This is a genomic window from Jatrophihabitans sp. (assembly GCA_036399055.1).
Classification (GTDB): Bacteria; Actinomycetota; Actinomycetes; order Mycobacteriales; family Jatrophihabitantaceae; genus Jatrophihabitans_A.
The window spans coordinates 113,335-170,515 of record DASWNX010000002.1 but is presented as its reverse complement, the minus strand read 5'-3'; the positions used below and the strand labels follow the sequence as shown (position 1 = coordinate 170,515).

General features: G+C 70.6%; 51 protein-coding genes (1 of these 51 cut by a window edge). 34 read left to right on the top strand and 17 right to left on the bottom strand.

The features are described 5' to 3' along the window. From VGB75_00830 to VGB75_00820, 3 genes are all read left to right on the top strand, one after another. Positions 1-513: the 3' portion of an isoprenylcysteine carboxyl methyltransferase family protein gene (locus VGB75_00830; GenBank protein HEY0165560.1), read on the top strand. Its footprint begins 15 nt before the window's first position; 513 of the gene's 528 nt are visible here — the last part of the coding sequence; its start codon lies off the left edge, out of view; it ends in the stop codon at positions 511-513. Next, positions 510-1,526: an NAD(P)/FAD-dependent oxidoreductase gene (locus tag VGB75_00825; protein HEY0165559.1), complete on the top strand. Its 1,017-nt coding sequence runs from the start codon at positions 510-512 to the stop codon at positions 1,524-1,526. Before VGB75_00830 ends, VGB75_00825 begins: the two co-directional genes overlap by 4 nt. A 214-nt stretch (positions 1,527-1,740) precedes the next feature. Then, positions 1,741-2,310 carry a hemerythrin domain-containing protein gene (locus VGB75_00820; protein ID HEY0165558.1) on the top strand — a complete coding sequence of 190 codons (570 nt, stop codon included), beginning with the start codon at positions 1,741-1,743 and terminating at the stop codon, positions 2,308-2,310. 29 nt (positions 2,311-2,339) lie between these two features. Here VGB75_00820 and VGB75_00815 read toward each other — a convergent pair whose 3' ends face one another. Next, positions 2,340-2,531 (bottom strand): hypothetical protein, encoded by a 192-nt coding sequence (locus tag VGB75_00815; GenBank protein HEY0165557.1) that lies wholly within the window; start codon positions 2,529-2,531, stop codon positions 2,340-2,342. Between the two features lie 146 nt (positions 2,532-2,677). On the opposite strand from VGB75_00815, the gene VGB75_00810 reads away from it, so the two are divergent. Continuing rightward, the gene (locus VGB75_00810; GenBank protein ID HEY0165556.1) at positions 2,678-3,475 is read left to right on the top strand and encodes an SDR family oxidoreductase; all 798 of its coding nucleotides are present in this window, start codon (positions 2,678-2,680) and stop codon (positions 3,473-3,475) included. A gap of 42 nt (positions 3,476-3,517) precedes the next feature. Here the strand turns inward: VGB75_00810 and VGB75_00805 are convergent, their stop codons facing one another. Beyond that, a complete protein-coding gene (locus VGB75_00805; GenBank protein HEY0165555.1) occupies positions 3,518-4,036 on the bottom strand; it encodes a DUF1360 domain-containing protein in 519 nt (172 codons plus the stop codon). Positions 4,037-4,100: 64 nt separating this feature from the next. Further along, positions 4,101-4,472 carry a hypothetical protein gene (locus VGB75_00800; protein ID HEY0165554.1) on the bottom strand — a complete coding sequence of 124 codons (372 nt, stop codon included), beginning with the start codon at positions 4,470-4,472 and terminating at the stop codon, positions 4,101-4,103. Between the two features lie 343 nt (positions 4,473-4,815). Between VGB75_00800 and VGB75_00795 the strand changes: the two genes are divergently transcribed. From VGB75_00795 to VGB75_00745, 11 genes are all read left to right on the top strand, one after another. After that, positions 4,816-8,265: an EAL domain-containing protein gene (locus VGB75_00795; GenBank protein ID HEY0165553.1), complete on the top strand. Its 3,450-nt coding sequence runs from the start codon at positions 4,816-4,818 to the stop codon at positions 8,263-8,265. 218 nt (positions 8,266-8,483) lie between these two features. Beyond that, the gene (locus tag VGB75_00790; protein HEY0165552.1) at positions 8,484-9,419 is read left to right on the top strand and encodes an NAD-dependent epimerase/dehydratase family protein; all 936 of its coding nucleotides are present in this window, start codon (positions 8,484-8,486) and stop codon (positions 9,417-9,419) included. 183 nt (positions 9,420-9,602) lie between these two features. Further along, positions 9,603-11,267: a carbamoyltransferase C-terminal domain-containing protein gene (locus VGB75_00785; protein HEY0165551.1), complete on the top strand. Its 1,665-nt coding sequence runs from the start codon at positions 9,603-9,605 to the stop codon at positions 11,265-11,267. Continuing rightward, entirely contained in the window at positions 11,264-12,808 is a 1,545-nt protein-coding gene (locus VGB75_00780; GenBank protein ID HEY0165550.1) for an HAD-IIIA family hydrolase, read from the top strand. Before VGB75_00785 ends, VGB75_00780 begins: the two co-directional genes overlap by 4 nt. Next, positions 12,805-13,884: a glycosyltransferase family 9 protein gene (locus VGB75_00775; GenBank protein HEY0165549.1), complete on the top strand. Its 1,080-nt coding sequence runs from the start codon at positions 12,805-12,807 to the stop codon at positions 13,882-13,884. The genes VGB75_00780 and VGB75_00775 overlap by 4 nt, the downstream gene beginning before the upstream one ends. After that, a complete protein-coding gene (locus VGB75_00770) occupies positions 13,881-14,861 on the top strand; it encodes a glycosyltransferase (protein HEY0165548.1) in 981 nt (326 codons plus the stop codon). The genes VGB75_00775 and VGB75_00770 overlap by 4 nt, the downstream gene beginning before the upstream one ends. Before the next feature lie 16 nt (positions 14,862-14,877). Then, positions 14,878-16,143 carry a glycosyltransferase gene (locus tag VGB75_00765; protein HEY0165547.1) on the top strand — a complete coding sequence of 422 codons (1,266 nt, stop codon included), beginning with the start codon at positions 14,878-14,880 and terminating at the stop codon, positions 16,141-16,143. Next, positions 16,140-16,766, top strand: a complete 627-nt coding sequence (locus VGB75_00760; GenBank protein HEY0165546.1) for an SIS domain-containing protein — start codon at positions 16,140-16,142, stop codon at positions 16,764-16,766. The genes VGB75_00765 and VGB75_00760 overlap by 4 nt, the downstream gene beginning before the upstream one ends. Then, entirely contained in the window at positions 16,763-18,280 is a 1,518-nt protein-coding gene (locus tag VGB75_00755) for a PfkB family carbohydrate kinase (protein ID HEY0165545.1), read from the top strand. Before VGB75_00760 ends, VGB75_00755 begins: the two co-directional genes overlap by 4 nt. Continuing rightward, positions 18,280-19,293, top strand: coding sequence for a glycosyltransferase family 9 protein (locus VGB75_00750; protein ID HEY0165544.1), 1,014 nt, complete (start codon positions 18,280-18,282; stop codon positions 19,291-19,293). Before VGB75_00755 ends, VGB75_00750 begins: the two co-directional genes overlap by 1 nt. 8 nt (positions 19,294-19,301) lie before the next feature. Beyond that, the gene (locus VGB75_00745; GenBank protein ID HEY0165543.1) at positions 19,302-20,042 is read left to right on the top strand and encodes an SDR family oxidoreductase; all 741 of its coding nucleotides are present in this window, start codon (positions 19,302-19,304) and stop codon (positions 20,040-20,042) included. A 68-nt stretch (positions 20,043-20,110) separates the two neighbouring features. Here VGB75_00745 and VGB75_00740 read toward each other — a convergent pair whose 3' ends face one another. After that, complete coding sequence (locus VGB75_00740; GenBank protein HEY0165542.1) at positions 20,111-20,716, bottom strand: GreA/GreB family elongation factor; 606 nt, start codon at positions 20,714-20,716, stop codon at positions 20,111-20,113. 454 nt (positions 20,717-21,170) lie between these two features. Here VGB75_00740 and VGB75_00735 point away from each other — a divergent pair, with 454 nt between their 5' ends. Next, positions 21,171-21,551, top strand: coding sequence for an STAS domain-containing protein (locus VGB75_00735; GenBank protein ID HEY0165541.1), 381 nt, complete (start codon positions 21,171-21,173; stop codon positions 21,549-21,551). 45 nt (positions 21,552-21,596) lie between these two features. Here VGB75_00735 and VGB75_00730 read toward each other — a convergent pair whose 3' ends face one another. The 3 genes from VGB75_00730 to VGB75_00720 form a co-directional block, all read right to left on the bottom strand. After that, positions 21,597-24,656 carry an ATP-binding protein gene (locus VGB75_00730; GenBank protein HEY0165540.1) on the bottom strand — a complete coding sequence of 1,020 codons (3,060 nt, stop codon included), beginning with the start codon at positions 24,654-24,656 and terminating at the stop codon, positions 21,597-21,599. Between the two features lie 192 nt (positions 24,657-24,848). Next, on the bottom strand, positions 24,849-26,777 hold the full coding sequence (locus VGB75_00725) for a CheR family methyltransferase (GenBank protein ID HEY0165539.1): 1,929 nt from the start codon (positions 26,775-26,777) through the stop codon (positions 24,849-24,851). Between the two features lie 10 nt (positions 26,778-26,787). Continuing rightward, on the bottom strand, positions 26,788-27,876 hold the full coding sequence (locus VGB75_00720) for a chemotaxis protein CheB (GenBank protein ID HEY0165538.1): 1,089 nt from the start codon (positions 27,874-27,876) through the stop codon (positions 26,788-26,790). Positions 27,877-28,124: 248 nt separating this feature from the next. Here VGB75_00720 and VGB75_00715 point away from each other — a divergent pair, with 248 nt between their 5' ends. From VGB75_00715 to VGB75_00705, 3 genes are all read left to right on the top strand, one after another. Continuing rightward, a complete protein-coding gene (locus VGB75_00715; protein HEY0165537.1) occupies positions 28,125-29,465 on the top strand; it encodes a GAF domain-containing protein in 1,341 nt (446 codons plus the stop codon). 73 nt (positions 29,466-29,538) lie between these two features. Further along, positions 29,539-30,273: a histidine phosphatase family protein gene (locus VGB75_00710; protein HEY0165536.1), complete on the top strand. Its 735-nt coding sequence runs from the start codon at positions 29,539-29,541 to the stop codon at positions 30,271-30,273. Next, positions 30,260-31,213, top strand: coding sequence for an ADP/ATP-dependent (S)-NAD(P)H-hydrate dehydratase (locus VGB75_00705; protein HEY0165535.1), 954 nt, complete (start codon positions 30,260-30,262; stop codon positions 31,211-31,213). Before VGB75_00710 ends, VGB75_00705 begins: the two co-directional genes overlap by 14 nt. 6 nt (positions 31,214-31,219) lie before the next feature. Here VGB75_00705 and ligD read toward each other — a convergent pair whose 3' ends face one another. Both ligD and VGB75_00695 read right to left on the bottom strand, forming a co-directional pair. Beyond that, the gene (gene ligD / locus VGB75_00700; GenBank protein ID HEY0165534.1) at positions 31,220-32,251 is read right to left on the bottom strand and encodes a non-homologous end-joining DNA ligase; all 1,032 of its coding nucleotides are present in this window, start codon (positions 32,249-32,251) and stop codon (positions 31,220-31,222) included. A 174-nt stretch (positions 32,252-32,425) separates the two neighbouring features. After that, positions 32,426-32,590 carry a hypothetical protein gene (locus VGB75_00695; GenBank protein HEY0165533.1) on the bottom strand — a complete coding sequence of 55 codons (165 nt, stop codon included), beginning with the start codon at positions 32,588-32,590 and terminating at the stop codon, positions 32,426-32,428. Positions 32,591-32,888: 298 nt separating this feature from the next. On the opposite strand from VGB75_00695, the gene VGB75_00690 reads away from it, so the two are divergent. Together VGB75_00690 and VGB75_00685 are read left to right on the top strand one after the other, a co-directional pair. Next, positions 32,889-33,719 carry a hypothetical protein gene (locus VGB75_00690; protein HEY0165532.1) on the top strand — a complete coding sequence of 277 codons (831 nt, stop codon included), beginning with the start codon at positions 32,889-32,891 and terminating at the stop codon, positions 33,717-33,719. 93 nt (positions 33,720-33,812) lie between these two features. After that, positions 33,813-34,124: a hypothetical protein gene (locus tag VGB75_00685; protein HEY0165531.1), complete on the top strand. Its 312-nt coding sequence runs from the start codon at positions 33,813-33,815 to the stop codon at positions 34,122-34,124. Positions 34,125-34,171: 47 nt separating this feature from the next. Here VGB75_00685 and VGB75_00680 read toward each other — a convergent pair whose 3' ends face one another. Together VGB75_00680 and VGB75_00675 are read right to left on the bottom strand one after the other, a co-directional pair. Beyond that, positions 34,172-34,690 (bottom strand): hypothetical protein, encoded by a 519-nt coding sequence (locus VGB75_00680; protein ID HEY0165530.1) that lies wholly within the window; start codon positions 34,688-34,690, stop codon positions 34,172-34,174. Then, entirely contained in the window at positions 34,687-35,271 is a 585-nt protein-coding gene (locus VGB75_00675) for a PadR family transcriptional regulator (GenBank protein ID HEY0165529.1), read from the bottom strand. Before VGB75_00675 ends, VGB75_00680 begins: the two co-directional genes overlap by 4 nt. A gap of 83 nt (positions 35,272-35,354) precedes the next feature. Between VGB75_00675 and VGB75_00670 the strand changes: the two genes are divergently transcribed. From VGB75_00670 to VGB75_00630, 9 genes are all read left to right on the top strand, one after another. Further along, on the top strand, positions 35,355-36,119 hold the full coding sequence (locus tag VGB75_00670; protein ID HEY0165528.1) for an ABC transporter ATP-binding protein: 765 nt from the start codon (positions 35,355-35,357) through the stop codon (positions 36,117-36,119). 513 nt (positions 36,120-36,632) lie between these two features. After that, positions 36,633-37,199: a MauE/DoxX family redox-associated membrane protein gene (locus VGB75_00665; GenBank protein HEY0165527.1), complete on the top strand. Its 567-nt coding sequence runs from the start codon at positions 36,633-36,635 to the stop codon at positions 37,197-37,199. Then, a complete protein-coding gene (locus VGB75_00660) occupies positions 37,196-37,741 on the top strand; it encodes a hypothetical protein (GenBank protein HEY0165526.1) in 546 nt (181 codons plus the stop codon). Before VGB75_00665 ends, VGB75_00660 begins: the two co-directional genes overlap by 4 nt. Before the next feature lie 60 nt (positions 37,742-37,801). Then, positions 37,802-40,558, top strand: coding sequence for an FtsX-like permease family protein (locus VGB75_00655; protein ID HEY0165525.1), 2,757 nt, complete (start codon positions 37,802-37,804; stop codon positions 40,556-40,558). Between the two features lie 21 nt (positions 40,559-40,579). Beyond that, positions 40,580-41,899, top strand: a complete 1,320-nt coding sequence (cbiE, locus tag VGB75_00650; GenBank protein ID HEY0165524.1) for a precorrin-6y C5,15-methyltransferase (decarboxylating) subunit CbiE — start codon at positions 40,580-40,582, stop codon at positions 41,897-41,899. Next, positions 41,896-42,645 (top strand): precorrin-4 C(11)-methyltransferase, encoded by a 750-nt coding sequence (gene cobM, locus VGB75_00645; GenBank protein ID HEY0165523.1) that lies wholly within the window; start codon positions 41,896-41,898, stop codon positions 42,643-42,645. The genes cbiE and cobM overlap by 4 nt, the downstream gene beginning before the upstream one ends. Positions 42,646-42,756: 111 nt before the next feature. Continuing rightward, positions 42,757-43,764 (top strand): MerR family transcriptional regulator, encoded by a 1,008-nt coding sequence (locus VGB75_00640; GenBank protein ID HEY0165522.1) that lies wholly within the window; start codon positions 42,757-42,759, stop codon positions 43,762-43,764. 238 nt (positions 43,765-44,002) lie between these two features. After that, positions 44,003-44,938 carry an NAD(P)H-binding protein gene (locus VGB75_00635; protein HEY0165521.1) on the top strand — a complete coding sequence of 312 codons (936 nt, stop codon included), beginning with the start codon at positions 44,003-44,005 and terminating at the stop codon, positions 44,936-44,938. After that, positions 44,935-45,636, top strand: coding sequence for a type II CAAX endopeptidase family protein (locus VGB75_00630; protein ID HEY0165520.1), 702 nt, complete (start codon positions 44,935-44,937; stop codon positions 45,634-45,636). Before VGB75_00635 ends, VGB75_00630 begins: the two co-directional genes overlap by 4 nt. 27 nt (positions 45,637-45,663) lie before the next feature. Here VGB75_00630 and VGB75_00625 read toward each other — a convergent pair whose 3' ends face one another. Beyond that, positions 45,664-46,317 (bottom strand): class II aldolase/adducin family protein, encoded by a 654-nt coding sequence (locus VGB75_00625; GenBank protein ID HEY0165519.1) that lies wholly within the window; start codon positions 46,315-46,317, stop codon positions 45,664-45,666. Between the two features lie 20 nt (positions 46,318-46,337). On the opposite strand from VGB75_00625, the gene mtnA reads away from it, so the two are divergent. The 3 genes from mtnA to VGB75_00610 are packed head-to-tail and all read left to right on the top strand — an operon-like array spanning position 46,338 to position 50,379. Beyond that, positions 46,338-47,420 carry an S-methyl-5-thioribose-1-phosphate isomerase gene (gene mtnA / locus VGB75_00620; protein HEY0165518.1) on the top strand — a complete coding sequence of 361 codons (1,083 nt, stop codon included), beginning with the start codon at positions 46,338-46,340 and terminating at the stop codon, positions 47,418-47,420. A gap of 38 nt (positions 47,421-47,458) precedes the next feature. Next, positions 47,459-49,729 (top strand): thiamine pyrophosphate-dependent enzyme, encoded by a 2,271-nt coding sequence (locus VGB75_00615; protein ID HEY0165517.1) that lies wholly within the window; start codon positions 47,459-47,461, stop codon positions 49,727-49,729. Positions 49,730-49,731: 2 nt separating this feature from the next. Beyond that, complete coding sequence (locus VGB75_00610; protein ID HEY0165516.1) at positions 49,732-50,379, top strand: GNAT family protein; 648 nt, start codon at positions 49,732-49,734, stop codon at positions 50,377-50,379. A 36-nt stretch (positions 50,380-50,415) separates the two neighbouring features. Here the strand turns inward: VGB75_00610 and VGB75_00605 are convergent, their stop codons facing one another. Both VGB75_00605 and VGB75_00600 read right to left on the bottom strand, forming a co-directional pair. Beyond that, positions 50,416-51,768, bottom strand: coding sequence for a hypothetical protein (locus tag VGB75_00605; GenBank protein ID HEY0165515.1), 1,353 nt, complete (start codon positions 51,766-51,768; stop codon positions 50,416-50,418). After that, complete coding sequence (locus VGB75_00600) at positions 51,765-53,018, bottom strand: MFS transporter (protein HEY0165514.1); 1,254 nt, start codon at positions 53,016-53,018, stop codon at positions 51,765-51,767. Before VGB75_00600 ends, VGB75_00605 begins: the two co-directional genes overlap by 4 nt. 723 nt (positions 53,019-53,741) lie before the next feature. Between VGB75_00600 and VGB75_00595 the strand changes: the two genes are divergently transcribed. After that, the gene (locus VGB75_00595) at positions 53,742-53,930 is read left to right on the top strand and encodes a hypothetical protein (protein ID HEY0165513.1); all 189 of its coding nucleotides are present in this window, start codon (positions 53,742-53,744) and stop codon (positions 53,928-53,930) included. 96 nt (positions 53,931-54,026) lie between these two features. Here VGB75_00595 and VGB75_00590 read toward each other — a convergent pair whose 3' ends face one another. The 3 genes from VGB75_00590 to VGB75_00580 form a co-directional block, all read right to left on the bottom strand. Then, a complete protein-coding gene (locus tag VGB75_00590) occupies positions 54,027-54,920 on the bottom strand; it encodes a CAP domain-containing protein (protein HEY0165512.1) in 894 nt (297 codons plus the stop codon). Positions 54,921-55,035: 115 nt separating this feature from the next. Further along, positions 55,036-55,836, bottom strand: coding sequence for an ABC transporter permease (locus VGB75_00585; GenBank protein HEY0165511.1), 801 nt, complete (start codon positions 55,834-55,836; stop codon positions 55,036-55,038). After that, positions 55,833-56,873 (bottom strand): ATP-binding cassette domain-containing protein, encoded by a 1,041-nt coding sequence (locus VGB75_00580; protein HEY0165510.1) that lies wholly within the window; start codon positions 56,871-56,873, stop codon positions 55,833-55,835. The genes VGB75_00585 and VGB75_00580 overlap by 4 nt, the downstream gene beginning before the upstream one ends. Between the last annotated feature and the right edge of the window lie 308 nt (positions 56,874-57,181).

The window sequence follows — 57,181 nt, the reverse complement described above, 5'->3', positions numbered from 1 at the left end:
ACCGCCTACACCGCGCTGATCCTGCTGGTGGCGATCGAGCGGCTGGCCGAACTGGTGGTCTCCAACCGCAACCTGCGCTGGAGCCGGCAGCACGGCGGCATCGAGACCGGCGCCGGGCACTATCCGACCATGGTGCTGCTGCACAGCGCGCTGCTGCTGGGCTGCCTCGCCGAGGTGTGGCTGCTGGACCGGCCGTTCACGCCGCTGCTGGGTTGGCCGATGCTGGCCCTGGTCCTCGCCGCCCAGGCTCTTCGCTGGTGGTGCATCAGCACCCTGGGACAGCAGTGGAACACCCGGATCGTCGTGATCCCCGGCGCCGGCCGGGTCGATTCAGGGCCGTACCGCCACTTGCGGCACCCCAACTACGTCGCTGTGGTGCTTGAGGGAATCGCGCTGCCGCTGACGCACACCGCCTGGCTCACGGCGGTGGTCTTCTCCGCGCTGAACGCCGCGCTGCTCAGCGTCCGCATCCGCAGCGAGGCCGCCGCGCTGACGATGCTCGGCCGGACGTGATCGACGTCCTGATCGCCGGCGGCGGCCCGGTCGGCCTGGCCACCGCGCTCTACGCCCACCGCGCCGGTCTGAATGTCGTGGTGCTGGAGCCGCGCGCGTCGCCGATCGACAAGGCCTGCGGCGAGGGCTTGATGCCCGCGGCGCTACAGGCGCTGGCCGAGTTGGGGCTCGATCCGCCCGGCCGACCGTTGCGCGGGGTGCGCTACATCGACGACTCGCACTCGGCGCAGGCGTTGTTTCCAGGCGCCGCCGGTCGCGGCGTTCGCCGGACCGCCCTGCAGTCCTGCCTGCGCGAGGCGGTCCAGAGGCGGGGGATCACGGTGCGAGAGGCGTCGCTGACCGAGCTGCGCCAGGACGAGTGGTGCGTGCGCGCCGCTGGGCTGACGGCCCGGTACCTGGTCGGCGCCGACGGCCTGCACTCGACAGTGCGCAGGCTGGCGGCGCTGGACCTCCCGGCCAGGTCGCCAGCTCGCTGGGGTTTGCGCAGGCACTACCGGATCGAGCCGTGGTCGGATCTGGTCGAGGTGCACTGGTCGGCGTCGGCGGAGGCCTACCTGACTCCTGTCGCACACGATCAAATCGGAGTCGCCATACTCAGTGGCGATCGGGCGCCGTTCGACGACCAGCTGGCCCAGTTCCCCGAACTGGAGCGACGGCTCTCAGCGGTGACCGGATCCAGGGTGCTGGGCGCCGGTCCGCTGCGGCAGCGAACCCGGTCCCGGGTGGCCGGCCGGATCCTGCTGGTGGGCGACGCCGCCGGCTACGTCGACGCGCTGACCGGTGAGGGGATCACGGTAGGCCTGTCGGCGGCCCGGCTGGTGGCCGGCTGTCTGGCAGCCGACCGGCCGGCCGACTACGAACGGCTGTGGTCACGCAGCTCCCGCCGCTACCGGGCACTCACCAGCGGCCTGCTCTGGGCAGCCCGCCGGCCGGTGCTGCGCCGCGGCGTCGTCGCGACTGCCGCCGTCGTGCCGAAGGCCTTCGAGCTGGTGGTCGGCCAGCTCGCCCGCTGACCAGCGGGCAGCGCTCGCGGCCAGGCGCCGGCCGCGAGGATGGTGATAGGTTTTTCATGGCTGAACGCCCAGCCGGTCCGGACAGCGACCGAGCACGTGGGCGGCGACGACATCGGCCACACCCTTGCTCGCTCGCCCGCCCGGCGCAGTGACGAGTCCTCGGTGTCTTCGACATCGACAACTCGGTGTCTTCGACATCGACAAGGAGTTCCAGGTGGACGAGCAACGCGATGTGATCGAGATCCTGAGCCATGACCATCGAGAGGTCGAGCAGATGTTCGCCGAGCTCGACAGCCTGCGCGACGCCGTGGACGCGCAGTCCGGCGCCAGGCGCAAGGACGTCGCCGAGCAGGTGGTCATCGAGCTGGTGAGGCACGCGGTGGCCGAGGAGGCCGTGGTCTATCCCAAGGTCAAGGAGAAGGTCAGCGAGGCCGAGGCCGAACACGCCAAGCAGGAGCACGCCGAGGCCGAGGCGACCATGAAGCGGCTGGAGAAGCTCAGCCCGCAGGATCCGGGCTTCGAGGCTGAGCTGCAGACCCTGATGACCGAGATCCGCGAGCATGTGGCCGAGGAGGAGAACCAGATGTTCCCGCACATGCGCTCGATCTTCAGCCAGCAGGAGCTGGTGAAGATGGGTCAGCAGGTCGAGGCGGTGAAGAAGATCGCCCCGACCAGGCCGCATCCCAGCGCGCCCGATCAACCCCCGGCAAACCTGATGATCGGCCCGGTCGCCGGCTTGTTCGACCGGTTACGCGACGCCGTCAGCCACCGCGGAACCGACTAGCGCGCTCAGGCCGGTCCGGCCGTCAGGCGCTAGTGCGAGTCCGGCTCACCCAAACCTTGCTCGGGCTGGTCCTGCTCGGACTGCTCGGCGGGTTCGCCGGCGCCAGGATGCAGGCCGGGCTGAGGCTCCTCGGGCGGGTTGGTCCCGGGGCGGCCACGCTCAGGGGCTTGCTCGTCCTGGCCGAGGACACCTTCGCTGACGCTCTGCGAGATCTCTGACATCTGCTCTGCTCCTCCGTGCTGTGGCGAGTTCTTCCCGTCGCCGCCGTAGGGTTTTCTTCCTACCACGACCCGGGCGTCGTCCCCGCGCCGGCAAGCCCTGTCGCCGGGGCGGCGCCGGACTGCTCACCTGATGAGAGGAATCCACCATGGCATTCAACCCGCGGACGGCGATCGTCACCGCCTCTGACTCCGGCATCGGCAAGGCGACCGCGGTGGCGCTGGCCCGGGCCGGCATGGACGTCGGCATCACCTGGCATACCGACGCCGAGGGCGCGGAGCAGACCGCCGAGGAGGTGCGCTCGCTGGGGCGGCGCGCGGTGGTGGCCCAGCTCGACACCACCGAGCTGCCCGGTTGCGGGGACGTGATCGACAGCCTGGCCGACGAGCTGGGCGGGCTGGACGTCTTCGTCAACAACGCCGGCACCGGAGACAACGCCCCGCTGCTGGAGATGGAGTACCAGCAGTGGCGTCACACCGTGGCCACCGACCTTGACGGGGCTTTCGTCTGCCTGCAGCGGGCAGCCCGCCGGATGGTCAGCGCGGGTCAGGGCGGCCGGCTGATCGCGGTGACCAGCGTGCACGAGCACCAGCCCAGGGTCGGCTCCAGCGCCTACGACGCGGCCAAGCATGGCCTCGGCGGTCTGATGAAGACGATCGCCCTGGAGCTGGGCTCCTACGGCATCACCGCCAACTCGGTGGCTCCGGGTGAGATCGCCACCCCGATGACCGGGCAGGAAGACCAGGACCCGCACTCACAGCACCGTCCCGGGGTGCCGCTGGGGCGTCCGGGCGACGCCCGCGAGATAGCCGCGGTCATCGCTTTCCTGGCCTCGGCCGATGCCGGCTACGTGACCGGGGCGTCCTGGGTGGTCGACGGCGGGATGCTGCAGATGGGCCCGCAGGCCGGGTCACACCTCACCAGCGATGACTGGCGCAACGGCTGAGCGGGCTGGGCCGGGCCCGGCCTCAACGGCTCAGGGCCGGGCTCACTCCTTGCTCTGCGCGGCGCTGTAACCGAACTGCAGAAAGTCCGAGACTGCGACGACGGCGAAGGTGGAAGCCACCAGCCGGGCTGCCCGGGGCGCGAAGACCAGGCCGGCGCCGAACATGGTGGCGACCCACTGGGCCAGGCAGAACGGACAGGTCAGCAACTCACCGACCGCATGGCGCAGATGCGAGTCGGTGCGAGCCTCCTCGTGCAGCTCGGCCGGGCCCTGCAGGCCGCCGTACGTGGTGAACGGCGCCCGGACCGGGCTGACGACCGCGTCCTTGGAGATGGTCCGGGTCACCCGATGGGTGGCGATCCCGAACAGCGTGACGTCCCATGGCGTGATCTGCTTCGGCGCGGTGAAGCCAAGCCGGCGTCCCAGCAGCGTCAGGCCGGTCACCGCGCCCGCGTAGACGCCCATGGCGGCGAGGTAGCCGCTGAGCGGGCGGTCCTCGCCTTGTCGATAGGTCGCGGCCTCGCGCTGGGCCCAATGCTTGATAACGCTGGCGTTGGTCATGGTGAACTCCGGTATGTGGGTGCTGCTAGCTCATGCGGACGGGTCGGTGGCGGTCAGCGCGGTCTCAGGAGCTCTCGCGGCTGACGAGCTTGTTGAACCGGCTGGTCTGGCCGTCAGAGGTCTTCTCCTGATAGACGAAAGCCAGGCCGCGATCGTCGAAGACCTCGAAGAACTGGTCCCAGTCGGCGTCTTCGAGGCTGTCCTCGGACGCGTCGAACTCGATGCGCAGCACGCCGCCGCCCTTGCCCGAGTCCTCGGTTCCCGACACCGTCGCCGGCCGGCCGCCACGAGCCTGCGCCCAGGCCCGGATCACCTCATGGTCGGTGGTGGTGTAGCTGGCGGCGGTGGTCTGGCTCTTGGTGTTGCGACTGACCTCGTCCACCGCGTCGGCCTCCTGCGCTGCCTGCGATGCGTGGCCGTCCTGCTTGTCGGTCATGACGGTGGGTCCTTTCGTGCGCGCTGCCGCCAGCAGCCCGACCGTAAGGGCCAGGGGCATGCGCTGGTGGACTGGGCGGTGACTGAGACCGGCGGCTGAGCGATAGCCAGCCGCGAGTGGCGGCTCTCACTTGAGCCGTGGCTCCATTAAAGCATCTTCGCTTAGGCGCGACAGGCCCTGTACGCCGGCCTGTCGGCCATCGGTCAGCACGGAACGGGCAGGGCTGGAGTCCGCTCGCGCAGGGGTCCTGCGCCGTAGTCGTCAAGTGTCTTCATATTTGGTCGATGTGATCTTGTGATCGAAAAAGACGACTAATGGCGTAAGAGACAGAAGGGGCATAGCTGTGCGATCAGGTTCGCTCCGGCAACCGGTCGGCAAGGCACGGTGGCTGCCGTGGCTGCCGTGGCTGGCCGGACTGGCGATGGCCCTGGCCGTCCTTGCCCTGAGCGTGTTCGCCGCACGGCTGTTGCGCCACCCGTCGCTGGCCTCCAGCGCCTGGTGGCCGGCGGCCGGTTTGTCGCTGGCGGTGCTGGCCCGCTCACCCCGGCGCTGGTGGCCGCATCTGCTCGTGGGCGTGGCTCTCAGCAGCGCGCTCGGCAGGCTCCTGGTAGGCACCTCGATGCTGGCCAGCGCGTGGTACGCGGTGGCCAGCGTGCTCGAGTGCGCGGTCGCCGCCCGGTTCCTGGCCAGCGGCGTGGCACACCGATCCAGGCCGCTGTCCAGCGTCGCCGACGGGATCAGGTTGATCGTGGGCGCCGTGCTCGGGGTCAGCGCCGCGGCGTTGGCAGTCGCCCTGCGTTACGTGTCGGCCGGCCTGCCGTGGGCGGCCGGAACCGGCGGCTACGTGCTGAGCCACGGGCTGGGGCTGATCCTGCTCACCCCGTTGCTGCTGGCGCCTAGCCGCCGGACGGTCTGGGCCGAGTTCGGGCACGGCCGGCGCAATGCGGAATGGATCGTGCAGCTCGCCCTGGTCACCGGCGCCGCGTGCTGGATCTTCACCCCCGCGCACACCATCGGCCAGGCGTTCCTGGTGCTGCCGCCGCTGGTGTGGGGCGCGGCCCGGTTGGGCGCGTTGCGGGCGATGATCTCGGCGCTGGTGGCCGCGGTGCTGGCCACCATCGGCACCCTGAGCGGCCACGGCACGCTGAGCTCGATCAGCGACGTGCAGCAACGGCAGTGGGTGTTGCAGGCCCTGCTGGCGGTGATCTGCCTGGCGACGCTGATCCTGGTCCTGAGCGGCCAGGTCCGCGATGGCGCGCTGGCTGCCGCGGCCGAGCGCGAGGACGCGCTGGCCGAAGCGCAGCGGCTGGCGACGCTGGGCTCCTGGACGTGGGACCTGAGCTCGTCAGAGATGGCCTGGTCAACCGAGATGTACCGGATCTTCGGGGTTGTGCCAGGAGTGTTCCAGCCCAGTCTGCAGAACTGGATGTCGCTGGTGCAGCCCGCGGACCGGCCCGGCTTGACGGCCGCGGTGGGGACGGCCCTGGCCGAGCACAAGCCCTATGAGCTCGAGTTCGCGATCGAGCCGCCGGGCCAACCGGTACGGGTCGTGCACGGCCGGGGCAGGGTGCAGGTCGATGAGAACGGCACGCCGGTCCGGATGAGCGGCACCGCCCATGACATCACCGAAGCCCGGCGCTCGGCGCACGAGCTGGCGACCGCCCGGGACCTCTACCGCGGGGTGCTGGCCGCCGCCAGCGGCATGTCGATCATCGGCACCGATCCGCTGGGCCAGATCACGGTGTTCAACACAGGCGCGCAGAAGATGCTCGGTTACACCGAGGAGCAGATGCTGGGCAACAGCCCGATCGTGCTGCACGATCCGGCCGAGGTGGCGCAGCGGGCCGCCGAACTCGGCGTCGAGGCGGACTTCCGGCTGTTCACCCGAGACGCCGGCGCCGAGCATCCCGAGAGCCGTCAGTGGACCTACCTGACCAGCTCGGGACGCCGGCTGCAGGTGCAGCTGACTGTCACCGCGATGACCGCCCCGGACGGCTCGCTCAGCGGTTACATCGGGGTGGCCAGCGACGTCACCAGCCAACGGCAGGCCGAGTTGGCGCTGCGCGAGAGCGAGCAGCGCTTCAGGCTGGCCTTCGACGCGGCGTCGGTGGGGATGTGCATGGTGTCGCTGGACCCGGCGACAGCCGGCCAGCTGCTGCGCGCCAACCAGGCGATGTGCGACTTCACCGGCTTCCCCGAGGCGCGGCTGCTGACGCTGGACGTGGTGAGCCTGTCCGTCCCGCAGGACGCGGCCGCGACCAGTGCCGCGTTGCAGGCCATGGTCGGGGGTGGGGTCACCCAGTTACAGCGTGAGACGCTCTACCGCCATGCCGACGGCAGCGACGTGTGGGGGCTGCTCTCGACCTCGACCGTGACCCCTGCCGATGGCAGCGCGCCTTACGCCATCTCCCTGGTCGAGGACATCACCGCACGCAAGCGCGCCGAGGCAGCGCTCACCTATCAGGCGCTGCACGACGGGCTGACCGGCCTGGCCAACCGGAGCCTGCTGCTGGACAGGCTGGAGCACGCCCTGGCTGCCCAGGGCCGTTCGAGCCGAGAGGTCGGGGTGGCCTATCTCGACCTGGACGGTTTCAAGCAGGTCAATGACGGCGCCGGGCACGCCGCCGGCGACGAGCTGCTCATCCAGGTCGCCGACCGGCTGCGGAGCTCGGTGCGTCCTGGCGACACCGTCGGCCGGCTCGGTGGCGACGAGTTCGCGATCCTCTGCACCGACCTCGGCGACGGCAAGGACCTCAGCGCCGTCGCCGACCGGGTGCTCAAGGCCCTTCGTGAGCCGTTCCTGCTGCCTTCGGGCACCTTCACCATCAGCGCCAGCATCGGCCTGGCCCTGGCCAACGCGCAGGCCACCGGCGAGCAGTTGCTGGCCACCGCCGACACGGCCATGTACACGGCCAAACGGGCCGGCCGGGATCGGATCACGGTGACCGACCCGCAGCAACAGGCCCGGGTCGTGCGCAGCAACAGGCTGCGTCCGCAACTGGAAACGGCGTTGAGCGCCGACGAGTTGGTGATGTACGGCCAACCAGTGCTGGACCTGCGATCGGGCGAGGTGGTCGCGGTGGAGACCCTGCTGCGCTGGAACCACCCTCGTCGGGGATTGCTCGGTCCGGGGGAGTTCCTCGACGTCGCCGAGGCCAGCGCGCTGATGATCCCGATCGGTCGGCGCGCGTTGCGTGAGTCCTGTCGGATGGCTGCCAGCTGGGCAGACCAACTCGGCGTCCGGGCGCCCGACGTGCACGTCAACATCTCAGGACGCCAGCTGGAGACGGGCGACTTCACCCAGGACGTGCTGGCAGCTCTGAGAGACTACGACGTGCCGGCCGACCGGCTGGTGCTGGAGTTGACCGAGACGCACATGCCCCTGATCGCCGACTCGCTGCGCGAGGACCTGAGCGGGTTGCGCGAACTCGGCATCCGAATCGCCATCGACGACCTGGGAACCGGTTACAGCAGTCTCACCCGGATCACCGAGCTGCCGGTGGACATGCTCAAAATCGACCTCCGGTTCATCGCGGGTCTGGGCACCGACTCCAGTTGCACCGCGGTGGTGGCTGCCATCCTGGAGATCGGCAAGACCCTGGGGTTGGCGGTGGTCGCCGAAGGCGTCGAAACCGCCGCCCAAGCCCGATTGCTGACCCAGTACGGCTGCCAGACGGTGCAGGGCTACCTCTACAGCCGGCCGCGACCGGAAGCGGATCTGTCCTTCCACCTCGCCAGCGTCGCGGCCAGCCATCCGCCTCGCGCCGGGCTGGCTCTGCGAGCGCTGGCCTGAACGACGTTGTCCGCCGTGAGCAGTGCGCTCTAGGCTGGCGACCGGGATCGGATGTGCGCGATCCCGGCAGCAGGCGTACCCGCGCACGGAAGCAGCCCGGCCGGCGCCTTGCAGGAGGAGCAGGCATGACGGCGCGTCCATCTCCGGCGAATTTCCCTATGGCGCAAGCGAATTCTTTTCCATCACAGGCGCGGAGGAAGGCCTTCCGGCATGCGGTGGTGACCGGCGGCGCCGGTTTTCTGGGCTCGCACCTGTGTCAGGAGCTGATCGGGTCCGGCGCGGAAGTCACGTGTCTGGACAACTTCCTGACCGGCTTGCCGGACAACCTGGCCCACCTGCGTTCCAGCGACCGCTTTCGGCTGATCAAGTGCGACGTCACCGACTACCTGCACGTGCCCGGTCCGGTCGACCTGGTGCTGCACTTCGCCTCACCGGCCTCGCCCGCGGACTACCTCCGGTTGCCGATCGAGACGATGAAGGTCGGCAGCGTCGGCACCTTGCACGCCCTGGGGTTGGCCAAGGACAAGGGCGCCCGGTTTGTGCTGGCCTCCACGTCAGAGACCTACGGCGACCCGCAGGTGCACCCACAGCCGGAGGATTACTGGGGTCACGTCAATCCGGTGGGCCCGCGCGGCGTCTATGACGAGGCCAAGCGGTTCGCCGAGGCGCTGACGGTGGCGTACCGCACCACCCATGGCGTCGACACCGCGATCGTGCGAATCTTCAACACCTACGGGCCCCGGATGCGCGCTGACGACGGCCGGGCGATCCCGACTTTCATCCAGCAGGCGCTGGCCGGCCAGCCGTTGACTGTGGCCGGCGATGGCAGCCAGACCAGGTCGGTCTGTTTTGTCGATGACACCGTGCGCGGCGTCCTGGCGGTCGCCGCCAGCGACCTCGCCGGGCCGGTCAATGTCGGCAGCCCCGATGAGATGACCATCCTGCGGATCGCCGAACAGATCGTCGCGGTAACGGGTTCGGCCTCGGCCATCCGGTTCGTCGAGTTACCGGTCGACGACCCGCTGGTGCGCCGGCCGGACACCACGTTGATCGAGCGAGAGCTGGGCTGGCGCCCGCGGGTCAGCTGGGACGAGGGCATCCGGCGCACCATCGCGGCCATCGTCGACCAGCGCAGGACCGCTGGTTTCGGGTGAGCGCTGGCGGAGAAGCGCTTCTCTGTCCTAGAGTCGCTTCTAGCTGGGCAGTCAGCTTGCGGCAGCACCTCGATTGGACGTGACCATCGAGCAGCGGTGAACAGCACCGCCCCTTCTTTCGCGGACTTACCTGACCGACCGTGCGCGGCCGCGCTCGCAGATGTGTCGACACCGGCAGGGAATATGCGAATCCTGGGCATCAATGCTCTGTACCACGATCCCGCGGCAGCGCTGATCGTGGACGGCCGGATAGTCGCGGCCGCCGAGGAAGAACGGTTCAGCAGGCGCAAGCACGGAAAGCGCCCGGTGCCGTTCTCGGCGTGGGAACTGCCGGAGCTGTCAGCAGCGTGGTGTCTGGAACAAGCCGGTCTGACCCCCGGTGACCTGGACGCAGTGACCTACTCCTTCGATCCGGCGTTGCATCTGCCTGCGCACCAGCTAGGGGTGTTCGATCCGTGGGACGAGCTTCGGCAGCGCTACGCGCTCGCCGCTCCTGACTTCCTGGCCAGCGCGTTACCGGGGCTGGACCCCTCGCAGGTGCGTTTCGTCGCCCACCATGTCGCGCATGCGGCCTCGGCCGGATTGGCGGCGCCGTTCGACCAGGACTGCGCCGTGCTGGTGCTCGACGGCCGAGGCGAGCGGCACAGCTCGTTAGCAGGCCTGTATTCACAAGGGGAATTGCAGACACTGCACAGCCAGCAGCTGCCGCACTCCTTGGGGCTGCTGTACGAGGACGCGACGGAGCATCTCGGTTTTCTGCGGAGTTCGGACGAGTTCAAGGTGATGGCACTGGCTTCTTACGGCACGCCGCGCTACCTGGAGGATCTGCGTTCGCTGGTGCACGCCCGTCCCGACGGCGGGTTTCACACCAGCGGCGTCGACTGGAATTCCCTTGCCAAGAAACGCCGGCCGGACGAGCCCTGGAGCGCTGAGCACGCCGACCTGGCGGCCAGCCTGCAGGCGGTCGTCGAAGAGGTGCTGCTGGAGCTCGCTCGCTGGCTGCGGATGCGAACCGGCAGCGCCAAGCTCGCGCTGGCCGGCGGCGTCGCGTTGAACTGCGTCGCCAACACCAGGTTGTGGCGTGAGAGCGGGTTCGAGCAGGTGTGGGTGCAACCAGCCGCCGGTGACGCCGGCACCGCGCTGGGCGCCGCGCTGGCCGGCGCGCAGCAGCTGGGTGAGCCGGCCGCCGCGATGACCGGAGCGGATCTGGGCCGGCAGTGGAGCGACGCTGAGATCGAATCGGCGCTGCGAACGGCGAAGTTGCCCTATGACCGGCCTGCCGACATCGCCGAGGCGGCGGCTGAGACGCTGGCCGCCGACGGCATCGTGGCATGGTTTCAGGGGCGCAGCGAGTACGGCCCGCGGGCGCTCGGGCACCGGTCGCTGATGGCGCATCCGGGCCGCGCGGGCAACCTGGAACGGCTCAACGACGTCAAGGGACGCGAGCAGTTCCGCCCGGTGGCGCCGATGGTGCTGGCCTCCCGGGCTGCGGAGCTGTTCCACGGCGGACCGATCCCGTCGCCGTACATGCTGTTCGTCCATCAGGTCGCCGAGAACTGGCGCGAGCGGATCCCGGCTGTGGTGCACGTCGACGGAACGGCCCGCATCCAGACCGTCGACCCGGCCGACGAGCCCCTGGTCGCCCGGTTGCTGGAACGCTTCGCGCACCTCACCGGCCTGCCGGTCGTGGTCAACACCAGCCTCAACACCGCCGGCCGGCCGATGGTCGACTCGCCCCGCGACGCCCTCGAGTGCTTCGGTTCCACCCCGGTGGACCTGCTGGCGATCGGCCCGTTCGCGGTGCGCAGGGCTCAGTTGGGATCACCGCAGTCGGGATCACCGCAGTGACCGCTGGACCGAGCTATGCGCTGGTGATCCCGACCATCGGTCGCCGCTCGCTCTCGGTGTTGCTGAACAGCCTCGCGGACTCGGCCACAGCGACCGGAAGGCCGCTGCCGCCGGTGTTCGTGGTCGATGACCGGCCTGGCCCGGCGGCCGGGCTGAAGCTGCCCGAGCTGAAAGCGGCTGAGCGCCGAGCGGCGGGCTGGTCTGTGACGGTGCTGCGCAGTGGTGGCCGGGGACCGGCCGCGGCTCGCAACGTCGGCTGGCGGGCGTGTGACAGCGACTGGGTGGCGTTTCTGGACGACGACGTGGTGGTGAGCCCGGCCTGGCTTCGTGACCTCGAGCACGACCTGGCCGTGGCGTCGCAGGACCTCGGCGGAACGCAGGGTCAGATCCAGGTGCCGCTGCCGGCTGACCGGCGGCCGCGGGACTCAGAGCGTGGCACCGCGGGTTTGGCCACCGCTGCCTGGATCACCGCCGACATGGCCTACCGTCGGCCCGCGCTGGTGGACTGCGGCGGTTTCGACGAGCGGTTTCCAAGGGCCTTCCGCGAGGACGCCGACCTGGCGCTGCGAATGCTGGACCATGGGTGGCAGCTGCGCCGGGGCAGCCGGCAGACGGCGCATCCGGTGCGGCCGGCAGGCTGGTGGGCCAGCGTGCGCCAGCAACGCGGCAACGCCGATGACGTGCTGATGCGCCGCTTGCACGGCCGGGGCTGGCGCCGCCGTGCCGCCGCGCCGCTGGGCCGGCGTCCCCAACACCTGCTCAGCACGGCAGCTGCCCTGACTTGCCTGACCGCGGCGATGACCGGCCGTCGGCGGCTGGCAGTGCTGGCCGGGCTGGTGTGGGCCGGCGACACCGCCGAGTTCAGCTGGCGCCGAATCGCGCCGGGTCCTCGCGATCTGGCCGAGGTGCTGCGGATGATCAGCACCAGCGTGCTGATCCCACCCGCCGCCAGCTGGTTCTGGCTACGGGCGCTGATCCGCCGCGGCGCCCCAGTCGATCAGGTGAGCGGTGCCCAGCCCGGCTGGCCGGCGGCGGTGCTGGTGGACCGGGACGGCACCCTGGTGCGCGACGTGCCCTACAACGCAGACCCGGCGGCGGTCTCGCCGATGCCCGGGGCTCGTCGGGCGCTGGATCGGTTGCGAGCGGCCGGCATACCCGTGGCGGTGATCACCAATCAGTCCGGCATCGGGCGCGGGCTGCTCACCGCCGCGCAGGTCGAGGCGGTCAACGCTCGGATCGAGACGCTGCTGGGGCCCTTCGACGGCTGGTACGTCTGCCCGCACACCGATGAGGCCGGGTGCGGGTGCCGGAAGCCGGCGCCAGGCCTGATCCGGCAGGCGGCCGCCGAGCTGGGGGTCTCGGCCGCGCGCTGCGTGGTCATCGGCGACATCGGTTCCGACGTCGGGTCCGCGACTGCGGCGGGCGCGGCGTCGATCCTGGTCCCGACCCCGCGGACTCGGCGCGAAGAGGTGGCTGCCGCGCCGCTGCGGGCCGCCGATCTGGCCGGGGCGGTCGATCTCGTACTGGCCGGCCTGCGGTGAGCCGCCGGTTGCTGGTGGCGCGTTTGGACAGCATGGGCGACGTGCTGGTGTGCGGGCCGGCGATCCGGGCGGTGGCCGCCGCGGCGGATCACCTGACGCTGCTCACCGGGCCACTGGGGCAGGCCGCCGGGCGGTTGTTGCCCGGGGTGGACGAGGTGCTGGTGTGGGCCTGCCCGTGGATCCTGAACCCGGCGCCCAGCGTCTCGCCGGCGGAGTTCGCCGAACTCGTCGAGCGGCTGGCCGGCCTGGGCCTGGACGAGGCCGTGATCCTCACCTCGTTCCACCAATCGGCCCTGCCGACCGCGCTGCTACTGCGGTTGGCCGGCGTCCGGAGGATCGTGGCCAGCAGCGAGGACTATCCCGGCTCGCTGCTGGATCTGCGGCTGCCGGTCGCCGAGGACGGGCCCGAGCCCGAGCGCATGCTGGCCACGGTGCGCTCCGCCGGCTTTGAACTTCCGCCCGGTGATCAGGGCAGGCTCGCCGTCCGGCTGCCGTCAGCCGCGGTCTCTGAACACCTCCCTGAGCTGGAATCGCCTTATCTGGTCGTGCATCCGGGTGTCACGGCCGCGGCGCGCGCCTATCCGGCCCCGCTGTGGGCCGAGACCGTCCGGCAGCTGTGCGCGGCAGGCTGGCAGGTGCTGGTGACCGGCTCGGACTCCGAGCGCGAGCTCACGGCCGCCATCGTGGCCCACGCCCTGGCCGGCCTGCCGGACTTCGCGGCCGGTGCGGCGCTGGACCTGGCCGGCCGGTTGGAGCTGGCTGAACTGGCCCGGGTGCTGGCCGGCGCGCAGGCGGTGCTGGTGGCCAACACCGGCCCGGCCCACCTGGCCGCGGCGGTCGGCACGCCGGTGGTCTCACTCTTCTCCCCGGTGGTGCCGGCCACCCGATGGGCGCCGTACGGGGTGCCGGTGGCCCTGCTCGGCGATCAGGACGCGGCCTGTCGCGGCAGCCGCCGGACGACCTGCCCGGTGCCGGGCCACCCCTGCCTCAGCGGGGTGGAACCGGCCACGGTGGTGGACTGCGTCCAGCGGCTCGCCAGACACAAGACGACGACACCCTGGGCGGTGACCGCATGAGGATCCTGCTCTGGCACGTGCACGGCAGCTGGATGACCGCTTTCACGCAAGGAAGCCACGACTACGTCGTTCCGGTGCTGCCCGATCGCGGCCCGGACGGCGTGGGCCGGGCTCGCACCTGGTCGTGGCCGGGCTCGGTCGTCGAACTCGCGCCCGCGAGCCTGCGTGAACAGGACTTCGACGTGGTGCTGCTGCAACGGCCGCACGAGTTGGAACTGGTGCGCCAGTGGCTGGGGCGCGAGCCGGGTGGCGAGCTGCCCGCGGTCTACCTCGAGCACAACACCCCGGACGCCAAACCCTGCACCCAGCGGCATTTTCTCGCCGACCGCTCTGATATCCCGCTGGTCCACGTGACCCAATTCAACAAGCTGTTCTGGGACAATGGGCGCGCGCCGAGCACTGTCATCGAGCACGGCGTCATCGATCCAGGCGCCCGCTACACCGGCGAGTTGAGCCGGGCAGCGCTGGTGGTCAACGAGCCAGGCCGGCGCGGCCGGATCGTCGGAGCGGATCTTGTCGATGAGTTCCTTCCGGTGGCGCCGGTGGACGTCTTCGGAATGCGGGCAAGGCACTTCACCGACGCGCACACTCGCGCCGCCGGCGTGGCGCCGGACCGCCTCGTCGGCTACTCCGATGTCGAGACCCAGGATCAGATGCACACCGAACTGGCCCGGCGGCGGGCCTACCTGCACCTGACCCGATGGACCTCGCTGGGCCTGGCCCTGATCGAGGCGATGCAGCTGGCGATGCCGGTGCTCGCCCTGGCCACCACGGAGGCGGTGGCCGCGGTGCCGCCCGCGGCCGGTGAGATCAGCACCGACGTCGACCGGCTGGTGAGGCGGCTGCGCAGCTTCCTGGCCGAACCGGAACTGGCTCGGGCCTGCGGGCTGGCGGCCCGGGCCGCCGCGCTCGAGCGCTACGGGCTCAAGAGGTTTCTGGCCGACTGGGACGTGCTGCTGGACGGGCTCACCCGATGAGAGAGCAGGCGAGCAGATGAAGATCGCGATGGTCTCAGAGCATGCGAGCCCGCTGGCCTGCCTGGGCGGGGTGGACGCCGGTGGCCAGAACGTGCACGTGGCCGCTCTCTCGGCCGCGCTGGCCCGGCGGGGGCATCAGGTGGTGGTCTACACCCGCAGGGAGGACCCCGACGTGCCGGCGAGCGTGCCGCTGCTGCCGGGCGTGCGGGTCGAGCACCTGAGCGCCGGCCCGGCCGCGGTCCTCGGCAAGGACGAGCTGCTGCCCTTCATGGACAGCTTCGGCGCAGAGCTCGCCGAGCGCTGCCGGCGTCAACGGCCGGATCTGCTGCATGCGCACTTCTGGATGAGCGGGCTGGCTTCGCTGCAGGCCGCGGCTGAGCTGGGCCTGCCGGTGGTGCAGACCTTTCACGCGCTGGGAAAGGTGAAACGGCGCTGGCAGGGCAGCTCGGACACCAGCCCGCCGGAGCGGATCGGCGCCGAGCGGTCGATCGCGCGGGCGGCCGACCTGGTGATCGCCACCTGCACCGACGAGGTCGGTGAGCTGCAGTCGATGGGCGTGCCGCGCGAGCGGATGGAGATCGTGCCCTGCGGAGTGGACCTTGCCCTGTTCACCCCGGCCGGTCGAGCCGCCGGCGGTGACGATGACCGCCCGGCCAGGTTGTTGGTCCTGGGCCGGTTGGTGCCGCGCAAGGGCGTCGCCGACGCGATCAAGGCGCTGGCCCAGGTGCCTGACGCCGAGTTGCTGGTGGTCGGCGGGCCGGCGCCGGATCAGGTGGCTGCCGACCCGGAGTCCCAGCGGTTGCTGGCTGTGGCAGCCGAGCACGGTGTCGGTCACCGACTCCGGCTGCTGGGCCGGCAGCCGCATGCGGAGCTGCCCGAGCTCCTGCGCTCGTGTGACCTGCTGCTGGCCGTGCCCTGGTACGAGCCGTTCGGCATCACACCGCTGGAGGCGATGGCGGCCGGCCTGCCGGTGGTCGCCACGGCGGTCGGCGGGTTGCGTGACACCGTGCTCGACGGCGTCACCGGCCGGCTGCTGCCGCCGCGGCGTCCGGACCTGCTGGCCCGGGCTGTGAACGAGTTGCTCGCCGACCGGCCCCGGCGGCTGGCGATGGCCCAGGCCGGCCGGGAGCGGGTGCTGGCCCGCTACGGCTGGAGCACGGTCGCTCAACAGACCGAGACGTGCTACCGCGGCGTGCTGGCCCGGCGACGAGTGGCAGACCGGCTGGCCCGACCGGCGCCAGCCGGCCGATTGTCCGACGTGACGGCGGAGGTGGCGCGATGACCGAACTGCTGACTGACCCGCCCAGGCGGTTGGCGATGGCCCATGTCCAGGCGCTGGCCCAGGCGTTGACGGAATTCGGCCCGGCCGCCGAGATCGCCGCGGACTGGGGAGCCAGGCTGGCCGGCGCGCTCAGCTCCGGAGCGCGGCTGCTGGTCGCCGGCAACGGCGGCAGCGCGGCCCAGGCCCAGCACCTGAGCGCCGAGATCGTCGGCCGGTACGCCGCGGACCGGGCGCCGTTCTCGGCGGTCGCGCTGCACAGCGAGCCGTCCGCGCTGACGGCCATCATGAACGACTACGGCATCGAGGAGGTCTTCGCCCGCCAGGTCCAGGCGCATGGCCGCCCCGGGGACGTGTGCGTGCTGATGTCGACGTCTGGTCGCAGCCCGAATGTGGTCGCCGCCGCCGTCCGGGCCCGCGACTGCGGGTTGCGCACCTGGGCTATGACCGGTCCGGTCCCCAATCCGCTGGCCGAGGTCGCCGAGGAGACGCTGCCGATCTGCTGCCCGAGGACCTCGACCGTCCAGGAGCTGCACCTGGTGGCCCTGCACCTGCTCTGCGAGGCGATGGACGCCGAGCTGGCCCGGGCCGAGGCCGCGCTGGCCCGTTGGCAGCCGGCGCGATGACCGCGCCGCTGGTGGTGGTCGGCGACGTGATGCTCGACATCGACCTGATCGCCGACTCCGCCCGGCTGTCGCCGGAGGCCCCGGTCCCGGTGCTGCACGACCCGGTCGAGAACCGGCGTCCGGGTGGCGCGGCGCTGGCCGCGGCGCTGGCGGTGCTGGCAGTGGCCGGTCGGCGTCCGGTGGTGCTGGTCGCGCCGGTGGCCACAGATGAAGCGGGTCGCCAGCTGCGCCGGATGCTGGCCGGCCGGCTTGAGTTGGTGGCCGTGCCGTGGGCCGGAAGCACCCCGGTCAAGACCCGGTTGCGGGTGGCCGAGCACCCGGTCGCCCGGCTGGACCGCGGCGGTGACCCCGGGGTGATCGGCCCGCTGCCCGAGCGCGCGCTGGCGGCGCTGGACTCGGCGGCCGCGGTGTTGGTCTCGGACTACGGCCGAGGCGTGAGCGCGGACCCGGCGTTCCGAACCGCGCTGGCGGCCCTGAGCTGCCCGCTGGTCTGGGACCCGCACCCGCGAGGGGCCGCCCCGGTGCCAGGCAGCACCCTGGTCACACCCAACCTCGCCGAACTGGCCGGCTTCGTGAGGATGGAGGCGGCTGCTTCGCTGGGCGCCATCCGGCGCGGCGCCCAGCAGCTGGCCCGGCAGTGGCAAGCCGGCTCGGTGTGCGTGACGCTCGGGTCCAGGGGAGCGATGTTCTGCCTTGCCGACAACGCCGCGCACCTCATCGCGCCGGTCCAGGTCAGCGTCGGTGACACCTGCGGCGCGGGGGACTGCTTCGCCGCCGCCGCCGCCGCCGGCTTGGCCGACGGCGTGCTGCCCAGTGAGGCCGTCGCGCTCGGCGTCGCGGCCGCCGGCCGGTTCGTGGCGGCCGGAGCGGCGGCCGGTTTCCGGCTGGAACCGCCCCCCGGCGCGGCCCGTGGCGGTGAGCCGGCCGCTGCTGAGCCGGTCGCTGCTGAGCCGGCCGCTGAGCCGGCCGCTGAGTCGGCTGGCGCGGGCCCGGCTGGCGCGGGCCCGGCTGGCGCGGGCCCGGCTAGCGGGGGGCCGGCTGGCGGGCTGGAGGAGTTGCTGGAGGCAGTCCGGCGCCGGCACGGCGTGGTGGTGGCGACCGGTGGTTGCTTCGACCTGGTGCATGCCGGGCACATCGCCACCCTGCAGGCCGCCCGGGCGGCCGGGGACTGCCTGGTGGTGTGCCTGAACTCCGATGACTCGGTACGCCGGCTCAAGGGCTCGCAGCGGCCGTTGCAGCCGGCTGCTGACCGGGCTCGCGTGCTGTCAGCGCTGGAATGCGTCGACGCGGTGGTCGTCTTCGAGGAGGACACCCCCGCCGCCGTGCTGCGGCGGATCCGGCCCGATCTGTGGGCCAAGGGCGGTGACTACTCCGGCGTGGCGCTGCCCGAGTCGGCCGTGCTGGCCGAGTGGGGTGGCGAGGTGGTGACGGTTCCTTACCTGCCGGGCCGCTCGACCTCCGCGCTGGTCGAGCTGGCCCGGCATGGCGAGCTGGCCTCCGATGGATCGGCGTAGTGAGCCCGACCGATAGCCGGCCGGTCGCCCTGGCCTTGCGCGCGCTCGGCTTGGGAGATCTCATCACCGGGCTGCCGGCGCTGGGCCTGATCAAGGCCGCGCTGCCTGGCCATCAGGTGGTGCTGGCGGCGCCGGCGGTGTTCGGCCCGCTGGCGCCGCTGATCCCGGCGGTGGACCGGCTGCTGCCGACCGCCGAGCTGGCGCCGATCAGCCCGGCGCCAGCCGGCCTGGACGTGGCGATCGACCTGCACGGCAACGGCCCGGCCAGCCGGCGGCTGCTCAGCGCTCTGGCACCTGCGCGCCTGTACGGCTTCGCCGATCCCGCGGGCGGCCTGACCGGGCCGAGATGGCTGGCCGGCGAGCACGAGGTCAGCCGGTGGTGCCGGCTGGTCTGCGAGGTGCTGCCGAGGCCGTCCAGCCACGGCCGGCCAGAGGGCCCCGGCTGCCAGGCCGTCGGCGTCATGCGGCTGCCGACGGTGGCGATGCCGCCGTCGCTGACGGTGCTGCACCCGGGTGCGGCCGCCCCGGCCCGGCGCTGGCCCGCGCGGCGGTTCGCCGCGGTGGCCTCGGCGTTGCGGGGCCGCGGTCACCGGGTCGTGGTCACCGGGGGGCAGGCCGAGGCGGCGCTGGCGCGAGCGGTGGCCGAGGAGGCCGGGGCGCAGGCTCTGCTGGGCCTGTCGCTGCCGCAGCTGGCGTCGCTGGTCGGCCGCGCCCGGCTGGTCATCTGCGGCGACACCGGGGTGGCCCACGTCGCCTCGAACTACCGCACCCCGTCGGTGCTGCTCTTCGGACCGGTGTCACCAGCCAGCTGGGGGCCACCTGCCGATGGCCCGCACCGGGTGCTGTGGCATGGCGACGGGACGGGCGACCCGCACGGTCAGCAGGTGGATCCGGCGCTGCTGGCGATCACCGTCGAGGAAGTGCTCGACGCGGTCGACGAGCTGTCCGAGCACGGTCCGGCGATCCGGCCGTCGCCGCTTGAGATGTTCAGCGAATCAGCCCTTGAGGACTAGGAGTCGACATGCGCACACTCGACCAGCGCGCGGTGCTTGTCACCGGTGGCGGTAGCGGGCTGGGGCGGGCGATCTCTCGGCGCCTGGCTGCCGCTGGAGCGCATCCGGTGGTCGCCGACGTCGATCCCGAAGGCGCCGAGGCAACCGTCGGCCTGGTGTTAGAGGCGGGAGGCAGCGCCTCGTCCTGCCTGCTGGACGTGACCGATCCCCGGAGCGTCGCAGAGGCAGTCGCTGCCACCGCGGCTCGATTCGGCGAGCGTTTCGACGCCTTGATCAACAACGCCGGGACCGACCGGGGCGCAGGCATCCTCGAGATCTCCGACCAGCAGTGGCAGGACGTGCTGGCCGTGAACCAGTCCGGCCCGCTCTACACCACCAGGCAGTTCCTCAAGACCCTCGGCGCCGGGGAACGTCGCTATCCCGCCGACGTGGTCAACGTCATCTCGATCTCTGCGATCACCGTGGGAGCCGACGCCGCGGCCTACAACAGCTCGAAGGCGGCGCTGGCGATGCTCACCAAGATCATGCAGCGCGAGGCCTATGAGTACCGCTGGCCGGCTCGGATTCACGGCTTGATGCCCAGCGCCATGAACACCCCGATGATGGATCAATGGCAGCTCTCGGACGAGGTGATGATGGACCCGGACACCGTTGCCAGCGCAGTGGAATTCATGCTGACGCTGCCGCCGGACACCTTCGTGCAGAACCTGGTGATCAACTCCCGGAGGGAACCCGGTTGGCCGCGCTGACCAACCGGAATCCCTCTACTGAGCCTGCCCTCGCTCAGGCGGCTTCACTCAGGCTGACTGCACTCAGCTCAGGCTGACTTGGCCCGCTGCGGTGTGAACTCCTGGCCGTCGACCGCGACGATGTCGACGGTGATGGTGTTGCGGTTGGCGGCCCGGTAGCTCACCTGGTCACCGGGCACCGCGCCCTGCAGCGCCTGGCCCAGCGGGCTGTTGGGCGTGACCACCTCGTCGTCACCGAAGGCCAGCTCGTGCGGCAGCAGGACGAACGTCTCGCAGCTGCGGCCACCGTCGAAGCTGACCTGCACTCGGCTGCCGACCTCGATGGCGCCGGCCGGCCGGCTCTTGCGGCCCGAGCGGCGTGGCTGCCGAGCGCTCTTAGGCGCCTGCAACATCAATTCCAGCTCGGTGATCCGGGCTTGCAAGTCCTCGATCGTGATCGCCAGCTCGACATTGGCGCACCGGTCGGCCGCGTCACCGCATGAGCCGGGAGGGCTGTACTGGGCGAGGGCTTCGGCGCGCTGGGCCTTGAGATCGTCGAGGCGGATGCGAATCGCTTGCTCCACGGCGTCGGGAGTGGCGGTCGGGGCCGGCGTGGGCTCGGGAGCGGGCGCCGCTGAACGGGCGGGCTTGCGAGTCGACTTGCGGGCGGTCGGGGCAGGAAGAGTCGAAGTCATGGCGGAAAGCTCCGGCGGTTGGGCTGAACTGGCGAAACCACCTGCTGGGCCGGCCCAATTCTGAGATAGACGGTACGGCACGACAGCACCGGCTGCTAGTTGCGAATCGCTCGCACAAGAATCAGCCGCGCAGTGCGCGGCAGGCGCCTCAGCGCAGAGCTGCTCGTTTCGTTCCGGGTTGTGAGACTCCGCTTGAATTACGTCAAAGGGTCATTACTCTTGACGTGGGTTGAGTAGCAGCCACCGGATCCTCGGCATCGCCGAGAGTCGACCACCGGAGGCGCAGGTGCCCGCGGACTTTCCAGAACCCCACCGCCATGGCAGAGAACTGCAAGACGGCAGAGAACTGCAAGACGGCAGCGAACTGCAAGACGGCAGAGAACTGCAAGACGGCAGAGAACCGCAAGACGGCAGAGAACCGCAAGACGGCAGCGAACTGCGATTCGCGTTACGAGTGGCGGGCACTGATCCCGAACGCGTCATCTTCTTTCTCGTCGGCGACCTGCTCGGCGGGGTGTGCCCCGGCTTCGAGGACTTCACCCGCACCTGCATCGAGGGCGGAACCCGGCGGTTACGCCTTGACCTGTCGGATCTGCGATCACTCGATCTGGCCGGGGTGAACTCGCTGCTCACAGTGCACGAGCAGCTGACGGCCAATGGTGGCCGACTGTTTCTCACCAATGCAAGCCCCGACATCGTCGCGATGTTAAGGCTGTTCGCCACTGCGTTGCTGGCCGCTCAGACCTCGACGATGTCAGGCGCCGGAGCGAGCCGCTCCACGAGGCGGGCCGCTGCGAGGTCGCGGCGAATGGTGAGGCAGAGCCTGGCCGGCTGAGCCAGGCCCGAACGCGCCGCTGCTCCCAGCGGGCACGTCACAGGCTCATATCGACACCTGCGGTGGCAGCTCTCCGGTCATCGTCACCTCTTCGGCTATGTCGCGCAGCTTGCGATGCCGGCTCTGACTTGTCGTGCGTAACAAGTCGAAAGCCTGCTCGTCGGTCAGCTTCAGCCTCGCCATCAAGATGCCGATCGCGGCGCCGATCTGCCGGTTGCTGAACAGCGCGCGCTCAAGATTGGCGACCTTCTCCTCGGCTCGGTCGAAGGCGTAGTCGCGGAGCTTGGCCAGCTCGTAGTGGGTGCGGACCCGAGCAAGCAGCTCAGGGGCGGCGAACGGCTTGACGATGTAATCGTCAGCGCCGGCCCGCAAGCCCTCGGCGACCGACTCCGATCCCGCCAGGGCGGTCAGCAGGATCGCCGGTATCCGCATCAGCGTCGGGTCGGCGCGCATCAACCTGACCAGCTCGACGCCGCTGCGGTTGGGCAGCATCACATCTGAGAGCACCAGATCCGGCACCTCGCTCGCGGCGAGCGCCTCATCCACCGATCCGACTGCCTCGACCTGCCAGCCATCGGCGCGCAACAGCCGGCTGAGGTAGTCCCGCATGTCGATGTTGTCCTCGACCAGCAGGATCCGGCCGGCCGGGGCGGCGGGGCTAGTCGGCTCGGGCTGGCGCGCGGGCTCAGTGGAAGCCGGTTGGCCCTGGGTGGCCGACCAGGTGTGCGCCTCGGCGATGAAGGCGGGCGCGACACGCAAGAGGCCACCGGTGACCGCTTGCCGGTGCTGCCCCCCTGGGGTCCGGGGGAGGCGGACGGTGAACTCACTGCCCTTGCCCAGCTCGCTGCGCACGCTCACCTCGCCACCGTGCGCGCGGGCCAGATCGCTCACCAGGGACAGACCGATTCCGGCGCCTTCACGACTGCGCGCTCCGAGAACCGGGATTTGGTGGAACCGCTCGAACACCCGTAGCAGCTCCTCGGCCGGGATTCCCAGACCGGTGTCTGAGACTGTCAGAAGGACGTGGTCCTCGCCTTCTTCCAGCCGGAGGTGGATGGCGCCCTGCTGGGTGAACTTCACCGCGTTCGACAGCAGGTTCAGCAGGATCTTGGTGATCATCTCCGGATCAACGGCGACTGGGTCAGACACCGCCGTGGTGTCCACCACCAGTCTCAGGCCGGCCTCCTCGACCACTGAGTGGAACATGCTGGCCACGTCGGTGCTCAGCTGCGCCAGGTCGGTGAGCTCGAGCTTGGCGTGCAACTCGTCGGCTTCGGCTCGGGCGAACTCGAGCAACGTGTCCACCAACCTGCTCAGGCGCAGCACCGCCCGCCGCGCCGATGCCACATCGGCGCGGCGGGCTGGCGGGAGGTTGACGTGGGGATCGTCGAGCAGCGCGTCGATCGGGCCCATCATCAGGGTGAGCGGGGTGCGGAACTCGTGGCTGATGTTCTCGAAGAACCGGGTCTTGGCCTGGTCCAGCTCGGCGAAGGCCTCGGCGCGGCGATGCTCGGCGTCATAGGCCAGGGCGTCGCTGAGCGCGGTGCCCAGCTGGCGGGCTGTCATGTCCAGAAACCGCAGGTAGGCCTCATCGATGGCCCGGTAGGGATTCGTGCCGACCACCAGCACCGCGTGCGGGTCGGCAAGCCCGCTGAGCCAGACCGGCTGCACCCGGACGGAGGTGGGGACGGCGGGTCCGATCGGCGAGGGCAGGAAGGCCACGCCCGGTGCGAGGCTGGCCGGGTCACTGAGTTCGGCGATCCCGGTGCTCAGCACCCGGCTGAGCACTGAGGAGGTGTCCGCGGCCGGCAACTCGGCCGGCAACTCAGCTCCGTCAGCAGACACGCCGTAGCTTGCTTGCAGCGTGGCTCGGCCGTTCTCGGCGAGGACGTAGACGGCGGCGAACGGGATGCTCGCCCGGTTGCGCGCCAGCACCTGCAACGCCTGCTCACAGACGTTGCCGATGCTTCCCGACGCGGTCACCGACAGCGCTCCGAGCTCGCGGATGGTCTGCATCTGCCGGGACTCCACCTGCTGGTGAGTCGACTCGTTGGTGACCGCGAGGACACCGAGCACCTGGCCGGAGTCTGCCTTGATCGGACTGAAGGAGTAAGTCCAATAGGTCTCCTCCTCATAGCCGGCGCGCCGGATGAAAAGCAGGATGTTCTCGTCCCGGGCTCCGTTGCCGGCCAGCGCGTTCGCCGCCGCGGGACCCACCGCAGACCAGATCTCAGCCCAGCTCTCAGCGGCCGGCTGGCCGATGGAGGCCGGGTGCTTGGCGCCGAGGAAGGGGCGGAAGGCGTCGTTGTACAGCTGGATCAGCTCCGGGCCCCACCAGAGCAGCATGGGCGCCTTGGACGCGAGCACGGTCCGCACCGCCGCTCGCAACTCCGGCGGCCACCGGCGCACCGGGCCGAGCGCGCTGGCTGCCCAGTCGTGCTCGCGCAGCAGCGTCATGGTCTCGTCATCGCCGGTGAACACCTCGGCAGCGCTGGGAGCGGCGCCGTGGGCCCGGTCAGGCAGCGCGGCGCCGGCCGCCAGGGCCGGCGTGGCGAGGGTGAGCTCCCAACACAGCAGCTCCTGATCGGTCAGGGGGTGCTGTGAGGCCAGGACCCGGACCGACACCCTGCCCTCGCCCTCGCCCTCGGCTCCGGCCAGCTTCACCTCGACCTGCTGCGGCGCCTGCTTGGCCCGGGCGTCGGTGATCATCGCGCGGATCGAACGCCGGTGCGTGGCCTGGAACAACGAAGTGATCGGCCACCGACTGCTCACTCCGTCCAGCCCGGCCAGCAGCGCCGAGGCGGCTCGGTTGAGGTCCAGCACGATGCCGTAAGCGTCGGTGATCACCAGGGCGTGGGGTGAGGCGCCGAACAGTTGCTCGTTACGCGCGCTCAGAGCCCCGAGCTTCGAGTGGGACTCCGCCAGCTGCTCCTGCTGGGCGCGAAGCTCCTCATCGGCCACCAGGAGATGCTCACTCAGATCGGCCACCTCGGCCAGCAGGTCGACAAGCCCGGCGCTTGCTCCCGAAGCCGCCATCGCGGTCAGCCGGGAGCGCTTCTCGCTCAGCCGAGTAAGGAAGTCTGAGAGTTCGGAAGGCGATGTCATGACGTCCCCATGCAGCGTGCGATTCCCTCGTGCGGCCAGCTGTTGTTCAGCTGCCGACGTGTGGGGACTAAGCTACAACGCGCAGGCTCGCCTGATAAGGTAATCGGTCTGATTGACTGAAACGGCCAAACAGGACACCGCATCCCGGCAGTCCTGGATTACCGGTCGAGTCGACCTGGCGTTCAGGCCGGATCAGGTGTCGCCCCCGCGCGGCCATCCGGGGGCCTCCTCCATCAACAGCAGAGCGCCGTCGTTGCCGCCGTGCTCAGGACCGGGCCCGGCCAGCGTGGTCACGGTCACTCGCAGCGACACCGAACGGCCGCGCCGGTCGATGGCCTGCAGGCTCAGCTCGGCGCGCTCGCGCTCACCGCAGGCGACCTCGCGCGCCACAGCTCGCAACTCCTCGGTCGGCAATCCGATGTCGAGGCTCAGCAGGTGCTGCCCCAACGCCTCGTCCTCCCGCAGGCCCCACATCTGGAAGGCCTGGCGGTTCCAGGCGCGCACCGTCAGCTCGGGGCTGAGCACGACCACCGCGGCGGTCAGGCTGCTGAGCACTGATTCCAGAAGCCGGTTCAGCGAGTTGACCTCGGCCGTCCGAGCCTGCAGTTCCTGGTTGATGACGTGCAGCTCGTCGTTGGTGGACTGCAGCTCCTCGTTGGTGGTCTCGAGTTCTTCGTTGGTGGACTGCAGCTCCTCGTTGGTGGTCTCCAGCTCCTCCACGGTGGACTGCAGCTCTTCGTTGGTGGTCTCGAGTTCTTCGTTGGTGGACTGCAGTTCCTCATAGGCCGTCTCAAGCTGCCGGTTGGTGGCCTCGAGCTCGTCGTTCAAACGCCGGAACCGTGACACGTCATTGAACATCAACGACACCCCGAGCAGCCGGTTGACGGCGCCGGTCAGCGGCAGCACCTGGATGTCGAGGAAGGTCACGTCGGTGGGCGAGCGGTGCCACTCGATGCCGCGTAACCAGACCGGCTGCCGGGATGCGGTGACCTCGGTGATGTGGGAGCGCAGCTCGGCCGGCCGGTAGGAGATCTCCAGCTCGGAGAAGTCACGGCCGACGTCCCGGGCGCCGAGGCCGAAGGTGGCGCCGGCCGCCTGGTTGACCAGTCGGACCCGGTTCTCGTGGTCGATCACGATGTGCGCGACCGGGCTGTGCACAAAGGCCTCGGACAACAGCTGGCCGCGTTCGGCCGCCTCCGCCAGGCTGTCGGCCGACCCGCGCAGGCCGCGCGCCGCGCTCAGGCCCGCCGGGGAGGAGGCCCGTTTGCGGAAGAATCGGCGCTTGAGGTCGATCGGCTCAAAGGCGGCGCTGTGGTTGAGCAGCATCTCGGCCTTGCCGAGAAAAAGCACTCCCTGCGGCTTCAGCGCGAACCCGAGCCGGGACACGATCCGAGCCTGGGTCTCGGCGTTGAAGTACATCAGCGCGTTGCGGCAGGCCAGAAGGTCGATCCGCGAGATCGGAGCGTCCTGCAGCAGGTCGTTGCGGCCGAAGATCACGCTGCGCCGCAGTTCGGGGTCGAATTGGAACCTGGTTCCGGCCGGCTGGAAGTAACGCTCCCGGTAGCCCTCGGGCAGGTCGGCCAGCTCGCGCTCGGTGTAGCTGGCTGACCGAGCGAAGCTCAGCGCCTCCTCGTCGACGTCAGTGGCATAGATCTTCACCCGAGTCCGGAACTTCTCCCGTCCGAGCGCCTCGGCGAACAGCATCGCCATGCTGTAGGCCTCCTGCCCCGAGGCGCAGGCGGCGCTCCACAGCCTGATCGGCTCGCTGCCGCCCAGCTGGCCGAGCAGTCCTGGCACCAGGTCGCTGGCCAGCAGGTCCCAGGCCTCGCGGTCGCGGAAGAACCCGGTGACGTTGATCAGGATGGTGTTGAAGAGCTGGGTGAACTCCTCGGGGTGCACCTGGAGGTAGTCGTGATACTGCTCGAAATCGACGATGCCGACCCGCTGCATCTGGTGTTGCACCCGGCGCATCAGGCTGGCTTGCTTGTAACCGGTGAAGTCGAAGCCTCGGACGTCTTTGAGGTAGTCCAGCAGCCTGTCGAAGGCTGGGCTGAGGTCAGCGCCGTCTGCTCCGGCGTCGTCGCCGCTCCCGGAGGACTCAAGATGCTGGGAACCTGTCACGGATCTCAACCTAGTTGTCCGTCGACATCTGCTGTGGGCGCCTTGTCGGTTTCGGGAGCGGACTCAGCAACCGCCTGATCAGCCCGGCGGCTCGGGTGGCGTCCTGGGCCTGGGCGCTGAAGCGGCCGGCGCTCAGCCGGCTGCCCCGGGTGTGGGCCCTGGCCGCCAGCTGCCCGGCCAGCGCCGCCTTCTCCTCCAGGCTGCGCAGCGCCATCCACAGCACGGTCTCCAACTGCAGCGCCTGCTCGCCCAGCAGGCTCTGCGGCGACCAGGCATGCCCGACCCGGCACCGGTAGCGGGTCAACACCCCGTCGGAGAACTCGAACAGCGTGCCGGCGCAGTCCGGGCAGGAGAAACCGGACGGCGAGCCCGGTCGGTCGGGGTTGTCATGGGTCTCACCCGAGAGCGCGGCCATGCCCAGTTCGGTGTCGATCAGACCGGCGGGCGGGTCCTGCCCTGCCGCCGGGGAACGCTCGGCCAGGCCGCCCCCGCCAGCCGCCCGGCAGAGCTGGTCGATCAGCCGGCCGAGCTCGGCGGCGTCGGCCACGTGATCCGGAGTGAGGTGCGCCAGGACGCTCTCAGGCATCGCCGGGTAACCGGCGTCGGAGGGATTTTGCACCAGCACCAGGCCTGCGTGCTGACGGATCGCCACTGCGCCGGCGGCGCCGTCGTCAAGCACCCCGGAGAGCGCCACTCCGATCACGCGGGAGCCACGCGCCCGGGCCGCGGAGCGGAACAGCACGTCGATGGCCGGCCGGTGGCCGTTCTCGCGCGATCCCCGGGTCAGCAGCACCCGAGTGCCCTCGACGAACAGGTGGTGGTCGGGCGGCGCCACCAGGATCTGACCGGTGGCGATGGCCTGGCCCGAGGCGGCGTGCTTGGCCGGCAACCGCCCGGCCCGATCGAGGATCGCCGGCAGGACGCTGCCGCCGTAGGAGGGCACGTGCAGAACCACCAGCACCGCGGCCGGCAGATCCTCAGGCAGCGCCGACACCAGCTTCTTCAGCGCCTCGACCCCCCCGCGGACGCGCCGATCACCACCAGGTCGTAAGGCATTGCCGTCCTCTGGCTGACCCTCGGTTGCGCTGTGCGCTGGCACAGATCGCGGGCGCGTTGTCTCGCTGGGCCCATCCGATCATGCCGGTCGGATTTCTGCCAGCGGCACACCCTGGCCGGCGCCGGCTTGACCGCCCTCCACCCGCGCGACGAAAATAGTGGGTTGCCCGGTTTCTCCTAGAGTGAGCGCTTGCTGCCAGCGGGCGCAGGGCAGCAGATGTGCCGAACAGGCAGCAGATGTGCCGAACAGGCAGCAGGTGTGCCGAACAGCAGGCAGCGGAGGGGTGCGCGATGGTGGTCGCTGAGCCAGAGCTGAGCCGATTTCTCGCCGAGTTGACGACTCGACGACGGGTGCTGACCCTGGCCGGAGCGTCGGGGTCGGGGTTGGACGCCGAGGTGCTGGCCGAGCTGGCTGAGTTGGCCGATCAGCTGGTGGTGGCCGATGCCGAGCTGCGGGCCCAACATGAAGAGCTCGAAGCCGGCCGGGAAGCGCTGCTGCGCTCGCAGGCCGAATACGAGCGGCTGCTGGCCGCGGCCGGCGCGGCCTACCTGCTCACCGACCAGCACGGCGTCGTGGGACAGCTCAACCCGGCCGCCGAGATGCTGCTGGGCCCCTCGCCGGTGCCGTGGCGACGGCCATTGGCCGCCAAGTTCGCCGTCGAGGACCGCGGCCGCATCCGGACGGTGCTGTCCCAGCTCAAACGCTCCAGCAGCGAACCGGCGACCTGTCGCGCCAGGCTGGTCCGGTCCGACGGCAGCCTGCTGGAGGTCGAGGTGACCGCCTGCTCGGTGACCGAGCGAGCTGACGGCGCCACGCTGAGCTGGCAGCTGCGGCCGGTGTCGCAGGACCGTCCGCCCGGCCTGGGCAGCGCGCCGGCGGCAGCCGCGCCTGACACCGACGCCTGGTCGCAGGGCAAGGGCTCGACTGCTCAGCCGCCGCCCGACCTGCTGACGGAGCTGTCCAACCTGGCGGCTGTGCTGGCCGGCCGGCGCAGCGCCCAGGAGGTGCTCGACCAGGCGGTGCGGGCGGCCGGCCACGCGGTGTCCGGAGCCGAGCAGGCAAGCATCTGCCTGGTGGACGAGGACGGCATCGGGCAAAGCCCGAGCTCGACCGGTGAGCTGGCGACCGAGTGCGACCGCGCTCAGTGCCAGCTCGGTGAGGGGCCATGCCTGCAGGCGTTGCCGGAAGGGCAGGTGCTGCGGATCGATGACCTGAGCGCCGAGACCCGCTGGCCGGCCTGGGCCGTTCGGGCACGGGCGCTCGGCGCGGGCAGCATGCTGGCCAGCCAGCTCACCACCGCACGGGGCGTGCTGGGCACGCTGAACCTGTACTCCAGCAGGCCGCACGCCTTCGACTCCACTGCTGACGCCCTTGTGCAGGTGCTGGCAGCGCAGGTGGGCATCGCGCTGGCCAGGGTCGACAACGAGGCCAACCTGCAGGCGGCCATCCAGAACCGGCAGCTCATCGGGCAGGCGGTCGGCATCCTGATGGAACGGCACCGGCTCGGACCGACAGCCGCGTTCGACCTGCTGGTCGAGGCATCGCAGTTCAGCCAGCTCAAATTGCGTGAGATCGCGCTGCGGGTGAACGAGACCGGTCTGGATCCGGCGGACGCGGCCCGCCGGCACTGAGCGCACCGGTGGCGCACCGCCGACACTGAGCCGCTGCCTCGAGCCCGCAGTCCGGCCCGCTAGGGTCGGCGCCATGGCGGTGACAGAGCTGATCCTGGTCCGGCACGGTGAGAGCGTCGGCAACGTAGCCCGTGAAGAGGCCGAGTCGACGGGTGCGCTGTCGATCGCGATGCCCATGCGCGACGCCGACGTGCCGCTGTCGGAACTGGGAGCGCGGCAGGCGCGGGCGGTGGGCCGATGGCTGGCCGAGGACCCCGCCCGACGGCCCGACGGAGTGTGGTGCTCGCCCTACCTGCGAGCCCGCCAGACCGCGCTGACGGCGCTGGCCGAACTGACCGACCCGCCGGCGCCGCGTCAGGACGAGCGGATCCGCGACCGCGAACTGGGGGTGCTGGACCTGCTCACCAAGCGGGGCGTCGGCGCCCAGTTCCCGGCTGAGGCACAGCGGCGCAGCTGGCTCGGCAAGTTCTACTACCGGCCGCCCGGCGGCGAGTCCTGGGTGGACCTGGTGCTGCGGATCAGGGCCTTCATGGCCGATCTGGAGCGCGGACCGGCGCGCGGCCGGCAGCTGATCGTCTCCCACGACGCGGTCATCCTGCTGTTTCGCTACGTCTGCGAACAGCTTGATGAGGACAGCGTCTTCGAGATCGCGCGCAGCGGCTCGGTCAGCAACGCCTCGGTGAGCCGGTTGGTCCGCCAGGACGGTGAACCCGGCTGGCGAACGGCTGTGTACAACGACCAGCAGCACTTGGAGGCCTTCGGCGCCCCAGCAACCGAGCACCCGGGAGAGATCGATGCCGCCCGTTGAGCACATCCTGACGCCGGCCAGCCTGCGGGACTGGCCGCTGCCGGTGCCCGAGGGAGACAAGAGCAGCCGAGGCAGGGTGCTGGTGGTCGGCGGCGCCCGCACCGCGCCGGGTGCTGCGATGTTGGCCGGCCTGGCGGCGCTGCGGGTCGGCGCCGGAGTGCTCACCCTGGCGGTGGGCCAGTCGGTGGCCGGCCCGGTGGCCGCAGCCGTGCCCGAGTCCGCGGTGCTCTGGTTGCCCGAGACCCCGGCCGGCTCGGTGGCAGGGGGCTCGGCCGAGGTGCTGGAGTCCGCGCTGGGCAGCATCGCCGCGATCCTGATCGGGCCGGGGCTCGATGACGTCGCCGAGACCGCTGAGCTGATCACCGGCGTGGTGGCGGCCGCCCCCGATGACCTGCCGATCGTGCTCGACGCCTACGCCATCGGGGCCCTGAGCCGGTTGTCGCGATCCACCCTGGCGGCCCTGCGCGGCCGGCTGGTGCTCACCCCCAACCACAGCGAGTTGGAGCGGCTGCTCGCCGCGGCCCAAGAGCAGCCCGACGGCGCGGGCTCCGACGGCGCTGACTCCGACGGCGCGGACTCCGACGGCGCGGACTCCGACGGCGCTGACTCCGACGGCGCGGATGACCCTCAGCGCTGGCTTGCCGAGCGCTACGCGGCGGTGCTCAGCAGCGACAACCAGATAGTCACACCCGCCGGTGACCGCTGGCAGGCGCCGGCCGGCCACTCCGGATTGGGGACCTCTGGCAGCGGCGACGTGCTGGCCGGGGCGCTGGTCGGCCTGCTGGCCCGTGGGGTGGAGCTGCCCCAGGCGACGTGCTGGGCCACGTACCTGCATGCCGCAGCCGGTGACCGGCTGGCCGCGCGAGTCGGCTCGCTGGGCTTTCTGGCCCGCGAACTGCTCGATCAGCTGCCGTTGGTGCTCACCGAACTGCAGGCCTGAGAGCGCTCAGCTCTCCAACCGGACCTCGGTAACCGACTTGTCGGGCCGCAGCCCACGCCAGACCGGGTGCCGCAGCCGGCCGTCGGAGGTCCATTCGCTGAAGGTGACCTCGGCGACCAGCTGGGGCTGGACCCACTGGGCGCCGACGGTGTCGGCCCGCGGTGGCGGGGCCGTCAGGGCCGGCCTCGGACGAGCCAGCGGTCCCAGCTGCTGGTGCAGGGCGCGCAGGGCCGCCTCGGTGAAGCCGGTCCCGACCTTGCCTGCGTAGCGCAGCCCGGCAGCTGCGGACTCCCCGACGCCGGGCACGCCGACCAGCACCGATCCGATGGTGCCGGCCCGTCGGCCGTTGCCCGGCTGCCAGCCGAGAACGACGACTTCCTGGGTGCGGAGGTTCTTGATCTTGCGCCAGTCCGGTGAGCGCCGGCCCGGCCGGTACGCGCTCGTCAGCCGCTTGGCCACCACGCCTTCCAGGCCGAGCTCCTGGCTGGCCTGCAACAGCATCGACCCGTTGCCGGCGAAGTAGGGCGGGCAGTGCCAGCTCGCGCCGTCGAGGTTCAGCCCCTCCAACAGCTCTCGACGTCGCCGGTAGGGCAGCTCGAGGGTGGCGGAGCCGTCCAGGTGCAGCAGGTCGAAGACCAGGTACCGGACCGGCTCGACGCCGCTGAGGCGGTGCGCCTCGGCGGCCTGCCCGACATGCATCCGCTTCTGCAGCCTGGAGAAACTCGGCCGGCCGTCCGGGCCGAAGGCGACCACCTCGCCGTCCAGGATGACCCGGCTGTCGCCCAGCCGCGAGCCCAGTCCGGCAAGCTCCGGATAGCTGACGGTGATGTCGAGGTCGTTGCGCGAGCGCAGCTGGATCCGGCCGCCTTCGACGAAGGCCAGCACCCGGACGCCGTCCCACTTGGTCTCATAGCCCCATTGCTCGTCCTCGGCGGCGCTGGGCAAAGCGCCCGCGACGGCGAGCATCGGGGTCACTCTGGGCAGCGGCGCCAACGGCCGTGCCGGCTCACCGCCCGGCGAACCGGAACCGCGCTTCATCCCATCCTCCTGACGCCGTCGTCGCCGAGGCGCCGTCGTCGATCGCGGGATGCGCGATCAGGGCGCTGGCGAGCGGCACTGGCAAGCACGCCGGCCTGCGCGGTACAGCCACCCTAGCCGAATCGTCTATCACCGGTTGCGGACCCGGCCGCCACCTCGCAGACGGCCGAGTCACTAGGTTGGAGGCAACACCTGTCGAATCTTGGAGGTCATCGTGTGGGTTTTGCTGTCGTCCCGCTTGCGTACCTGGCTGTTGCTCGCCATCGCGGTGCCGGCCTTGCGCGCGGCGCTGCGACGCGCTTCGGCCTCGGCCGCACGGCGCGATCCCGGCTCGCCCACCGCCCGTAGGCTGAACTCGCTGAACTCGGGGCTTGCCCGCTTCGATCGGCGCGACCGGCGGCGTCGCTGACCCCGGCCGGCCCGGTGTCGGGCCGGCCGCCCTCCGGTCTGCGGTCCAAGGCGTTTTCGGCCCCAGATCCGGCCCCAGATCCGGGCCTGGGTCCGCCGGCTCCGGCCTCAGCTCGTCCCCCCGCCGTGCGCTGTCTCCACAAGGGTTCGGCGACGTCGCGGCGTTAGTGACAGACCGTAGCCGTATGGTCGCAACTGCTTATCCGGCAGCACATGAGGAGACGAGTCAGTGACAAGGCCGACGCCAGCGGCCCGCCTGCGGTCGTTGGCGGTCCAGGTCGTCGACGGCGGGGTGGTGCTCGACCTCAGCGGCCTGTCCTGGCTCGATCCGTTGCACCTGGTCGGCGCGGCCGCCATTGCCGAGCTGGCCTCTGCCCGCGGTTCTCGGCTGCGGTTGACAGGGCTGCGCGGCAACCCCGCGGGGTATGCCTCCCGGATGCGTCTGGGGGCCATCGTCGAGCATTTCGGCGGTAGCCACGATCTGCCGGTGAGCGAGCGCGAGCACGACCGCAGCGACAGCCTGCTCGAGGTCACCGAGCTGGCCACTGGCAGCGACGTCCGCCAACTGAGCGGGCTGGTCCACGACCGGATCGCCGGCCACGACGTCGAGATCGCTCGCGCGCTGCACACCGCGCTGGCAGAGATCGGGGCCAACGTCTGCGAGCACTCCGGAACGGTCGGCTTCATGGCGGCCCAGACCCTGCCGTCGCAGGGAGTGCTGCGCTTCGCCGTCGCCGACGCCGGCGCAGGCTTGCTGGGCACGCTGATCAGCCAGGGCGCCGAGGACGACCGGATGGCCATCACCATGGCCCTGTCGGGCGCCAGCAGAAAGCAGGGCCCCGGACGAGGCACCGGATTGCCGACCGCGGTGACGGTGGTGAGCCGGTTGGGCGGTGAGGTGCTGCTGGCCAGCGGGTCAGCGCTGGCCACCGCCGATGCCCGCGGACGCCGGCACGCGGAGCTGGCAAACGGCTTCGTCGGGACGATGTTCGAGGGCTGGGTTCCGGTGAGCGGCGCCCGACACCGCAGCCAGAAGCTGTACGACTGGGCGGGGAGGTGAAACAATGACGCTATCGTTGACTCCTGAGCCGCCGACATGCTAGGCCGCCGGCAGGCAGATCGTGGACGATGCTGACATGCTGAGGGGGAAGTCGTGGGCGTTCGAGTATTGCCGTTGCCGCGACTGGTGGCCGGTCGCGATTACGCCGATGACATGGTGAAGACGATCGGCGCGGTGGGCGGGCAAGACGTGGTGGTCGACGCCACCAAGTTGCTGTCGGGCACGACATCCTTCGCCTATCAACTCATCGAGCGGTTACTGGTGGAAGAGCAGGCCACTTCTGTGTTGTTGGTCGGCGCGCCTGCCGACTTCGCCGAATACGCCACCTCGGCCGCCCGCGAACTGCACGTCACCGACCGCTTCGACCTGGCCCAAGAGCTTCCCCGAACCGCTGCCGCCAGCTGAGCGTCGCGGGCGAGTCGCCGAGGTCTTTCCGCTGGTTGGTCAGACCGTCACCGGTTGGGCCGGCCGGGGGAGCCAGGCCTTGCCGACACGCCGTCCTTGCTTCGCAACGCGCTGCCGATCGCGGCGTTCAGATCCTGCCAATGCTGTTGCTCCTGCGCCGCCGACAGATCGGCCGAGCTGATGAAGCTGATCTCCGCCGCCGAGCGCCAGCGCTGCGCGGCTGCCGTCACCGCCGGATCGTCCACCCGGCTGAGGGTGACCTCGAGCAGCGCACGGGCATCGACGAAGCGGCGCTCGGCCTGTTCCAGTTCTGGTGAGGGCTGCCCGGCCTGGGCGCGGCTGATCGCCCCGTAATCCTGAACCCTGCCTCGCAGGGCCAGCGCGGCGTCCTGGGCGTCGGTCAGCGCGGCACGCCTGCGCTGGTAGCGACGGGCGTGGCTTTCTCGCACGCTGAGGGCGACCTGGGTGCCGATCGCGACCAGCAGTGAGATGACCGCCGCCCCGACGGCGCTGGCCAGCGTGAGCGAGGTCGCAGACTCAGCCGCTGCCCGCAGGCCTGGGGTCACTGACCGGCTGCGCGACGGCTTTCGGCCGGCTTCGTCGCGCGGTCGGCCGTGCTGGCGGCCAGCAACGGGCGTGCGGCGTTGGCGTCGGCGAACTCGATCAGCTTGAGATCAGCCTGCACGCCGAGGATGGCTGCCTCGATGGTCAGCGAGGCCAACGGCTCGTCCTTGTGCTGGCGGCGCAGCGCTCGCAGGGTCTGCAGCTCAGCCATGCGAGCATCGCGCTGGGTGCGGCAGACCTCGTGCACCTGTTCCTCGCTGCGCCGGCCGGCAGCCAGGATCTTCAGGATGAAGTCGTCGCGGTAACCCGCGGTCCGAGTGGTGGGCTCAGCCAGCCAGCCGTCGAGTTCACGCCGTCCGGCGGCAGTGATTTTGTAGACAGTGCGGTCGGGCCGGACTTCCTGGGACACAGTCCGAGAGGTCACCAGGCCATCGCGGCTGAGCCGTTCCAGAATTTGGTAGACGTGACCGATATTGAGCCCGCCCCATTGTGGGCCAACCGCTTTCTCGAAATTCGTCTTGATTTCATAGCCGTAGCTGGGCCCATCGGCGAGAAAGGACAACACCGCGTGTTGGATAGCCACTCGCCCACTATAGGGGCAACGCTTTGGTCACGAGGGCGCAGTGGCGCAGACCGCAGCCTTTGGGCCGGGAGGATGATGAGAAGATGGTGGTTCCAGCCGGTACGTCCTCCGCGACCCAGGCAGGCGCACTCGTCGAGCTGGCTGAGGTGACCAAGACCCGGCGGCAGGGCCGGGCCACCGTGACCTCACTGGCACAGGTCTCACTCACTATCCTGCCGGGTCAAATCGTTGCAGTCACTGGGCCGTCCGGAGCGGGAAAGTCCACCCTCCTCCAGCTGGTCGGCGGTCTGGAGATTGCGGATTCCGGCAGCATCCATGTCGACGGCGTCAACATTGCGGAGCTGTCCGGCAAGCAATCGGCGACCTATCGAGGCAGCGTCGGGTTCGTCTTTCAGCGCTATCACCTGCTAAGCAACCTTTCGGCGCTGGACAACGTCATAACTCCTGTGTTGCCACTACGAGTCGACTTCGACAAACAGAAGCGCGGTCATGAGTTGCTGGCGGCCGTCGGGCTGGCCGACCAGTCCGCCGTCCTCGCCCGGGAGCTCTCCGGCGGCCAACAACAGCGGGTGGCCATCGCCCGGGCGCTGGTGAACCGGCCACGACTGCTGCTGGCCGATGAGCCGACCGGAAACCTCGACTCCCGGACCGGTGAGGAGATTCTGGACCTGCTGAGCGAACTGCAGGCCGAGCACGGCATGACGATGCTCCTCGCCACCCACGATTCGACGGTGGCCAGCCAGTGCCAGCGGCTGGTGGGTCTGCGTGACGGGCGAGTGGTCAGCGACCATGACCTCCCCGGAGCGGATCCCGACAGCACGCTGCGCCGGATCACCGGGCCGGGCTGAGCCGGCAAGGGACTACTGAGCCGGCCAGCGACTACTGAGCCGGCCAGCGGCGATTAAGCCGGGCCCGGCTGAGTCGCTCGTGGGCGACTGAGCCGGCCAGCCGGCGACCTTCACGCCCTACGGCGCATTTCAGATCGCGAATAGGTAAGTTTCTCGAAACGAACGAATAAATAATCACAATGTATCTTGACCATATGTAAGTTCAGTGCATAACGTCCTGACGAAGAATCACACTACTACGGCGAGGAATTCCGCAATGACCGCTCTGCTTGCTCGAGCAGCCCAAATCTTTTCGACGCGGTCTGAAGTCGCCAAGTCACTGTCGACCGATAGCTGCGCACGGGATGAGATGTATGAGTACAGGTGCAACTCCGCCCATGACTACCAACGACGGTTGTGCTATTTCCGTTCGGACTGCACGTGGTACTGCGAGGGATGGGTGAACACCGGCAGCAAGTGCTGAGACTCGGACTTCGACACGACGGGGGAAGTGCCGTGTTCAGTTATGCCGTGATGTCCGTTCGATGCCTGTTGGTCCTGGTGCTGGCTGCCGCGGCCCTCGGCAAGTTGTGGCGCCGCTCGGAGCTGGAGGAGTTCGCCCGCGTGCTGCGGGTCGGTCTGCGGCTGCCCGGGGCCAGGTTGGTGGCCGGCGCCTGGGTCGCCGTAGAGGGGCTCACCGCGCTCGGGTTGGCGTTGCCGCTGACTGTCCGTCACGCAGCGGTGCTGGCGGTGCTGGAATTCGGATGCCTCACCGCCGGCTCCGCGCTGCTGGTGGCCCAGCGGCGCGGGTTCGCCTGCAACTGCTTCGGGACCGGGCACTCGCCGCTCAGCTGGCCGACCGTGCTGCGAAACGGCGCGCTGACCGGCGCGGCGGTCCTGCTGGCAGCGAGCCTGCGTATGCCGGCTGCCCAGGCGTCGGCGCCGGTGGCGCTGGCCGCTGCCCTGACGGTTCTGGTCGGCGCGACGCTGGTCAGCCAGGCCAGGCCGTTGCGCGCGCTGCTTGAGCGGTCCTCGACCCGGCGCCGGGCAGGCCGGGCGGTGGAGTCGAGCTCGGTCCTGTCCGGCGGCGGCCTACGATGACGATCATCACCGTCCTGGTGGTCTACGCGTCGGTGGTCGCCACCCTGGCGCTGGCGATCTCGCTGCTGCTTCTGCGTTCGCTGCCCACCGGCCCGTCGGCGCCGGCGGTGGGTCACGCCCTCGCGCTGCCTGACAGCGGCCCCGACATCGGCAGCCCGGCGCCGCCGTTCACCGCCCGCACCAGCACAGCGGCGTTGTTCGACACCGCCGAGTTGGCCGGTCAGACCCACCTGCTGGGCTTTCTCTCCAGCAGTTGCCAGGGATGCCTGCTAGCGCTGCCCGCCATGATCGGCTATGCCAGCCAGCTGCCTGACCCGAGACAGCTCATCACTGTGATCGTCGGGGACGTCAACGCACGCGCCGCTGAGATAGAGCAGCGGTTGGCCCGGCTGGCCGTCATCGTCTCTGAGCCCGAAGGCGGGCCGATCGCCACCGCCTACCGCATCACCTCGTTCCCGTCCTTCGTGCTGGTCTCCGAGGCCGGGACGGTGCTGGGTGCAGGCAACTCGGTGTTCGACCTGCCGCTGCCGCAGCGGCAGTGACACTTATGGACGAAAGGGTCACACTGAGCCGATGAACGCTGCTCGCAGGTGCCTGCAGCCGTGATCCGTCTGCTGCTGGTGCGGTTATGGGCCCATCGGTTGCGGGGGACAGCGCTGGTCATAGGCGTCGCGGCAGCCAGCACCGCGTTCATCGTGCTCACCGGGCAGGTCGAAGAGCAACGCCTGGAGCTGCGCGGCAAGGTCGACGCCGAGGCCATCTCGAGCTACGACATCCTGGTGCGACCGGCGAATTCCCGAACCGAGCTCGAGAAGAGCCAAGCTCTGGTGCGGGCCAACTTCCTGTCCGGTCAGTTCGGCGGCATCACCCTGCGGCAATGGCGTCAGATCCAACAACTGGACGGGGTGCAGGTCGCCGCGCCGGTCGCGATGGTCGGTTACGTGATACAGAGCGTCGTCATCCCGATCGACATCACCGACCAGCTCAGCCCGGCTGAGCAGCGGCTGTTCACCGCCTCCGTCCGCCGGCTCACCGCGCGGGGGTTGAGCCAATTCCGGCAACCGGACATCAGCTACAGCTACGTCACCCCGCAGCCGGTGCGGCGCGCGCCGGCGCAGGACGATCCGCGCACCCAAGGCGTCTCGATAGCCGAAGCTGACGGCACACCGCGGCTGGTCTGCCCGATTCGACTGCCGGCGACCGGCGGGCCGTTCGAGGTGCGCAGCCAGCGCAACGGCACCTGCTGGTCGCGGGCCAACGGCCCGGACGCCACTGGCTTCACGCTGCTGCCCCGGGGGCGTGCCGGAATCCTGGTGCAGTGGAATTTCCCGTTGCTGCTGGCGGCTATCGACCCGGAGCAGGAAGCCAGGTTGGCTGGGCTGGATTCAGCGGTGACCCGCGGCCGCTATCTCCCCCAGAATGGGATGGCGCCCGGTCGGCGCCTCCAGAGCGTGCCCGTCCTGATGGCCGAGCACGCAGGCTTCGACGCGCAGGATGAGATCAGCATCGAGCGGTTGACGCCGGAGGCGACCGCCGAGTTCGGCGCCGGGCTGCCCAGTGAGCGGCTGGACGCGCTGCTGGAACGGGAGCGGGGCGCCGTGGTCGCAAGCCTTCGCGTCACGGCCGAGACCGCCTACCAGCGCCTGCTGGCGACCAGGCTGCGGCCCAATGCCGATGACCCGATCGTGGCCAGTTACTGGACCAGCGGCCGGGTCAGCTATGGCGCCGGGCCCGACGGCTCGTTGCGACCGCGCCCGGTCACCAACCCGGCGAGTGTCTGGAAGGCGCCGGTGAACGTCCACACCTACGTCGCGGCGCCTCCGGAGGCGGCCGACACCGCATTCCGCCGGCTCAGCCACCATCCGTTCCTGGCCACCGGCGAGACCCCGAGCGCCGGACCCCGACTGGCCGTCATCGGGGCCTTCGATCAGTCGCGGCTGGACGGAGGCGCCCACGCGTTGGGCGGGTACCGCACCGCGCCGTTGACACCGGCTGATCCGGCCAGCAGCGCGCTGCTGCAGGGCCGGTCGCTGTTGCCCGACAGCAACATCGCCGGCTACCTGCTGCCCGCGCCGGCCCTGCTGACCTCTCTGGACGCGGCGTCGGTGTTCACCGACTCCTCGGTCTTTGACAACGTCAGCGACGCCGCGCCGATCAGCGCCGTCAAGATCCGGGTGGCGGGGGTGCGCGGCGTCGACCCGGTGAGCCGGGAGCGGGTCCGGCTGGTCGCCGAGGCGGTCATGGTCGCGACCGGCCTGGACGTCGATGTCACGGTCGGCAGCTCGCCGACCAACCGCCGCATCCTCCTGCCGGCAGGCTCGGCCGGACGGCCGGAGCTGCAGCTGTACGAGCAGTGGCAGCGCAAGGGAGTGGCGGTGACGGTCCTGCGGGCGATCGACCGCAAGAGCCTGTTGCTGTTCGTCCTGGTGCTGGTGGTCTGCGGGGTGTTCATCGCCAACGCCGCGGCGGCCGCCGCGCGCTCACCCAGGAGGGAGCTGTCGACGCTGAGCTGCCTGGGCTGGAGCCGCGGTCAGCTCCTGCGGCTGATGCTGGGCGAGATGGCGGTGATCGGCGTCAGCGCCGGAGTGCTCGGAGCGCTGGCGGCGCTGGCCGGCGCCCGCGGGCTCGGCGTGCCGGTGAGCACGGGCCGGGCACTGGCCTCGGTGCCCGCGGCGCTGGTCCTCACGCTGCTGGCCGCCGCCTGGCCGGTGTGGCGGGCTTCGCTGCCCGCGCCGCTGTCCGGGGCCCTCGCGACTGGACGGCCGCGTTCGCTCCCCGGCAGCGGTGACAGCGCCGGCGGTGGCTCACCGCGTGGGCTGCTGCAGTTGGCATACCTGAACCTGCGTGGCGACCCCGGCCGCACGGGGCTGGGAATGGCGGCAGTGGCCCTCGGCTCGGCAGGCCTGACGACGGTGCTGGCGATCACGATGGCCTTTCACGGCAGCATGGTGGGCAGCCTGCTCGGTGATGTGATCTCGCTGCAGGCCCGCCGGGTCGACTATCTCGCGGTCGCCATCACCCTGGCGCTCGCCGCGGTCGCGGTCGCCGATGTCAGCTACCTCAACATGCGCGAGCGCCGTGAGGACCTGGCGCTGCTGCGGGCGGTCGGGTGGACGAATCTGCAGCTGGGCCGGCTGATCACCATCGAAGGGGTGCTGATCGGACTGGCCGGCTCGGCGGCGGGCGCCTCGCTGGGCTTGGGGGTCACCGCGCTGCTGGCCGGCTCGACGCCGGGCGCCTTGTGGTTGCTGGCGGGGCTCACCATGCTGACCGGCGTCCTGGTCAGCGCGCTGGCGACCTTGCTGGCGGCGCTGTCCTTGCCGTTGTTGGTTGGGGCGCCCTCGCTGACCGAGGACTGAGCCTGCGGCAGACTGCACGCTGTGCCTGACCCGACCGAGTCCGCCGACGCCTGGGATGGCGATGACGCCGCCCACGACCTGGCTGCCCAGAGCGCTCCGGTGGCGACCGAGCCCCGGGTGCTGGTGGTCGGCATCGGCGTCGATGGCTGGGAGGGGCTTGGCGCGCCAGCCCGGGCGGCTCTGACCGAGGCTGAGCTGGTGCTGGGCAGCGATCGCCAACTGCGCCTGCTGCCCGCGCACCTGCGGGCCGAGCGGCGCGCCTGGCCGTCTCCGATGCTGGCCTCGTTGCCCGGGTTGCTCGCCGAGAGCGGCCGCCGCCGGCTGGTAGTGCTGGCCAGCGGCGATCCGATGCACTACGGCATCGGCGGCACGCTGGTGCGCTCGCTGGGCCCGGGGTCCGTCCAGGTCATACCGCAGGTGTCCTCGCTGTCGCTGGCCGCCGCTCGGCTCGGCTGGCCCTTGGAGGAGACCGAGGTGGTCAGCGTGATGGGCCGGCCGATGGCCGCGCTGCACCCGCTGTTGCAGCCAGGGCGGCGGCTGTTGGCGCTGCTCGGCTCGGCAGCTGACGCCGCGTCCCTGGCCCAGTTGCTGTGTCAGCGAGGCCTGGGCCCCAGCGAGTTGACGCTGCTGTGCGAGCTGGGCGGACCCGCCGAACGGCTGTGGCGCTCCCATGCCGAAGACTGGTCACCGCGACCGGACGAGCCGCTGGCGGTCCTGGCGATCGAGGTTCGCACGGTGCCGGGGGCCGCGCTGCTGCCGGCTTCGCCGGGGCTGCCCGACGAGGCTTTCGACACCGACGGCCAGCTCACCAAGTCCGAGGTGCGGGCCATCACCCTGGCGGCGCTGGCCCCGGTGCCCGGTCAACTGCTCTGGGACGTCGGCGCCGGTAGCGGCAGCGTCGGCATCGAGTGGATGCGCAGCCATCCGTCCTGCCGGGCAGTGGCGATCGAGGCCCGTGCGGACCGGTTGGAGCGGATCGCGGCCAACGCGCAGGCACTGGGCGTGCCGGGACTGCGACTGGTGGCCGGGCAGGCGCCCCAGGCGCTGGACGGCCTGCCGCGACCGGAGGCGATCTTCGTCGGTGGCGGGGTCAGCCGGCCAGGAGTGCTGGAAGCCTGTGAGGCAGCGCTGGCGCCCGGCGGCCGGCTGGTGGCCAACGGCGTCACGGTGGAGACCGAGGCCGTGCTGGCGGACTGGCATCGGCGGCTGGGCGGGCGGCTGATCCGGATCGCGGTGCAGCGGGCTGAGCCGGTCGGCGGGTTCACCGGCTGGCGGCCGGCCATGCCGGTCACCCAGTGGAGTCACACCAAGCAGGGGGTCTACCGGGAGGCAGCGCGGTGACGGTTCACTTCATCGGGGCCGGACCGGGGGCGGCGGACCTGATCACCCTGCGCGCGCAGCGGATCCTGGCCTCCTCGCAGGTCTGCCTGTACGCCGGCAGCCTGGTTCCGGCTGAGGTGCTCGAGCACTGCCCGCCTGGCGCCCGGCTGGTCGACACCGCCGAGCTGAGCCTGGACCAGATCATCGCCGAGCTGGTGGCCGCCGACCAGGCCGGGCACCAGGTCGCCCGGTTGTGCAGCGGCGATCCGTCGCTGTTCAGCGCGGTGGCCGAGCAGCTGCGGCGCCTGGATCAGGCCGGCGTCGGCTATGACATCACCCCGGGGGTGCCGGCGTTCGCGGCGGCGGCGGCGGCGCTGGGCCGCGAGCTGACCGTCCCGGGGGTCGGCCAGAGCGTGATCCTGACCAGGACGGCCGAGCGGGCCACCGCCATGCCGCCGGGGGAGGAGCTGGGCAGCCTCGGCGCCGGCGGGGCGACCCTGGTCCTGCACCTGGCCGTGCAGCGGATCGAGGCCGTCGTCGCCGAGCTGGTCGGCAACTACGGCGTGGACTGCCCGGTCGCGGTGGTGGCCTACGCCAGCCGGCCCGAGCAGCAGATCCTGCGGGGCACCCTGGCCGACATCGCTGAGCAGGTCCGGCAGGCCAGCATCCGGCGGACCGCGGTGATCGTGGTCGGCCGGGTGCTGACCGCGGCCGGCTTTCCGGACAGCCACCTGTACTCGGCCGCTCGGGATCGAACCGCGCACTGAGCCTCCCGGCGGCGCCGCTCAGCGGCCCAGCCCTGGCGAATTCGACGCGCCCGAGGGCTTGTGAATGCCTGGAAACTTGTTCAACTTGAATGCATCAGGCATGATTCTCCAGTGCCGGACGCCATCCAGCAGTCGCCCCAGGGCAGTCGTGTGCTGCTGTCGGTGGGCGCCGCGGCCGGCCGCCTCGGCGTGGCGCCTGCCACCGTGCGCAGCTGGGAGCGTCGCTACGGCCTTGCGCCTGGCGGTCGCAGCGACGGCGGTCACCGCCGCTACACCGAGGCCGACCTCGACCGGTTGCTGCGCATGCAGGAGCTGGTCAGCCGGGGCCAGGCGCCCGCTGCCGCCGCCCGAGCGGTGCTGAGCGACCACCCCGAGCACAGCCTGACGCCGACCCGTCCCGCGGGCGGGCCGGCGACCACCCGCTCGGCTCCGACGGGACGGCGGCCCAAGCACGGCGGAGGGCCTGGTGGCCGGGTGCTGGCGGTGCCGGGCGCCTCGCCAGAGGTTCGGGGGCTGGCGCGCGCTGCCAGCCGGCTGGACGCCGACTCCGCGGCCGGTCAGATCGGGGACCTGCTGGTCAGCCGGGGCGCGGTGCGCACCTGGAACGAGGTGCTGCGCCCGGTGCTGGTGTCGATCGGGGTTCGCTGGGTTCGCACCGGCGTGGACGTCGAGCACGTGCTCAGCGAAGCGGTCATGGACGCGTTGCGGGCCTACCGCGCCTTCCTGCCACGGCCGGTGCCCGGCCGTCCGGTGCTGCTGGCCTGCGCTCCCGAGGAGCAGCACACCCTGCCCCTGCACGCGCTGGCGGCCGCGCTGGCCGAGCAGCGGGTGCCGCTGCGACTGCTGGGCGGCCGGGTGCCCACAACGGCGGTGGCCGCCGCGGCGCGCCGGACCTCCGCCGGCGCGATCTTCCTGTGGCGGCACTGCCAGGACGCCGAGGCCGGGGCGCCGGCCCGCCCGGACGAGCTGGCAGAGCTCGCCGAGCTGACCCGCAGCCGGCCGGCGCGGCGGTTGGTGGTCGGCGGCTCGGGCTGGCAGCAGGGCGCGCTACCGGTGGGCGCCAGTTTCGCCAACGACCTTGAGGCGGCGCTCCGGCTACTCCAGTCGGCAGCTCGATAACTTGTGCAGCGCTTGTCAGTTGCTTTGCCGCCGACCGCCGACTAAACAGGTGTGCAGGAGTCGAGTTTCCGAAAGGCCGGCACTGAAGCCGACAGCAGGCCGGCAGCAGTCCGACGCCAGACCGGCGAGAGGGCCGCGGCCGGCGCGAGGGTCGCGGCCGGCATGAGAGCCGCGGCCGGCAGGCAAGGTGAACCCGGCCAGGCGAGGTGAGACCCAGGCGAGGTGAGACAGGGACATCATGACCGGACCGGACGTGCTGGTGACCGGCGCCTCGGGATTCATCGGCTCACACCTGTGTCAAGCGCTGGAGGTGGCCGGCTATCGGGTCCGGGCGATGACCCGGCATCCGGAGCGCTACTTCGGCGCCGGCGAGCCGGTGGCCGGCGACGTCGGCCGACCGGCCAGCCTGCAGGAGCCGCTGGCAGGCGTCGAAGCCGCTTACTATCTTGTGCATTCATTGGACTCGGCCCAGTTCGAAGAGGTGGACGCCCAGGCTGCCCGAGCGTTCGGCGCCGCCGCCGCCGAGGCCGGCGTCGGGCGCATCATCTATCTCGGCGGGCTGGGCGCCGACGATCAGCAGCTGTCGGCGCACCTGCGTTCCCGGCGCGCGGTGGAGACCCTGCTCGGTGAGGCAGGCGTGCCGGTCACCGTCCTGCGGGCGGCGGTCGTGATCGGCCACGGGGGGATCTCGTGGGAGATCACCCGGCAGCTGGTGGACCATCTGCCGGTGATGATCGCGCCCCGGTGGGTGAGCACCCGCACCCAGCCGATCGCGCTGGCCGACGTGGTGCGCTACCTGGTCGCTGTGCTGCAGGCGCCCGAGTCGGCCGGGCAGGTGTACGAGATCGGCGGGCCCGAGGTGTTGCGCTACATCGACATGCTGCAACGGGCGGCGCGGGTACAGCACAAGCGGATGCTGCCGGTGCTGCCGGTGCCGTTGCTGACGCCGAGGTTGTCCTCGGCGTGGCTGGCGCTGGTGACCGATGTGAACCTGGCGACCGCCCGCAACCTGGTCGATTCGATGACCACCGAAGTGGTGGTGCGGCAGAACTCCATTCAGCGGCTGGCGCCCGGTCCGACGATCGGGTACGACGAGTCGGTGCGGCAGGCGCTGGCGGCCCGTCGGGCCGCGGCCGGCGCCGGACCGAGGCGCCGGCTGCCGCGAGCCGGATGAGGTACCTGCCGGCCCTGCTGCGCCCAGTCCTGGTCGACAAGGCGCCTCGCGATCACCGCGAGCCCGACAGCGCGTTCCGGCGCCGCCGGCTGGTGGTCGCGCTGGTGCTGGTCGCCGGCGCGCTGATGCTCGGCCTGTCGCTGTCGGTGCGACCGGCGGACCCGGCGTTCTACCCGTTGACGGCGGGGTTGGCAGCGGTCTGGTTGATCGGGGGCCTGGGGTCGGGCCCGCTGCATCTGGGCCGGATCAGCTTTCGGGGCGAGCTCCGCCGGCCCGTGCTGACGCCGGTGGCCATCGGGCTGGCGGCCGCCGCGGTGTTCGTGCTGGGCGCCCTGGTGGTGCGTGAGATCGACCCGCTGCGGGCGCTCACCGAAGACGTTCTGGACCACGCCCGGTACGGGTCGCTGCCGCTGGTCGCCGCGGTCACGCTGCTCAACGGGATCGCCGAGGAGATCTTCTTTCGAGGAGCGCTGTACGCCGCCCTGGGCCAGCGGCGCCCGGTGCTGGCCTCCACCGGTATCTACGCGGTGGTGACGGTGGCCACCGGCAATCCGATGCTGGTGTTCGCTGCGGCCGCCCTGGGCTTGATCCTGGGCCTGCAACGGCGGGCTTCGGGCGGCATCCTGGCGCCGATGCTGACTCACGTCACCTGGTCGCTGGTCATGCTGCTGGCGTTGCCGCCGCTGTTCGCCGGCTGAGCCGGGCCGACCCCACGCGCAGGCTGCTCAACCCCGGCCTGAGGGTTGGCCGTAACCGGCCAACGCCGTCCGGGCGGCGGCCAGTTGCTCGGAATCCAGCAGCTGTGGAACGCCGAGCTGACGCGCTCGCCAGGCCAGCTCGGCGGTGTACTCGACGGCGTCGGCGACTGCCATCGCCGCGTCGAGGTCCGCGCCCACCGCCACGACGCCGTGGTTGGCCAGCAGCACCGCGAACCCGGCGCCCAGCCTCGCCACGCAGGCCTGGGCCAGCTCGGCGGTGCCGTAGCGGGCGTACGGCGCCACCGGCACCGCCTCGCCGGCCCGGACGATCAGGTAGTGCACGGGCGGAATCTGCTCGCCGAGCACCGCGAAGGTGGTGGCGAACATCGAGTGGGTGTGCACCACCGCGCCGACATCCGGGCGTGCGCGGTAGACGCCCAGGTGCAGGGCCACCTCGGAGGTCGGCCGCAGCGCGCCGTCGAGCTGGGCGCCGTCGAGTCCGAGCACCGCCACATCGCTGTCTCGCATGCCGGGGTAGGCCAGGCCGGTGGGGGTGATCGCGATCCTGCCGGTGGCCGGGTCGCGGACCGAGACGTTGCCCGAGGCGCCGCGCACAAGCCCGGTCGCCAGCAGCTGGTGGCAGGCCCGCACCACCGCGGCGCGCTGGTCGGGGAGGAGCACAGCTGGTTACGCTACCGGCCATGCGAACCATTGACTGGGTCGACGGCATGGTTCGGATCATCGATCAGACCAGGCTGCCGGCCGAGCTGGTGAGCATCGACCTGCGCGAGGTCGACGAGCTGGTCGTCTCCATCCGGTCCCTGGCAGTGCGGGGCGCGATGGCCCTGGGAGTGGCCGGCGCGCTGGGCATGGCCCTGGCCGCGTGTCGCTCGGCCGAACGCGACGGCGATCTGGACGCCGACCTGGCGGTGGCTGCCGACAAGCTCAGCGGCGCGCGTCCGACCGCGGTGAACCTGTCCTGGGGTGTCGAGCAGGTGCGCTCAGCCCGCGCCGCAGGCGCCGGCGTCGCCGAGCTGGTGGCTGCCGCGCTGGCGATCCGGGACGCCGACATCGAGGTCAACCAGGCGCTCAGCGACCGCGGCGCGCAGCTGCTGGCCGGCGCCCGTCGAGTGTTGACCCACTGCAATGCCGGCGCGCTGGCCGGTGTCGAGTTCGGCACCGCGCTGGGGGTCATCGAGCGGTTGCACGCCGCGGCGCCACTGGAGATGGTCTACGTCTGCGAGACCCGGCCACTGCTGCAGGGCAGCCGGCTGACCGCCTGGGAACTCGGGCGCCGAGGCATCCCGCATCGGGTCATCGTCGACTCCGCCGCGGCCGGGCTGATGCTGGGCGGCCAGGTCGAGGCGGTGGTGGTGGGCGCGGACCGGATCGCGGCCAACGGTGATGTCGCGAACAAGGTCGGGACCGTCTCGCACGCGCTGGCCGCCAGCTACGCCGGCATCCCGTTCGTGGTGGCCGCGCCGGAATCGACCATCGACCGCGCGACCGAGAGCGGCGCCGGGATCCGCATCGAGCTGCGCGACGCCGGCGAGGTGCTGGCCATGGCCGGCCAGCGGGTGGCCGCGCCGGGCAGCACCGGGTGGAACCCGGCCTTCGACGTCACCCCGGCTGCCCTGGTCACCGCGATCGTGACCGAGCTGCGCACCATCGACGGCCGGGCCGACGACGCCATCGACGGCCGGGCCGAGGACGCCATCGACGGCTCGCCCGGGGACAGCGTCGACGCCTCACAGGGCCCGGGCAGCGTCGCGCAGCCGGAGTGATCCACGCGCGGGAGTGCCCGGCAGGGTTAGATGTGCAGGTGCCCGCCGAACGCCACCCCCTGGAGCAGCATCTGCTCACCGCGCTGACGGCGTTGCCACGGGGCGCCAGCCGCGACCTCGACGCCCCGGTCCGAGCGGGCAGCGCGCTGTCGGTCAGGCAGGCCAGCCAGCTGTTCCAGGCGCAGTGCGAATCCCGCCAGGCCGACCTGGCGGCGATCTGGATGCAGACCCAGGGCCGTGGTTACTACACCATCGCCTCATCGGGCCATGAGGGCAACGCGGCGGTCGCGGCGGCGCTGCGCCCGGACGACCCGGCGCTGCTGCACTACCGCTCCGGCGGCTTCTACTGCGCGCGCTCCCAGCAGCTGCCCGGTCACGACCCCGTCCGCGACATCCTGGGCGGCGTGGCCGCGGCCGTCAGCGAGCCGATCGCGGGCGGGCGGCACAAGGTGTTCGGCAACGCCGAGCTGGCCGTCATCCCGCAGACCTCCACGATCGCCTCGCACCTGCCGCGCGCGGTCGGGCTGGCTTTCGCCCTGGGCCGTGCCCGTCGAACCGGGGTGCAGACGCCGTGGGCGCCCGACTCGATCGTGGTCACCAGTTTCGGCGACGCCTCGGCCAATCACTCCACGCTGGTGGGCGCGGTCAACAGCGCCTCGAGCACGGTCTATCAGGGCCTGCCGATGCCGTTGCTGATGGTGTGCGAGGACAACGGCCTGGGGATCAGCACCCGGACCCCGTCCGGCTGGATCACCCAGCGGTTCTCGGCCCGTCCCGGTCTGCGCTACCTGGCGGTGGACGGCTGTGACCTGGCCGATGTCTATGACGCGGCCAGCCAGGCGGTCCAGTTCGTCCGGACGGCCCGCAAGCCGGCGTTCCTGCACCTCAGGACCGTCCGGTACCTCGGCCACGCCGGGTCGGATGCGGAGGTGGCCTACCGCACCCCGGCCGAGATCGCCGCCGACTACGAGCGCGATCCGCTGCTGGCCACCGCCGAGTTGCTCGCAGCCGCCGGATTCGCCGACGGCCCCGAGCTGGCGGCGCGGTATTCCGCGATCGGCGACCGCGTTCGCGAAGTGGCGGTCCAGGTGCTGACCGAACCGCAGCTGGGCTCGGCCGCGCAGGTGACAGCGCCACTGGCGCCGCGCGGCGCCGAGCAGGTGGCCGCGGCGGTGGCCACGCCGTCCGAGGTCGATCGCGGCGCGCTGTTCGGCCGGCTGCCCGAGGAGGAGGGGCCCTTGACGCTGGCGCAGTCGATCAACCGCGCCTTGCACGACGAGATGGCCCGGCGGCCGCAGGCGTTGCTGTTCGGCGAGGACGTCTCGGTCAAGGGCGGGGTGTACGGGCTGACCAGGGGCTTGCGCAAGAGCTTCGGCGGGGCGCGGGTGTTCGACACGATCCTCGACGAGCAGGCCATCCTGGGGGTGGGCCTGGGCGCCGCGCTGGCCAATTTCCTGCCGATCCCTGAGATCCAGTACCTGGCCTACCTGCACAACGCCGAGGACCAACTTCGCGGCGAGGCCGCCACGCTGCAGTTCTTCTCCCAGGGCCAGTACCGCAACCCCATGGTCGTCCGGATCGCCGGCCTCGGCTACCAGAAGGGCTTCGGCGGCCACTTTCACAACGACAACTCGGTGGCGGTGCTGCGCGACATCCCCGGCCTGGTGGTGGGCGTGCCCGCCCATCCTTCCGACGCCCCGGCCATGTTGCGCAGCCTGATCGCCGCCGCCGCCGTGGACGGGACCGTCAGCGTCTTCCTCGAGCCGATCGCCCTTTACCACCAACGTGATCTGTTCGCCGCCGGTGACGGTGGCTGGCTCGCCGAGTACGCCGGGCCGGACCGGTGGGCGGCCGGGCACATCCCGATCGGCCAGGCCCGCCGCTGGCTGGTCGACGGCGCGGCCGACGGTGGCCCGGCGCACCGAGCCGAGGCCGCGGACCTGAGCATCATCACCTTCGGCAACGGCGTGCCGATGAGCCTGCGAGTGGCCAAGACCCTTGCCGAAGAAGGGGTGTCGGTTGCGGTGCTGGACCTGCGGTGGCTTTCGCCGTTGCCCGTCAAGGACATTCTTCGCGAGGCTGCCAGCAGCGGCCAGGTGCTGGTCGTCGATGAGACCAGGCGCTCGGGCGGGGTGTCTGAGGGCATCGTCACCGCGCTGGTCGACGGCGGCTTTCGGGGTCCGATCAAGCGGGTCACCAGCGTCGACAGCTTCATACCGCTCGGCGATGCGGCCAGGGCGGTGCTGCTGGACGAGGCCACCGTGCTGCAGGCAGCCCGTTCGCTGCTGTCGGCGCTGGTTCCGGAGTAGCCATGCCGGCGCACCCGTACTGGCCGTTGTGGGATGTGCGGCTGTCGGTGGCGGATCTTCAACTACGGCCGATGACCGAGGCAGACCAGCTGCCGTTGGCCGACCTGCTGCCCGACGACCTGGAGCTCGACCCCCAGGCGACCCGCTATCCCGGCCTGGACGAGGCGACCAACCGGCGGGTGATCGGCTTTCAGAGCTACTGGAGCAGCTATGGAAGCTGGAAGCCCGAGCGGTGGCGGTTGCCGTTCTGCGTCCGGGTCGGCGGTGAGCTGGTGGGGGTGCAGGAGCTGGAGGCCGAGGACTTCGCGCTGCTGCGCACCGTGGACAGCGCCTCGCACCTGGCGCCGCGGGTGCGAGGTCGGGGGATCGGTAAGCAGATGCGCCGAGCCGTCCTGGCGCTGGCCTTCGGCCCGCTGCAGGCCGAGGCCGCGATCACCTCGGCCTGGCATGACAATCACGCCTCGCTGGCGGTGTCGCGGGCACTGGGTTACCAGCCCAACGGCGAGTCGCTGCACCCGCGCGGAAACGGGGTCGACACGATGACGCACCTGCGCCTGCGCCGCTCGCAGTGGTTGGCCGCGGGCGGCGCCGCAGGAGTCGTTCTCGAGGGCGTCCCGGCCTGCCTGCCCTACTTCGGACTGACATCCTGAGCCGCGGTCAGCGTCCGAGGCGTCGTCGCGCGGTGATCAGGCCGGCGTGTGGAAGACCCCGGTCAACCGGGTCGCCGCGTTCGCGCCGCGGTTGATGATGCCCAGTTGATCCGAGGGCAGAGCGCGGATGTGCGAACCGGAGTACCCCATCGGCGTGAGGAAGGTGCTCCAACACGCGACCCAGGTCTCCAGCTCGCCTGTCTGCGGGTTGACGACCGGTTCGTGCCGCTGGCGGACCCGCTCCTGGACGATGTACTTGCCGGCCACCGCCGAGTCCAGGGCCGCGGCCCACTCGCGGTCCGTTGACATCCAACCGACGGTGATCCCTCGGCCGCCGTGGTCGTTGCAGGGCTTGAGGATCAGGTTCTGGCGCTCGGACCGGCAGTAGTCCAGGAGCTTGACCGACTCGCCGCCGGCTTCGGTCTCGGCGTCCACCAGTAGCCTGGTCCAGGGCAACACCCGGTCGAACAGCTCCACCTCGTCGTCGGTGAAAGCCTCGCGCCAGCGTGGGTCAGACAGCAGGGCGAGGCTTCCCTTGTTGGCGTAGAGCAAGCTCTCCATGGTCGTGAGCAGGATCGTGCCACCCGCCTCGTGCGCTGCGAAGATGGGCTCGACCGCGGCCTCGCCGGCCGGGTCGGACATGACTTGGTTCAGCGAGAAGTACCGCAGCACGACATCGATGGGCGTGCCGTCGAGGTAGAGCTTGCCGTTGTTGTTCACGACCTGGCTCACCTCGCCCAGCATCAGGTCGATGCCGCATCCGCGCAGCATCTCCTGAAAGGAGAGCAGGAGGGGCATCAGCGGTCGCAGGGCGCCGTCGGCCTCGAGCAACGCGACCACCGGCTGCGCGCCCCGGGCCACCGGCTCAGCCGCGGCCCGTAGGCTCCGCGCGATCTGCTCGCCGGTGTGCACGTGGCCGAGCCCGTGCTCTTCGGCGAATCTCCGGAATGGCTCCACCTGCATCAGCGCGGGCATGACCTGGGCCTGATCGATGCCGCCGAGCTGGCTGCCGACGTTGAACTCCAGCAGCTTGAACCCCACGCCGTCGTGGTACAGGTCCGATCGCCCGTAGAGCTCGGGAGGCTGGTCGGCCAGCCTCCTCATCAACCCGGCTTCTCGCGGGTTGAAACCGACCTGGCTGCAGTAGGCGGCCAGATCTCCGCCGAACATGCGGCCCGGCAGGGTCTGCAGGATGCGGAAGAAGTCGGCCAGATCCGCCGCGGCCCGCCGGATCTCGGACTCGGCCACGAAGAACGGCCGTGGCATCAGGCGGTCACCGAAGCATTGGAGGTACTGCTGTGGAAAACGCGCCTTCGCCACCACATCCCGTAGCTCGCTCTGGGGGTCCAGGCATCGCTTGATGTAGTCCTCGGTGACCGAGTCGGTCATCTGCTCGTCCTTTCGGTGGAGGTTTCTGAGACCGCCTGCTCGGGAAGCTCCCGCAGCGTGCGGAGTGGTGACAGGAACGGTGGCAGCCACACCAGGATCAAGCCGGCTACGCCTACGGTCAGGGCAGCTCGAGCCCCGACGAACTGCCCCACCAGGCCCGCGACGCCCGCGCCGACGGTCAGCGAGCCGAACAGCAGGAACCGCATGGTGGCGTTCATCCTCCCGAGCAACCTGTCGGGCGTCACCCGTTGCCGAAGGCTCACTTGGAGGACGTTGTTCACCCCCACCTGGGCGGTCGTGAGGAGCCAGCCGAACGCGGCCAACCACCCGAGCAGTCCGTGGTTCAGGAAGGGGATGAACAGCTTGACCGGCACGGTCGCCAGTCCGACCAGCCACATCACCCGCCCGTACCCCAGCCACGTCCCCAGCCGTCTCGCGGCGGTGGTGCCCAGCAGCACCCCGCCGCCGCCGAGGGCCATGAACAGCCCGACGGAGGCTGCGGAGAAGCCGAGGTCCTGGGTCAGCAGGACGGGCAGGATCACGACGCTGATCTGCACGGACAGGTTGTTCAACACGCCGGTCATCGCGATGGGGCGTAACAGCGGATGACCGGACACGAACCGGATGCCCTCGCCGACCTCGCGCCATAGGCCGGCGCCAGACCTTGCCGAGGTGCGGCTACCGCCTCTCTTCCGGATCCGGCTGAGGCAGATCGCGGACCAGGTGAAGGTCGCGGCGTTGAAGGCGACCGCGAGGGGCGCGGTGAGCAGTTGAACCAGGAACCCGCCTACGCTGCGCCCGCCGATCATGTTGACCGCGTCGATGCTCGCCAGCTTGGTGTTCGCGGCCACGAGGTTCTCTCGTCCCACCAGGTGCGGCAGGAAGCTTTGGGCGCTCACGTCGAAGAACACCGTCGCGACGCCGGCGAGGGCGACCACCAGGTACAGCTGCCCGATGGTCAGCATGTGCAGCGACCACGCGATCGGGACGGATCCGAAGAGCACGGCGCGGGCCAGGTCGGCCGTGACCAGCACCCGGCGCTTGTCGAGACGGTCGACCCACGCCCCGGCGGGCAGGCCGATCAGCAGGAACGCGGCTGTGCTCAAGACGTTGAGCAGGCCCACCTCGCCAGCGCTGGCGTTCATAGTGAGCACGGCGAGCAGTGGTAGCGCGATGTAACTGACCTGGGTGCCGAGTTTGCTGGCCAGCGCCGCGGCGAAAACCAGCTGGAAATCTTTGTTTCCCGACACCGATTCCGATGACTGCGCCCCGTGCCTGCCGCTCCGCCACCGATCGAGTGTCAGCTGCATTTCTACTCCGGTTCCGATAAGCGCGTCCGGCACAGACGGTGCGGAGACTGCGTGCTAGGACTGCGACACCCCCGCCTAGTGATGGGGAGCGGCGGATAACTGGTTGTCCGTTCTGACAGGCACTCAATTCAGTGGCCCGGCCAGCGGTGCTTTCCGAGATTCAGGCGTCGAGGCCCGGCACCTGCAGGAGGACGCGCCCGGCGAGCTGCTGGACGCAGGCCTGAGACATCGCACTGCAGAGATCTCGCCTAGGACATATCTCGCCTAGAACATCTTGTGGCCGGCCTTGGTGTCTTCGACGGGGCTACGGCGGGCATCACCGACAATTCTCGATAGCGCTTGACAAAAGGATGCAGCCAGGACGACAACACGTGAGGGATCTTGCCGTTTGGCGCACGATCAGGTCGATGCGGCGATAGCGCGAATCCGCAGTGGCTACAGTCCGTCGAACGTATGACCCAGTGAACCGTCAGCAGAGTAACATTGTCGACTTAAGACGACAACAGGCGACAAGGGCAGTTCGCGTCAACAGCTATGCGATTCAAAATTCGCCGGACGTGAGGCAGATTCGCCGACGGCCTGCACGCACGCGGGACAGCCCGTCCTGTCGGGGCAGTGTGCTGAGCATGCCGATCCGGCCGGCAGGGGAGTAGAACTTCAAGGATGAGCGAATCGATGACACCCAGCGAGCACGACCCTGCGGCCGAGCACGACCCTGCGGCCGAGGACGACCCTGCGGCCGAGGACGACCTCCGGCAGCACGCCCAGGCCGACACTGAAGGCGGGGAGTCGACGCCAGGCCAAGGCGAGGACGTGCAACGCGAGCACACCGAGGATCCAGCCGAAGGCTGACCGACCGGCGGGGCAGGGACTGGCCGCTCACGCGAGCGGTCAGCCGATGGACGCAAGCCGGGCCGCCGATCTGAGGAGGGCAGGGCAAGCCGCGAGCTAAGTGCGAACGGTGCGGCAGCCGAGCTTGGGGTTGCCGGTTCCCAGGCCCACATTGATGGCGTAGGCGCACACCGTGTGCAGCCCGGCCGGCAGTGTCACGGTGATGTCGAAGCCTTGATTCGGCCCGGCTGACTTGGCCAGAGCGACGTCCGGGCGCGCCACCGGGAACCTGAACCAACCGAGGGCGCGTCCATCGGAGTAGACCGCGATGGCCAGCGGCAGCGTCCGGTTGTCCGGATCGACCGCCCAGCCGCGGACCCGGGCCCGGTGGCCGCTGAGCGCCACCGTGCTGTCGTGGTACCCGCTCGGGTTATGGCCTGCCGTCGAGGCCGGCAGCGGGCCCCGGGCGTCGGCGAAGTCCTCGGTGAGCCAGAGCTTGCCGGTTCTGGCGTCGATCAGGACGTCGATGCCGACGAACCGCGTCGACCTGGACAAGATGTTGAGCCGATGCCCGTCCTGCGGGGGCTTCTCGTTGTACATGGCGCTCTGCAGGCTGTTGGCTCCGGCAGTGGTGCGAGCAGTGGTCCAACCGATGTTCTCCGCGATCGAGTGCCAGAGGACGCCTGCCTGGCTGATCCGGGCGCCGAGCGAGGGCTCGCCGGGTAGTTGATGGGACAGCACGTTGGCCCTGGCCATCGCCAGGTTGTGCCGACGCGCGCTGCTGGTCAGGGCTGTGCTCGAGCCCAGGACGGGCAGTCCGTGGGCCACCCGCTGAGCGTTGAGCATCCTCATCACGCTGGTGGCCGCGGCGGTCTCGGCAGACGTGGCCGCGTGAGCGGTGCCTGGGCGCGCCAGCAGGCAGAGCCCCGCCACGAGCATGGCCACCAGCGCTAGGGCCACCTGGGATCGGTGGGCCGGACGCATGGCAGCCGCCACCTGCGAGCAGGGCATCTGTCTCCCATCTGCGTCGCGCCGGCGGGCGCCAGCGGCGATGGGCGTCTTATCGGCGCACAGAGTGCTGGCTTGAGCGGCGCCGCGAGCCGGCTTGAAACCGACGGCAACCGGCTCAGCGGCTGGCGGCCTTCTTGTACTGGCGCACCGACAGCGGGATGAAGATCAACAACAGCAGCGCCACCCAGCCCAGGGTGTAGAGGACCGGATGCTGCAGTGACCAGTAGTCGGGCGCTGGCACGTCGGCAGCGGTGTTGCCGAAGAGGTCCCGGGCGGCCTGGGTCACCGACGACACCGGATTCCAGTTGGCGACAAACTTTAGGGGGGCGGGGAAGTTGTTGGTCGGCACGAAGGTGTTGGCGATGAAGGTCAAGGGGAAGATCACCACGAACGAGGCGTTGTTCACCACCTCAGGGCTGGGCACCAGCAGCCCGACCCAAGCCATGATCCAGGAGATGGCGTAAGCGAAGAGCAACAACAGCAGGAAGCCCCCGATCGCCTCGCCCACCGAGCTGCGGATGCGCCAGCCGACCAGCAGCCCGGTCAGCGACATCACCACGATGATCAGCACGTTGTTGGCGACATCGCTGCCGGTGCGCCCGATCAGCACCGCCGACCGTGACATCGGCAGCGACCGGAACCGGTCGATGATGCCCTTCTTGATGTCATCAGCCATGCCCGCCCCGGTCAGGGTGGCGCCGAAGATCACCGTCTGGGCAAAGATGCCGGGGATCAGGAACTCGCGGTAATTGGTGCCCTCTACCTGGATGGCGCTGCCGAAGACGTAGGCGAACAGCAGGATGAACATGATCGGCGAGATCGTGGAGAACACCAGCAGATCCGGCACTCGCTTGATCTTGATCAGGTTGCGCTTGGCCACGATGGCGCCGTCGGCGATCGGTTTGAGCATGCTCATCTGGTCCCCACCTCCTCCTTCGCGCCGGTCGTGGGGCCGGTCTTCGGACCGGTCTTCGGGCCGGTCGTGGCGCCGCCGGCCGCCGCCTCGGCGTCCTCTTCGGACGGGTGGCCGGTCAGGCTCAGGAACACGTCGTCGAGAGTCGGACGGCGCAGCGCCACGTCGAGCACCGCGATGCCGCTGGCGTCGAGGCGGCGTAGCGCCTCCATCAACAGGCTGGCGCCGCCGGACACCGGAGCGACGATTCGGCGGCTGTGCTCCTGCACCTCGACCGGCACGCCGGCCAGCTCGGTCATGAGGGCGCGCGCGGCGGGCAGATCCTCCCGCCGGACCAGCACGATCTCGACCCGCTCGCCGCCGACCTGGGCCTTGAGGCTGTCAGCGGTGCCTTCGGCGATGGCACGTCCGTGATCGATCACCAGGATGTTGTCCGCGAGCCGGTCGGCCTCTTCGAGGTATTGGGTGGTCAGCAACAGGGTGGTGCCGCCCTTGACCAACTCGACGATCACCTCCCACATGTCGGTTCGGCTGCGCGGGTCCAGCCCCGTGGTCGGCTCGTCCAGGAACAGCACCGGTGGGCGCGCCACCAGCGCGCCGGCCAGGTCAAGCCGACGCCGCATGCCGCCGGAGTAGGTCTTCACCGGCCGGTCGCCGGCCTCTTCAAGGTCGAACTGCGCCAGCAGCTCACGCGCGCGCTGCTTGGACGGCGCTCGGCCCAGCCCGTAGAGCCGGCCGACCATGTCGAGGTTCTCAAAACCCGTCAGGTACTCGTCGACCGCCGCGTACTGCCCGGACAGGCCCAGCTTGGCCCTGACCTGACCGGGGTTCTTGGCGATGTCGATGCCGGCCACCTGGGCGCTGCCCTCGTCCGGTTCGAGCAGGGTGGTCAAGACCCGGACCGCGGTCGTCTTGCCTGCGCCGTTCGGGCCCAGCAGCCCGAGTATCGTCCCTTCGGGCACCGCCAGGTCCAGGCCGTCCAGCGCGCGGAGCTTGCCGTAGGTCTTCACCAGTCCGCTGGCCGTGATCACGTCACTCATCGAATGGCGCCGGTAACTGCTCGGTCATGTCGTCGGTCCTCACATCGCGATTGACTGGTGCAAGTGTTCAAGCTAGGGCAACGTTCCGACAACGCATTTTCGCCGTGCCACCAGCGGCGATGACATGGACAGTCCGTCGCAATCTAGGTGAGGTGTCGCGCGACGCCGGACAGGCGCGGGCACGGCGAAGTCGGCGGGCTCCGGCTACGCCGACGATGTCACCACCTACTCCTACGACCCGGCCAAGGCCAAGCGGCTGCTGGCGCGGCGGGCGAGTCGGACCTGACGCTGAAGTTCTACTGGCCGAC

What these genes read in the sequence shown, in the direction of transcription:
- VGB75_00605 (HEY0165515.1), bottom strand. Translation starts at nt 51,768, where the DNA reads ATGACCGACTCGGTCACCGAGGACTACATCAAGCGATGCCTGGACCCC.
- VGB75_00595 (HEY0165513.1), top strand. Translation starts at nt 53,742, where the DNA reads ATGAGCGAATCGATGACACCCAGCGAGCACGACCCTGCGGCCGAGCAC.
- VGB75_00705 (HEY0165535.1), top strand. Translation starts at nt 30,260, where the DNA reads ATGCCGCCCGTTGAGCACATCCTGACGCCGGCCAGCCTGCGGGACTGG.
- VGB75_00745 (HEY0165543.1), top strand. Translation starts at nt 19,302, where the DNA reads ATGCGCACACTCGACCAGCGCGCGGTGCTTGTCACCGGTGGCGGTAGC.
- VGB75_00635 (HEY0165521.1), top strand. Translation starts at nt 44,003, where the DNA reads ATGACCGGACCGGACGTGCTGGTGACCGGCGCCTCGGGATTCATCGGC.
- VGB75_00760 (HEY0165546.1), top strand. Translation starts at nt 16,140, where the DNA reads ATGACCGAACTGCTGACTGACCCGCCCAGGCGGTTGGCGATGGCCCAT.
- mtnA (HEY0165518.1), top strand. Translation starts at nt 46,338, where the DNA reads ATGCGAACCATTGACTGGGTCGACGGCATGGTTCGGATCATCGATCAG.
- VGB75_00765 (HEY0165547.1), top strand. Translation starts at nt 14,878, where the DNA reads ATGAAGATCGCGATGGTCTCAGAGCATGCGAGCCCGCTGGCCTGCCTG.
- VGB75_00755 (HEY0165545.1), top strand. Translation starts at nt 16,763, where the DNA reads ATGACCGCGCCGCTGGTGGTGGTCGGCGACGTGATGCTCGACATCGAC.
- ligD (HEY0165534.1), bottom strand. Translation starts at nt 32,251, where the DNA reads ATGAAGCGCGGTTCCGGTTCGCCGGGCGGTGAGCCGGCACGGCCGTTG.
- VGB75_00730 (HEY0165540.1), bottom strand. Translation starts at nt 24,656, where the DNA reads ATGACATCGCCTTCCGAACTCTCAGACTTCCTTACTCGGCTGAGCGAG.
- VGB75_00715 (HEY0165537.1), top strand. Translation starts at nt 28,125, where the DNA reads ATGGTGGTCGCTGAGCCAGAGCTGAGCCGATTTCTCGCCGAGTTGACG.
- VGB75_00585 (HEY0165511.1), bottom strand. Translation starts at nt 55,836, where the DNA reads ATGAGCATGCTCAAACCGATCGCCGACGGCGCCATCGTGGCCAAGCGC.
- VGB75_00815 (HEY0165557.1), bottom strand. Translation starts at nt 2,531, where the DNA reads ATGTCAGAGATCTCGCAGAGCGTCAGCGAAGGTGTCCTCGGCCAGGAC.
- VGB75_00785 (HEY0165551.1), top strand. Translation starts at nt 9,603, where the DNA reads ATGCGAATCCTGGGCATCAATGCTCTGTACCACGATCCCGCGGCAGCG.
- VGB75_00580 (HEY0165510.1), bottom strand. Translation starts at nt 56,873, where the DNA reads ATGAGTGACGTGATCACGGCCAGCGGACTGGTGAAGACCTACGGCAAG.
- VGB75_00660 (HEY0165526.1), top strand. Translation starts at nt 37,196, where the DNA reads ATGACGATCATCACCGTCCTGGTGGTCTACGCGTCGGTGGTCGCCACC.
- VGB75_00665 (HEY0165527.1), top strand. Translation starts at nt 36,633, where the DNA reads ATGTCCGTTCGATGCCTGTTGGTCCTGGTGCTGGCTGCCGCGGCCCTC.
- VGB75_00805 (HEY0165555.1), bottom strand. Translation starts at nt 4,036, where the DNA reads ATGACCAACGCCAGCGTTATCAAGCATTGGGCCCAGCGCGAGGCCGCG.
- VGB75_00810 (HEY0165556.1), top strand. Translation starts at nt 2,678, where the DNA reads ATGGCATTCAACCCGCGGACGGCGATCGTCACCGCCTCTGACTCCGGC.
- VGB75_00630 (HEY0165520.1), top strand. Translation starts at nt 44,935, where the DNA reads ATGAGGTACCTGCCGGCCCTGCTGCGCCCAGTCCTGGTCGACAAGGCG.
- VGB75_00740 (HEY0165542.1), bottom strand. Translation starts at nt 20,716, where the DNA reads ATGACTTCGACTCTTCCTGCCCCGACCGCCCGCAAGTCGACTCGCAAG.
- VGB75_00800 (HEY0165554.1), bottom strand. Translation starts at nt 4,472, where the DNA reads ATGACCGACAAGCAGGACGGCCACGCATCGCAGGCAGCGCAGGAGGCC.
- VGB75_00670 (HEY0165528.1), top strand. Translation starts at nt 35,355, where the DNA reads ATGGTGGTTCCAGCCGGTACGTCCTCCGCGACCCAGGCAGGCGCACTC.
- VGB75_00770 (HEY0165548.1), top strand. Translation starts at nt 13,881, where the DNA reads ATGAGGATCCTGCTCTGGCACGTGCACGGCAGCTGGATGACCGCTTTC.
- VGB75_00590 (HEY0165512.1), bottom strand. Translation starts at nt 54,920, where the DNA reads ATGCCCTGCTCGCAGGTGGCGGCTGCCATGCGTCCGGCCCACCGATCC.
- VGB75_00710 (HEY0165536.1), top strand. Translation starts at nt 29,539, where the DNA reads ATGGCGGTGACAGAGCTGATCCTGGTCCGGCACGGTGAGAGCGTCGGC.
- VGB75_00610 (HEY0165516.1), top strand. Translation starts at nt 49,732, where the DNA reads ATGCCGGCGCACCCGTACTGGCCGTTGTGGGATGTGCGGCTGTCGGTG.